The organism is Actinomycetota bacterium, assembly GCA_041658565.1.
In the GTDB taxonomy this organism is placed as follows: Bacteria; Actinomycetota; AC-67; order AC-67; family AC-67; genus JBAZZY01.
In genome coordinates, this window is record JBAZZY010000023.1 from 1 (window position 1) to 44229 (window position 44229).

Sequence of the window (44229 nt, forward strand, 5' to 3'; positions counted from 1 at the left end):
ACGCTTTGGGCATGGTGACCTTTCCTTCCGGTGAGGACCTAATCCTCACACATCAGGAGTCAACCGAACCTGGGGCAGTCCCAACCGAAGGTCGGGCTGCTCGATCGCACCAAGAACAACCAGAGCGGGCGTCACCGCGACCACAAACCGAATGGCCCACTTCGGAAAGGGAATGAAGTCCGCAAGAAACAGGAAGAACGCCAGGATCGACATCCAGGTGATGGCCGATGAGGACGTGCTGAGCCACCGAGGCGCTGTCTCGAGCTTCGACTGGTCGAACAACGTCGCGCTGACCGCACTGACGGTCTGAGACACTGCGAACAGACCCGTTGCCCAAGCCAGGTGCGCCTGTTGAGGCTGCCGCGACCGCAGCCACCGACTGAGGACTCGGACGGCGACGAGGGCGAACACCGCAGCCGCCAGGTACGAAATCGCCAACTGCTCTGATCGCATCAGTGCTCACCGCCCATTCTTCTCATCGTCCGAAGAACTCATCAAACGCCTCGGCGGGGTTCGCAGGCGCCTTCGGTCGGCCGCCGCGGAACACTCGCCGGACGAAATCTGCGATCGCCCTCAGAAACCCGTGCATGCGTAGCCTCTCTAACTGCCGAAGAACTCCCGAAACTTCTCCTCGGCCATTACCGGAGAACCCGATAGGACCCCACGCAATCCGGTGAACTTCCCTCGGATGACCAGCCCTTTGCCCCCGACCTCAAACTCGACCAGGCTCTTGACGTGCTCACTGTCGCGCATCTTCACGATCGCCATCGCGCGCCGAATCTCGGAGTCCAACTCCACATATCGCAGCAGGATCACGTTGTCGAAGATGTACGAGAGCCCTCCGGCCAACTCGAAGGACGAGCCGAAGAACGCACGCGTCTCGTTTGTGAACAGCGACGTAATGCCCCGGCCGCGGAACGTATTGACAAGCGACCACAAGAAGTCGGGGAACCGGTCCGTCCCCTCGGCCGCGCCTTCGACCTCGGCCAGACTGTCGAGGACGACCTTGCTGAAATCCTCACGATCAAGGATCTCCCGCAACTGAGCCCCCACAACATCCAAGCCCAGAGCTACCGGCTCCATGAAGAGCACACGCAGCCGCCCTTGCTCGATCATCGGCTCGAGATCCCACCCGAAGGCCTTCGCCTTGGCAATCAACTGGCGATCGCTCTCCTGGAACGTCACATACAGGCACCGCTGTCCGGCATCGACTCCCGACACGACGAACTGCAACCCGAGCACGGTCTTGCCGGCTCCGGACGGACCCCCCAGCAGCGACGAACCTCCCACCGGGAATCCCCCGCCGATCATCGCGTCCAGAACCGGAGATCCCGAAGTCACTCGACCAGGCGCAAACTCCCGCTGCACGGGAGCCACCGACTCAAAGCGCGGGAACACTTCGATCCCGCGAACCCCAATCCGAAAGACATGCCGTCCCGAGATGTAACCCGAGCCCCGATTCTTCACCACGCGCAGCGACCGTTGGTCGCGCGCGCCCTTCGGCGAATTCGCCAGGTACAAGATGGTGTCGGCAACCGCGAATTCCGGCGCCGTCCCCAGCTCCTCCTCGGTGTACTCACCGACAAACATCAGCACAGCGTTGGTGTGCGCGACGCGGCTCGCCAACTCGTAGATCTTCTCGCGCAAACTCGACTCGCCGACTGAATCGTGCAGCGCTTTCGCGCTGTCGATCACGACCGCAGTCGGTTGCACTGCGAAGCAGTTGCGAACGATCTCGCCGAAGGCCTCCTCCAGTCGGCCGTTGCCGTGCGACGACGCGACGTCCACGTGCACGAACTCCACCCTGCCACCGAGCGCGGATTGATCGAAGAACTCGAAACTCTCGAGGTGGCGAATGAGTTTGGCGTGCGGCTCCGACAACGTCGAGTAGTACACAGCCTTGTGCTCGCGCGTCGCGCACGCGAACGAGAACTGTTGCGCAAGGATCGTCTTGCCGGTCCCGGGCGCACCAGCGATTACCACGAGCGCCCCAGGCGAGAACCCCCCTTCGAGGATCTCGTCCAACTCGACTATCCCGGTTGAGATGAGATTCATTCGACTCGCCCCTCAAGCAGATCCTGAATCAGCGCCAATAAATCCGCACTTCGGAACGGCTTCTTCAGAACCGCATCGGCGCCAACGCCGTTGATGGGGCTCGCGCTGATCAGCAAGATCGGAACCGCCGCCATCTGGGGATCAGAGCGGAGCCGTTCGATCAACTCCCGACCGTCCATCACCGGCATCATCAAGTCGGTCACCACCACCGACGGCTTCGCTTCGCGAACGCAGTCGAGCGCGACCAGTCCGTTGCGCGCCTCAACGACCGAGTGCCCGGCGCCCTGGAAGATCATGCGCAGCAGGAACCTGACGTCGGGTTCGTCGTCCACGACGAGGATCGATGTCGCTCCGTTCGTTTCCGTTGCCACCACCCTCAGCCGCGATTCGCCGGGATCCGATCCGCCCCGCGAAGAGAGGGAACCAATCGCACGCCACCCGATTTCCTCGGCTCGCATCGTAACCCCCGCTAACGAAACCCGAGCAGAACCACGGTCCTCCCGACCGGCCTCCAGCAGTGGCCTTATGCCTTACCTTCATAGAACCCTACGAAGGCAGATATTGGAATAGCCCGAACGCGCCTGTTTGCGGTCAGACTCCGCCCAGTTGGCCCCTTTGCGTTCTCGACACGGAGCCTGCGGAAATACGGCCCGACACGCGCCAGGAATCGGGACCGGCGCTCGCACGCACCGCCCCAAAAGACTGCCGCGCGCCCTCTACCCTGCCGGCCATCACCCAGGGGTTCCCCGAGGCGGCCCGGGCTTCGGCTGCGGCGTCTTCCTGCCACAGGCGCACGATCGCCAGGCGTGCGGCATGCTCTTCCTGCGGCGTCGGCCGCCCGGAGATCACCCGCACCTTCGGTGCTTCGCCCACACCCACTCCTACAGCGGAATGTTGCCGTGCTTGCGCGGCGGCAACGTCTCGCGCTTGGACAACAACATCTCCAGCGCGTCGATCAGGCGTGCACGCGTGTCGCGCGGATCGATGACGTCGTCGACATACCCTCGCTCGGATGCGACGTAGGGATTGACGAACTTCTCGACGTAGTCCGCGACCAGTTCCGCACGACGTTCCACTTTGTCTTCGGCGTTCTCGAGTTCCTTGCGGTGGATGATGTTGACGGCACCTTCCGGCCCCATGACCGCGAACTCGGCCGTCGGCCAGGCGAACACGACGTCGGCGCGGATCGACCGCGAGTTCATGACGACGTACGCACCACCGTAAGCCTTGCGCGTGACGACCGTGATCCTGGGGACGGTCGCTTCGCTGAAGGCGTAGAGGATCTTGGCCCCGTGGCGAATGATTCCGCCCCATTCCTGGTTCGTCCCCGGCAGGAAACCCGGAACATCTTCGAACACCACAAGCGGAATGTTGAACGCATCGCAGAAGCGAATGAACCGCGCGCCCTTATCGCTCCCGTTGATGTCGAGCACCCCGGCGAGCACCTTCGGCTGGTTGGCGACGATCCCGACCACCCGCCCGTTCAAGCGCGCGAGCCCTGTGACCATGTTCTGCGCATAGTGCTGAAGGACTTCAAGGAACTCACCGTCGTCCACGATCTCGCCGATGACCTCGACGACGTCGTACGGGCGGTTCGGTTCGTCGGGCAATAACTCGATGATCCGCTCCGACCTTCGATCGGCAGGATCCGCGGACGGGAAGAACGGGGCGTCCTGCATGTTGTTCGCGGGCAAGAAGGACACCAAGTAGCGCACCATCTGCAGGCAGTGCTTCTCGTCCTCAGCCACGAAGTGAGCGATGCCCGACTTGGTTGCGTGCGTCATCGCCCCGCCGAGTTCTTCGAGCGTCACGACTTCTCCGGTCACGGTCTTGATGACCTCCGGACCGGTGATCGCCATGTGCGATGTTCCCTTGACCATGAACACGAAGTCGGTGATCGCAGGCGAGTAGACGGCGCCGCCGGCACACGGACCCATGATCACGCTGATCTGAGGGATGACGCCCGACGCGCGCACATTACGGTCGAAGATGTAGCCGTACGCCGCGAGCGACACAACACCCTCTTGGATGCGCGCGCCACCCGAGTCGTTCAGGCCGATGATCGGCGCGCCCACCGACATCGCGAGGTCCATGACTTTGCAGATCTTCTCGCTCATGACCTCGCCGACCGACCCGCCGAAGACCGCGAAATCCTGGCTGAACACGAAGACCTTACGGTCATCGATCGTGCCCCACCCGGTCACGACGGCATCGCCTATGGGGCGATGACGCTCGCTGCCGAACCCGTGCGTGCGGTGGCGCGCGGACCAGTCGATCTCGCGGAAGGACCCGGGGTCCATCAACAAGTCGATACGCTCCCGGGCGGTCAGCTTGCCTCGCTCATGCTGGCGCTTTACCGCCTCGGCAGAAGCCGCGTGCAGCGCCGCCTCACGCTTACGGTGCAGTTCCTCGATGCGATCTTCGACCGTGTGCCGGCCCTTGGGCGGCGGTTCGGGCGCGTTATTCCTCTTCGTCGTCATCGGTGCGGGAGTGTACCCGAGGGGTACGCGTAAGGTCTCCTCCGGCGGCGTTGGCCGGCCTCCCCCGGCAAGGCGCGAACCCGGACGCACGCCCAACTGTACCGACTCGCCGAGCCAGCCTATGATCTGCGGTGCCGCAAGCAGCGGGGAGGCGGTGCGGAGCGCGTGGGACGACTGCACACGAAGTCTCAAGTGCCCCGCATGCCCTTTCTCAGGTTCATACGGCGAGCCCTACGAAGGCTCGTCGGAAACGGAGGTCGGCATGAGCGTCACTAAAGAAGGAAGCAAGGCGGGGGCCGACACGAGCCGGCCGGCCGAAGGCACTCTCTCCATCACGGACAATCGCAACGGAAAGAGCTACGAAGTCCCCATCCAAGATGGGACGATCCGCGCCACGGACCTGCGCAAGATCAAGGTGTCCGAGGACGACTTCGGGCTGATGACCTACGACCCGGGGTACATGAACACGGCGAGTTGCCGAAGTTCGATCACCTACATCGACGGAGACAAGGGGATCCTGCGCTACCGCGGATACCCGATCGATCAGTTGGCCGAGCACTGCGGGTTCCTGGAAGTCGCGTACCTCATCTTGAACGGCGAGTTGCCCACGCCGGTGCAGCTTGATGGGTGGCGCCACGAGGTTACGCACCACACATTCATCCACGAAAACATCAAGAAGTTCATCGACGGCTTTCACCACGACGCGCACCCGATGGGCATCCTCGTCGGAACCGTCGGGGCCTTGTCCACGTTCTACCCGGAGTCCAAGGACATCTTCAACGAGGAAGCCCGCCGCAAGCAGATCGTCCGGCTCATCGCGAAGATGCCCACGCTGGCTGCGTTCGCGCACCGCCACGCAAACGGCCTTCGGTACGCGTATCCGGACAACGATCTGTCGTACGCGGGCAACTTCTTGAACATGATGTGGAAAGCCACCGAGCTGAAGTACACGCCGAACCCGGTACTGGAGAAGGCACTGGACGTTCTGTTCATCCTTCACGCCGACCACGAGCAGAACTGCTCGACCACGGCGGTGCGCACGATCGGCAGCTCGCAGGCAGATCCATACTCCGCCACGGCCGGCGGCGTTGCTGCGCTGTACGGGCCACTGCACGGCGGCGCCAACGAGATGGTGCTGCGCATGCTCCGCGAAATCGGATCAGTGGACGCGATCCCCGCCTACATCAAGCGGGTCAAGGAAGGCGACATCCGCCTGATGGGCTTCGGCCACCGCGTCTACAAGAGCTACGACCCGCGCGCCAAGGTCATCAAGAAGCTGACCGACGAAGTGCTCGAGACGCTCGGACGCACACCGCTTCTGGACATCGCCATGGAACTGGAGCGAATCGCGCTGGAAGACGATTACTTCGTCTCCCACAAGCTCTACCCGAACGTGGACTTCTACTCGGGGATCATCTACTTGGCCATGGGCTTCCCGGTCGAGATGTTCCCGGTGCTGTTCGCGATCGGACGGACGCCGGGCTGGCTCGCGCAGTGGGAAGAGGGACTCCTCGACACCGAGCAGAAGATCATGCGTCCGCGCCAGATCTTCGCCGGCTACGAAGAGCGCACTGTTCCCGTTCGCAAGGGCTAAGCGAACACCGGGTCTTCGGGCCGGGGTGCTGGGTTCTGCCTGGTTCCCCGGCCCGAACCATATGCGCCGAGTCTAGTTCTGCGCGTCCGACCGTATTTCGCCACCGGCTACCACGTAGACCAACCCGCCGACGGCGCTCGCAAACACCAGAACCGCAAGAATGAGCACAGCGAAGGCGCGCGCCGGCGCCGCGACCACCCCGAACGTCCCCAGCGCCCACACATAGGACGCCTCACGGAACCCCAAACCGTTGACCGTTACCGGGATCATCGTGGCCATCGACGAGATCACGACGATTCCGGCCATCGCCCCTGCCGACACGCCCTTGAGCCCCAACGCGCGCGCCACAGCCAGGTGTGTTCCCAGCATCAGCGCTTGATATACGAGCCCGAGAAGGTACCCGCGCGCCGCAGCAGCGGGGTGCCGTCCCGCACCGTGGATCGCGCGCACCGCGCTTCGGATCTTCTCGCCCAAACCGTGGTGCTTCACCAACCAGCCACGCCCCAGCAAGCGCTCACCCGCAGTCAGCAATACCACAGCCGCCAGCAAGATCCCGCCGCTGAGAAGGATGGAAAGCGACGCCACTCGCAGGTCGGTGTCGCGCTGAAACAGCTCGGTGGCGGTTCCCATCAGACCGATCAGCGCTAACGCGACTACACCGGCAAACCGGTCAAGGAACACCGACGCGAACGCCTCCGGTCCCCGTCCGCGCGCCTTCGCGACGCGCACCGCCTTGTAGGCATCGCCGCCCACACCGGTCGGCAGAAACGCGTTGAAGAAGGTTCCAACGAAGCAAAGGCGCACGAGCGCTGCAACTGAGAGGCGCAACTCCAACACTTCGAGATACGACCGCCATCGCAATGCGCTCACCACGAGTCCGGCGAGGAAGGCAACCGACCCGAGCGCCACCCAGACCGGACGCGCATCAGCGACGGCATGGACGATCTCCCCCGGATTGCGCAACACGAGAAGCCCGAGCACTGCGGCACCAATGGCGAGCCGCAAGACCAGTTTCAACCCTCCGCCGCGAGGGGGCGCGGGCTCAAGGCCGTCCTCGGGAGAACTCACTCCTGGACCAGTTCGACCAGAACCCCGCCGACCGACTTCGGATGGATAAACGCGATGGTCGAGTCGCGCGACCCCGGACGCGGATGCTCGTCGATCAAGTGCAACCCGGCCTCTTTCAGATCGCCGAGTACGGCGTGAACGTCGGCGACCCCGTAAGCCACGTGGTGCACCCCTTCGCCGCGCGCCTCGATGAACTTGCCGACCGGAGTGTCGGAACCCAGTGGACACAACAACTGGATCCAGGACTCCCCGACCCGCCCCATGGCCTCCTCGACGCCCTGCGACTCCACGGTGTGCCGGTAGGTGAAAGCCACGCCGAAGGTCACCTGATAGAACGCGATCGCCGCGTCGAGGTCTCGGACTGCAATGCCGATGTGATCCACTCGCTGAAACATGCGGGCGATTCTACCCGCGGCCTGCTCGAACCGGGCGGTCTCGAACAGTCGGCCGCCGCCACGTAAGATCAAAGCCTCGCCCGTTAACCAGGGGGTTCCACATGACCGGTTCCGTAATCGTCTCCGGCGTCCGCACGCCGATCGGCAAGTTCCAGGGAGCGCTCGGCGGGTTCACCGCCACGCAGCTCGGCGGTATCGCCATCCGCGAGGCACTGGCGCGCGCCGGAGTGACCGGAGACCAGTTGGACTACGTCATCATGGGACACGTCCTGCAGGCCGGACAAGGACAGATCACCGCGCGGCAAGCCGCCGTCGCGGGAGACGTTCCGATGGAGGTTCCGGCGATCACGATCAACAAGGTTTGCCTGTCGGGCTTGAACGCAGTCCACCTCGCCGACGCGCTCATCCGCGCGGGGGAAATGGGCATTGCACTCGCCGGCGGAATGGAGTCCATGACCAACGCGCCGTACGCACTGCCCAAGGCCCGAGCAGGGTTCCGCATGGGTAACGGCTCGGTCGTCGACTTGATGATCCACGACGGCCTTTGGTGCGCCTTCGACAAGTGCCACATGGGCGAAAGCTCGGACCGGATGAACGCGACCTTGGGCATCGACCGCATCGCGCAAGACGAATGGGCGGCACGCTCGCATGAGCGCGCCGCCGAAGCCGCGAAAGCCGGACGGCTATCGGATGAGATCGTCGCAATCGAAGTTCCGCAGCGAAAGGGCGACCCGGCGCGCATAGAGGAAGACGAAGGCATTCGCCCCGGAGCGACCGCGGAATCACTCGGCAAACTCTCCCCGGCCTTCGCCAAGGACGGCACCATCACCGCCGGCAACGCCTCGCAGATATCCGACGGCGCGGCCGCGCTCGTGGTGACCTCGGCGCAGAAAGCCGCGGCGCTGGGCCTCGAGCCCCTGGCGCAAATCGTGGCGCACGGTCAGGTTTCCGGCCCCGATCCCAGCCTGCACCTGCAGCCGGCCAACGCGATCCGCATGGCAGCAGCAAAAGCCGGACTAGACCCTGCGTCACTAGATCTCTATGAGATCAACGAGGCGTTCGCATCGGTTGCGATCGCATCTGCGCGCGAACTTGGGATCTCCGAAGACAAGATCAACGTCAACGGCGGCGCCGTTGCCTTGGGACACCCCATCGGCATGAGTGGCGCGCGCCTGGTCCTGACCGCGATCCACGAACTGCGTCGTCGCGGTGGCGGCGTCGCGGTTGCGGCGCTCTGCGGTGGCGGCGGCCAGGGTGACGCGCTGATCGTCCGCGTGTAGAACCGGGCGTTTCTAGGCCTGCGGCGTCCCCATCGTGCCGTCGATCTTGCGCGTAAGGGTGTCCACCAGGCGCAGCAGTTCGACGGGTAGCGGAAAGATCAGCGTGGAGTTCCTTTCCGTAGCCACCTCAGCCATGGTGGACAACACCCGCAACTGCATCGCAGCGGGATGTTGGCCCAGCTCGGCAGCAGCTTCCGACAAAGCGCGAGCCGCTTCCTTTTCTCCCTGAGCGTGAATGACCTTCGCCCGCCGCTCTCGCTCTGCCTCGGCCTGCCGGGCCATCGCACGACGCATCTGCTCGGGAAGCTCGACGTCCTTGACCTCGACCAGCGTCACCTTGATCCCCCATGGATCGGTCAGACCATCGATGACCTGCTGCAGCCGCCGATTGATCTCGTCGCGATTCGCCAGCAACTCGTCGAGTTCCACCTGTCCCAGGATGCTACGCAGCGTTGTCTGCGCCACCTGGGACGTACCGAAGATGTAGTTCTGGATGGCGACGACGGCCTTGATCGGGTCAAGCACGTTGAAGTAGGCCACTGCGTTCACCCGCACCGTGACGTTGTCCTTGGTGATGACGTCCTGCGGGGGGATGTCCATCGTCACGGTCTGCAAGTTGACCTTCACCATGCGGTCGATGACCGGCACGATGAAGAACAGGCCGGGCCCCTTTGCGCCGATGACGCGCCCGAGTCGGAAGATCACCCCTCGCTCGTACTCCTTCACGACCCGCACCGCCGCGGCGCCGACGGCGAATATCAGAACCAGCGCGGCACCGATACCGGTAAGCAGAGCGTCGCTCATAACTTCTCCCCCTCCCGCCCTGTGGCGGTCTTATCTACAATCAACGTCAACCCGTCCAATTCGAGCACGCGGACCTCGCTGCCGACGACGAGCGGCCCCGACGCCGAGCGCGCGCGCCACCACGCTCCGTTGACAAACACGTCTCCGGTGAGTCCGTCCGCCGCACGCACCACGCCGCGCGCGCCGACGAGTCCGGGAGCTCCCGCCTGCGAGGGCAGGTGTCGGGACCGCCACGCCAAACGTGTAAACACAACGGCGCAAGCCCCAACCACCAGCGCGATGGGAATCGATACTCCGAGATCGACGCCGACGGACCCCCGGAACAAGAAGACACCCCCAAGCAACAAGGATGCGGTACCTCCGGCCGCGAAGACGCCGACCCCGGGCGTGAGTACCTCGGCGACAAACAGGCCCAGCGACAGCAGCATCAAGATGGCTCCCACCGCGTTCACGGGAAGCACCGACAGGCTGAACATCGCCGTAACGATCAGGATCACGCCGACGATCCCTCCGGCTCCGATTCCCGGGTTCGCAAGCTCGTAGATGATCGCCAATGTTCCGATCGACAAGAAGAGGAACGCGAGGTTCGGATCCGCAAGCCATTGCAAAACGCTTCGAAAGCCTCGCAGTTCGTACCGATCCACCTCAGCGCCGGATGTGCGCAACGTCACGCCGGCGCCGCCGGACAGCTTGACCTCGCGCCCATCGATCGCCCGCAACAGGGCCGGCCGCGTCGCGGCGATCAGGTCCACCGCGCCGATGCGCACTGCTTCATCGGCTGCGATCGAGGTTCCCTTGCGCACCGCGCTCACCGCGAATTCGACATTGCGCCCACGAAGCTTCGCGAGCGACTCCGCGTACGCTGCCGCGTCATTGATGATCTTGGTGGAGATGTCCCCGCCCTGAAGATCCACGGGCGTCGCAGCGCCGATGGCGGTTCCCGGAGCCATCGCGGCCACGTGTGCGGAGATCGTGATGATTGCACCGGCCGATGCCGCGCGCGCGCCTTGAGGGGCAACCCAGACGACGACCGGAACGCGAGAGAGAAGGAACGACTGGACGATGTCGCGCATCGAAGCGTCCAAACCGCCAGGGGTGTCCAACTCGACGACGAAGGCGGCAGCTCCGTTTCGCTCCGCCTGAGCGACGCCGTCTCGAAGGTGATCGGCAATGACGGGTGTAATCGCCCCCCTGACCGTCGCCACGAGGACTCGGTTCCGGGCAGCCCCGGCGGGACCCGCCAATGCGACCAGGACGATCCATGCACAAGACCCGAGCGCGACCCACGCGCGAAGCACGCGCCACGAACGGAAAGAACCAATGTGACGGCTCACGCCGTCAACGTATCAGCGCGCGCGCATCCGGTCGATGAAATGCGGCCCGAGGGCGTGGGCTAGGAAACGTCCTTGCGCCCGGCCTCGGGAGAGGACACCAGTGCAGCCATGTTGCCTTCCATGTGCCTGTTCTCCGACATCACCTGGTGCGCGGTCGCAATGCCCTCGAACGTAAACGTTTCCGAAAGGCAGGGGTCGACGACCCCGTCGACCACGAGATCGTTGAACGCGTAGCACTGCTCGTCGTTTGCGAAGTGTGAACCCTGGAAGCGCTTTTGACGCATCCACAGATACCGAAGGTCCGCCACGGCGTTGTACCCGGACGTCCCGGCGCAGATCACGACCATCCCGCCGGTCTCGCACATGAAGATGCTCGTGGGAACCGTAGACTCGCCGGGATGCTCGAACACAATAGTGGGACTGCGTTTGTCTCCGAGCGCGTCCCAGAAGGCCTTTCCAAATCGCTTCGCGCCCTCAAGCCACACTGCGTACGCATCAGTGTCCGTCCAGTGGGGCGGAAGACCCCAGTGGTCGAAGTCCTTGCGATCGATGACCCCGACCGCACCCAAACGACGACAATGCTCGAACTTCTCACGGCTGGAGACGACGGCGACCGGAAGCCCGCCTGCGGCCGCCGTCAACTGAATCGCCATTGACCCCAGCCCCCCCGCGCCGCCCCAAATCAAAACCGGCTCGCCGGGCTTCACCGTGTTCGGCGCCCAGCCGTGAAGCATCCGATAGGCGGTCGCACCCACCAGCGTCGGCGCAGCAGCCTGCTCCCAGGTCAAGTGCGGAGCCTTGGGCATGCACTGGTGCGCCTGAACCTTGGAGAACTGCGCGAAAGAGCCCCAATTGGTCTCGTAACCCCAGATGCGGAACGAGGAATGGAACATCGGGTCCAGTCCGGCGGCGATCTCGGCGGCGTCCACGTCCCACTGGCCGCAGTGAATCGTGACCCGATCGCCGACGGCTACGTTCGACACGCGATCCCCTACCGCATACACAATGCCGCTGGCATCGGATCCGCCGATGTGGAACTCCGACGGTTCGTCGAACCGTGCGTGGACCTTGCAGACATCGATCGGAACGCCGCGCGCCGCCCAGACGTTGTTGTAGTTGATCCCCGCGGCCATGACGAGCACAAGCGCGTCGTGGCTACCGATGGTGGGGACCTCGATTTCTTCGATCTGAAACGCCTTCTGCGGCTCGCCGAATCGTTCGGGGCGAATCACCTGCGCGTACATGCGCGCGGGAATCTCGCCGAGCGGAGGGATCTCGCCGATGTCGTAGATGTCCTTGGGCACGGTTCCTCCTGTTGCGGGTCCGGCAAGGATGAACGGGCCGGCGAGTCCGGTCAACCCCTTTTTCCCGGCGATCCGTCTTTAAGTCTACCAAGGTGGTCGGCTTGAGAAATGGCTATGGTTTTCGTCTATTTCAGAGTTGTCTTGGGGGCAACTCCTCCGCCTTCCGAGAATGGCGAGACGGCCGACCCGATCTCTCCCCTTCCTCGGGAGGCGCAACCCCAACAGGCGTCGGCGGCGGGCAAGGACTATCGTTCCTCAGAACCGAACCGCCGAATGGGCAGTTCACCGCCCGCCGGACCCGAAGCCGAAGGAGAAGCACCACTCAATGAGCCAGCCGGTGAAACCCCCCGGGGAGATCGACGCGCGCCCGTTCACGTTGGTCGCCGCGCAGGGTATCGCCCGCCGATGACCCTGGCCGGAGTACGCGTGTGCATGTTCGTGCGCAACGCCTTCGAGTACGACGCGCGCGTGGAACGCGAGGCGACGGCTCTTGCGGCGGAAGGCGCGCGCGTAACCGTGGTCGCGCTGTGGGACGCGAATCGGACCAAGCGGCGGGAGAAGCGGGGGTCGGTTTTCGTCCGCAGAGTCAGCAGGTGGTTCTGGCTGTTGGACTGGGTCCGCGCCGCCTGGCTCCGGCGCGCGCGGCCCGAGGGAGGCGGAGCGCCGGAGCGATCCTTAGTGGCCGGCGGACTTAACACCGCTCAACGCTCGTGGACCACGGTTGGACGGATCGGAGCGGTTGATCGCGTCCGAACACTCGTGATCTCGATCAGGATGGCCGTGGTCGGAGTCCTTGAACGGGCGGACGTTTATCACGCGCACGACCTCAACACGCTCGCGGCCGCATCGTGGGCGGCACGGCTCCGGCGCGCGCGCCTCGTGTACGACTCGCACGAGATCGCACCGGAGCAGGAGAACATCGTCGACCCCGCGGGGACGGCCAAGCTCGAGCGCCGGCTGATCGCGCGCGCCGACGCGATCATTCACACGACTCCGATGCGGGCGAAGTGGGCCGCGGATGAGTACGGAATCCCAATGCCCGTCGTGGTCCGAAACGTACCGAACCTTCGAACCCGGGTGGAGCCGATTGCCCTCGCAGAGCATTTCGGGTTCCCCGAGGGATCCAAAGTGCTGCTGCATCAGGGCGGGATGCAGCCGAACCGGGGAATTGAAGTTCTCATTCGCTCTGTGGCTTTGATGGATGAACGGTTCACTTTGGCACTGGTCGGACCCGGGCGGCTTCGCCCGACCCTTGAGGGCCTTGTCGCGGAATTGAACCTCCAGAACCGCGTGCGCTTTCACGGACCGGTCCCCCACGAGGAACTCCTGCGTTTCGTAGCGGGAGCATGGTGCGGGTTCTCACTCTTGCTCGACACCTGTTTGAACCACCGGTGGTCCCTGCCGAACAAGCTCTTCGAGTGCGTCGCGGTGGGCGTTCCCGTCATCGTCTCGGACAACCCGGAGATCGCGGAGTTCGTCATTCGAAACGAAGTCGGGGAAACCTGCGATCCTGCCGACTCAAGCTCGATCGCCTCAGCGGTTCATCGACTGGACGAGCGGTACGAGGGCGCGCGCGAAGCGGCTGCGCGCACCGCCCCAACGCTCCGGTGGGAAGACGAATCCCGGAACCTCATAGACCTCTACCATCAGGTCGCCGGCGCTCCACCGAAGAGAATCCCTCTCCGGCGCGCGGCACGAATGCGCTAAGCCTACCCAACCGGTCGGTTTGAGAAATGACTCTGCGAAACACTCGTACAATGGCCGCCATGAGCACGATTATCGGTACCACTGAAGAGCAGGAACTGTTCCGCGGGTCGGTCCGAGATCTGGTGGAAGCCAAGGTCGCCCCTCGCGCCGCGGAGATCGACGAAGCCGACGAGTATCCGGCCGACATGCACGAGCTTCTCGTGCGCAACGACTTGATGGGGATCGGATACCCCGAGGAGTACGGCGGATCCGGCGGCCCGATGGAATTCGCCATCCTCATCGAGGAGATCTCGCGAGTTTCGGCCGGCGTCTCGCTGATCCCACTGGTGAACCGACTGGGAGCGATCCCAGTCATGCTGGCCGGTAGTGACGAACTGAAACAGGAGCTGCTGGGCGGCATCGTGCGCGGAGAGCGCCAGATGGCCTACTGCCTGACGGAACCCGAAGCAGGTTCGGACGCCGCATCGATGCGCTCAAAAGCGGTTCGGGACGGTGACAACTGGGTGATCGACGGCACGAAACGGTTCATTACCAACGCCGGTGTCGCCGACACCTACAGCTTCTTCGCCGTCACCGACCCCGAAGGCAAGCGAGGCCGCAACATCTCGGCGTTCGTTGTCCGCCAAGAGGTGCCCGGCTTCGCGATCGGACGCACCGAGCACAAGATGGGAATCAAGGGTTCACCTACCCGCGAGGTGATCCTGTCGGACTACGCGGCACCGGGTTCCGACTTGATCGGCGCCGAGAACGAAGGGTTCACGTACGCGATGCGAACGCTGGACTACTCGCGTCCGACGATAGCCGCGCAGGCGCTCGGCATTGCCCAGGGGGCGCTCGACTACGCACTCAATTACGCCAAGGAACGCAAGCAATTCGGAAAGCCGATTGCCAGCTTCCAAGGGATCGAGTTCATGTTGGCCGACATGGCGATGGCCGTTGAGGCTTCACGCCAGTTGGTCTACACCGCAGTTCGCAAGGTTGCTGCGAAAGAACCCGACGTGTCGTACTGGGCCGCGATTGCCAAGTGCTTCGCTTCGGACACCGCAATGAAGGTCACCACCGACGCCGTACAGATCCTCGGCGGGTATGGCTACGTCAAGGAGTACCCCGTGGAGCGCATGATGCGCGACGCGAAGATCACGCAAATCTACGAGGGAACCAACCAGATCCAGCGCATCGTCATCGCGCGCGCGCTGGCGAAGGGAACCACCAGCTGATACCTGGAACCTCGTCACAGACAATCGGCCGCCGGCGAAGCCGGCGGCCGATTTCGCACGTCGACGCGCATGCGGCCGGTTACACTGAGCCGTTCGCCGACCGGCGAACGGCGAAGGGAGGTCGAGAGGCGGTGCTCGGTGAAGACACCGACCCCGGACCGGGTCAGGCGCTCGGCGAACACCCGCGCGCGCCGCGTCGCCGGAGTGGCAATACGCCCGGCGCGCGCCGCACTTGGCCCCGCGCGCGCACTCGCCGCCACGCTTCGCTACTGGCAGGCGGAACGAGCGACCCTTCGGCAGGGCTTCGTCGCGCTTGGGATCTCGTCGGGCGGGGACTTGATCGCCGGGATTGTGCTCGCCGCCATGACGCATCGGCTCGAAGAACTTCCCAGCCTCCTCGTCCTGGTTCCGGCGGCAATCGGAATGCGCGGGAACATCTTCGGCGCAGTGGGCTCTCGGCTCGGGACCAGCATCCACACGGGACTCTTCCACATTACGGGCGCGCGCACCGGCGTGCTCTACCAGAACGCCTACGCCTCGATCCTGTTGTCGATTCTGACGTCGGCGTTCCTGGCCGTGGCCGCACGCCTCGTCTCGGCCGTGTTCGGGTTGCCTTCGATCTCGGTGTGGGACTTCCTCGCCATCTCGGTGATCGGCGGCGTGGTCTCGAGTGCGATTGTGCTGGCGCTCACGGTACTGCTCGCGATGACCAGCTACCGGCGCGAGTGGGACCTCGACTCGGTCGCGGCGCCGATCGTAACCTTCATCGGCGACACGGTGACTCTGCCGTCGCTGTTTGCAGCCTCCTACATTGCGCTGCGACACAACGTGACGCTCCTTGTCGGAGTCGCGGTCACGGCGCTCAGCATCTGGGCACTGGTCGCGCTCATTCGTACCGACCTGCCGATCGCTCGCCGCATCTTGCGCGAGAGCGTCGTCGTGCTGGCGCTCGCCGGAATCTTCGACCTGCTGGCCGGAACGCTGGTGGAGGGAATGCGCGGACACCTGCTGGCGCTACCTGCGCTCGTCGTGCTCATCCCTCCCTTCCTCGAGGATGCCGGATCGCTCGGCTCGATCGTCTCCGCACGTCTGGCGTCGAAGCTCCACATGGGCGCGATCCGTCCCCGCCTGATTCCCGACCGGCTCGCGTTCCTGGATATCACGCTGGCGGCCCCGTTCGCGATGTCGGTCTTCACCCTGCTCGGAGTCAGCGCGCACGTCGTCGCACGAATCATGGGGCTTCCATCCCCGGGACTGCTGCTGATGGTTGCGCTGTCGCTGGTCGCCGGGTACATGACCACCATAGGAGCGGCAGTAGTTGCGTACGCCGTTGCGGTCGCCACGTTCCGCTTCGGACTCGACCCGGACAACCACGGCGTGCCGATCGTGACCAGTTCAATAGACCTCGTCGGGATGCTCAGCCTCGCGGCCGGCATCTCACTGCTTCGGGTGACCTGAGATGAGTGACAGACCCCAGACCGTGAAGGATTTGCTCGCGGAGGCGAAGGATGCCTCCGAATTGATGGTGGACCTCGCGTACGCCTCAGTGTTCTTCGGCGACGACCACATGGCCTCCGAAGTGTTGCGTCTGCGCGAAGAAATGAGTCAACTCGTACAGGCACTGCGGACGAACGTGATCCTCGCTGCGCGATCGCGCGAGGACGCCGAAGCCATGGCCGGCGTGCTGCAGATGGCTTCGGCGATGGACAAGATCGGAGACGCGGCCGAGGACATCGCGCGCGTCGTTCTAAAGGACCTCGGGGTTCCGGCGGAGCTTCGCGACGACTTGCGACACGCCGAGGAGGTTGTCGCGCGCGTTCGTCTTCGCGAAGAGAACACGCTGGAAGGCCTGGCGCTCGCGGACGCTGAGCTGCCGACCGAGACGGGGATGTGGGTCATCGCCATCCGCCGCGACGTGTCTTGGATCTTCGGGCCCGAGGGCGACACGGTGCTGCACCCCGGCGACGTGATCTTCGCGCAAGGACCCGAGGAGGGCGTCGACCTGCTGCGCGCACTCGCCGGCGCGCCGCCGCATGGGCTGGCGGAAGCCGCGCCGCGCACGCTCACCGGACTCGACCGGGCCGTGGACTTGCTCATCGAGATGAAGAACGCAGCCGAGGTCGCGGTCGGGCTGACGTACTCGGCCATTCTGTTCCACGACCAGGGGCTTGCCGCAGAAGTCAGCGCGATCGAAGACGCCACCGACGAGATGAACCACGAGCTGGAGCGGTGGGCTCTGCGCGCGGCACAGGAAGGCGCTGAAGTGGACTCGCTGCGCGGCCTGCTGCACCTGGCCTTCGCCAGCGAACGCATCGCCGACGCTGCGCAAGAGATGACGCGCCTGGTGGAACGAGAAGAGGGCCCGCATCCGGTCATCGGAGAAGCTCTTGCCGAGGCCGACGAAATCGTGGTCTCGGTCGTACTGGGCGAGAGGGGCAGTGCCGCCGGGCGAACGCTGGCGGACCTGAAGCTTCGCACTGAGGTCGGCATGGAAGTCCTAGCCGTACAGCGCGAGGGAAAGTGGATCTACCGCCCGCGCGGCAACTTCATGCTCCTGGCCGCGGACCGCGTGCTCGCCGCCGGCACAGAGGAAGGCGCCGAGGAACTCGAGACGTTGTTCGCAAGTCAACGGCAGGAGGCATGATGGAACCGTCGGTACTCGCCCCCGGGAAACGCAAGCCGAGCGCGATTTGGCTGCTGGTCACGCTCATCGCCGGGATCTCCGGCGCGGCAGGGGCGATCGCCGCCGGCGGCACGGGCTCGTACGACGTGGGGCCGTTCACCATGGAACTGCAAGCGCGACCCGCGGCCCTCGGCAAGACCGAGCTGGCGGTACGAAAAGTCGAGCAGTTCCTGCCGAGCCACGCGGAGGCCGGGACACACAAGGCCCCCCTGGCCCTTCGCGCGACGATCATCAACGTCAACCCCAGAGCCATCGTATCGTCGGACAGGGCGATCATTCAGAACCCGTACAACATGGCTCAGTTCATAGGCGAGGAGGGCAAAGACGCGATGCGCGCCTTTGTGATCAAGCTCGCCGGATTAGCCGCAGCCGGAGCCGCCGCAGCCGGTGTCGCGGTCTCACTGGGCCGGTGGCAACGGATCATCGGCGCGACGGTTGCGGGCGTACTCGCACTGGCCGTCGTCGGCGTTATGACGCAGCGCACCTACAACACCAAGGAGTTCTTGAAGACCCGCTTCGTGGTCGAGAGCGTCCCTGCGAACGGCGTCCCGACCGGCGACGTCAACACCGGGTTGCCGACCGACGGATTGTTACCGAGCTAAGCACCCAGTAGCGCGCGCGAGATCAGGATCCGCTGCACCTCGCTGGTGCCTTCCCCGATTTCGAGCACCTTGACGTCCCTGTAGAAGCGCGACACCGGGTACTCATCCATGAATCCGTAGCCTCCGTGAATCTGCACGGCCTCGCGCGCGGCGGTGACGGCGATCTCGGATGCAAAGAGCTTCGCGATGGCCGCTTCCTTCTTGAACGGAATCCCGTTGTCGTGCATCCACGCGGCGCGGTACACGGCCAGACGAGCAAGGTCGGCGTTCACACCCATGTCGGCGATCTTGAAAGCGATCGCCTGGTTCTCGGCGATCGGGCGCCCAAACTGCTTGCGCTCCTTCGCGTAGGCGATCGACTGATCCAGGCACCCTTGCGCCATCCCGACCGCAAGCGCGCCGATCGCAACACGGCCACCGTCCAGGATGATCAAGAAGTTCTTGAATCCCTCGCCGCGCGCGCCCAAGAGGTTCTCCTCGGGGACCGCGCAGTCCACAAACGACAACTCTCGCGTGTCCGAGGCGTGCCAGCCCATCTTCTTGTACTTCTTGCCCGCCGTGAATCCCGGCGTTCCCACCGGCACGATGATGTTGGAGATCTCTTTGCGCGCGCCCTGCATGCCGGTCACGGCGGTGACGGCCACGTGCTGGCTGATCGACGTGCCGGCGTTGGTAATGAACACCTTGGTGCCGTTGATCACCCATTGCCCGTCACGAAGGTCCGCCGATGTCTTGGTCGCACCTGAATCGCTTCCGGCTTCCGGCTCGGTAAGGCCGAACCCGGCGATCTTCTCCCCGCGCGCCAGCGGCGGCAACAGTGTTCGCTTCTGCTCCTCGGAGCCGAACAGCCAGATCGGCATGGCGCCGAGACCGACCCCGGCCTCCAAAGTAATCGCCATCGAGGAATCGATGCGCGCCAATTCCTCGATCGCGATGCACAGAGTCGTAAAGTCGGCGCCCGCTCCCCCGTACTCCTCGGGGAAAGGCAGACCGAACAAGCCCAGTTCCCCCATCTTGCGCACGATGTCGACGGGGAACTCACCCGACGCATCCATTTCCTCGGCTCGCGGTGCGATGACCTTCTCGGCGAAATTGCGCACAGTGGCGCGGAAGGCTTCCTGTTCCGGCGTGAATGTGAAGTCCATGGCGCCCGGGAGCATACCGCAGGCGTGTTACCCTGCCGCCCGATGGATCAAGATCGCCTCCGGCGCGAACGCGAGTTCTTCGACGCCTCCAGCTCGGCACAGTTCGGCGACGACACCCCCGCCCCCACCGAACACGTACAGGCCCTGCTCGCCAGGGTAGGCGACACGAGCGGAATGCGGGTGCTGGACTGTGGTTGCGGGGCCGGCGAGCTGACGATCCCGATCGCTGCCGGGGGCAGCGTCGTCACCGCCTTCGACGTGTCGCCCGAGAGCGTGCGGCTGATGCGCGAACGCGCGGCGCGCGACGGACTCCGAGCCCCCGACGGCGTCGTAGCATCGATGGAACGTCTCCCCTTTGCGCCGAGCACATTCGACGTTGCGGTCGGCAAGTCGATCCTTCACCACGTCGAGATCGGTCCCGCGATGGACGAAGTACGCCGTGTGCTCATCCACGGCGGCCGCGGCGTGTTCCTGGAGAACCAAGTTACGAACCCGGTCCTTCGGTTTGCGCGCGCACGGTTGAGCGGTCGGTTCGGCGTCGCGCGCTTGGGAACCATCGACGAGCACCCGTTCGTGGCGCGCGACTACGCCGCCATCCGGGCGCGCTTTCCCGTAGTTCGGCTGAACTATCCGGACTTCCGCTTCTTTGGGTTGTTCAGCCGCAACGTGCTGAGGTACCGGCGCGCGCTCTGGCTGGCGCGCGCCCTGGGGCGGCTCGATGCCTTCGTGTTCCGCCACCTGCCGTTCCTTCGCAAGTATGGGTATCACGTAATTCTGGAAGTTCGCGGGGACGACTCCGTCAATCCGGCGTAACTCCCCGCCGGACTACGAGGCGGCGGGCCAGAGAAATGGCCCGATGTGTCTATAAGGAAGCCCCCTCTCGCGCTCCGTTGCTTAAGACAGCCGTCAAATGCAACGCCGTGAGGCGCGAGGATGGAGGCAACGTGGTCGCATCGCAGCGCTCGGCCCGTCCTGCGCAATCCGCGTCGGGCGAGACGCGCGGCGCAGGATCCGAAAGACGCCCGCTTTCGCACCGGCTGCGGCCTCTGCAAGCAGTTCTCCTTGTCGGACTCGCCGGGCTCTTGTCGGCGATTGGAAACCTGCTGTTCCAGTCCTACGGCAACCTTGCCGACACCGGCGACTCCTTGGCGATCGCGACCAATCGCGCCGCGGGACTCGCGGCCGTTCACCGCGAAGCTGCCCTGCTTCGCGGTGAGACCGAACGCCTAGTGCGTACCGCCGACTACGGCGCCGTCGCGTCAAGACGCCTTCAGTTCGAACGACAGATCGACGCGGCGTTGCGGTTGGACGGCCTTGTTGATCGCAACTCACTCACGGCAATCCGTGAAGACCTTTCGGAACTGAACGTGCAGTTCGCGCGCGCAAAGAACGCCTCGCGCGACGACATCGGAACCGTCGTCGGAGCGATGGATCCAACGCTCCGCGAGATTGAGATGCGCGCGAAACTCGCCCGCGACCGAGAGCAGCGAAGCGCCTACGCAATCTCGGCATCACTCGCCGAAGCACGCGCCTCCGCGCAGCGCCTCTTGCTCGCGCTCGCCGGACTCGCGTTCGCGATCGGAGCCGTGCTGGCGGCGTCGCTGCGGCGAACCGTACGTTCAAACTTCGCAAACGCCGTCACCGCTTTGCACGCAGAACTCGAAGAGCGCCGCGCCGCGGAGATCGCGCTCCGACACGGCGAGGAGCGCTTCCGCTCGCTCGTACAGAACTCGTCCGACGTCGTCACAATCATCGATGACGAGGGTGTCGTCCATTACCAGAGTCCCGCGGCCGGGCGTGTGTTCGGATACGCGCCCGACCATATGGTCGGGCGCGACCTCCGCGGAATACTGCACCCCGACGACGCGCCGCGCTTCTCGGGGATCCTGGCGCAGTGGCAGGACATCCCGGGGGTTGCGGCGCCGGTGCAGTGGAGCATGCGCCATCACACAGGGAAGTGGCTCCCATGCGAGACCGTCGCCAACAACATGCTCGACGATCCCAATATTCATGGATTCGTCCTTAACACCCGCGACATCAGCGAGCGCAAGAGCCTCCAGGAGCAACTCACGTACTGGGCCTATCACGACGCACTCACCGGATTGGCGAACCGCACGCTGTTTCACGACCGCGTCGAGCACGCCCTCGCGCGTTCGCGCCGCCACCTCGCCCCCGTTGCGGTGCTCTTCCTGGACCTCGACGACTTCAAGCGGGTGAATGACTCGCTCGGGCATCCCGCCGGGGACGAACTCCTCGTTCAGGTCGCCGAACGCGTTCGCGCCTGCCTGCGCCCCGAGGACACCCCCGCGCGCCTCGGGGGAGACGAATTCGGCATCCTCATCGAGGACTGCACGGACATGACGGCGCCGGCGCGCGTGTCCGACCGCATCGTCGAAGCACTGCGCGCGCCCTTCCACGTGCAGGCCAAAGACCTGTTCATCACCGCAAGCATCGGCATCGCAATCAGCGAGTCGGCCGACGATTCGGTCGAAGACCTTCTGCGCAACGCCGACGTCGCCATGTACAGCGTGAAGAACGACCACGACGCTCACTACGCGATCTTCCGCCCGGACCTTCATTCAGCGCTGCTGGATCGCCTCGAGCTGGAGGCCGACCTGCGACGCGCGCTCGACCGTGAGGAGTTCGTGCTGCACTACCAGCCGATCGTGGATCTTCAAACCGATGAGATGACCGGCGTCGAAGCCCTCGTGCGTTGGAATCACCCCGATCGCGGGATGCTGCTGCCGGAGTCCTTCGTCCCGCTGGCGGAAGCGACGGGTCTCGTGCTTCGCCTCGACCACTGGGTGATCCGGCGCGCATGCCGTCAGGCCGGCGAATGGCGTCGCGCGTTCCCCAACCGCCCCTTGATCGTCAGTGTCAACGTCTCGGCGCGCCAGCTCCAGGACCCGAAGCTCTTCGACGAGGTCACGGACGCAATCGCCACCTACGACGCCGACCCGCGCAGCCTCATCTTCGAGATCACCGAGAGCCTGCTCATGCTCGACGCGGAGTCGACGATCCAAAAGCTGAGCGCGCTGAAGAGCATCGGCGTGCGGCTGGCGATCGATGACTTCGGGACCGGCTACTCCTCGCTGAGTTACCTGCGGCGCTTCCCCGTGGACATGCTGAAGGTCGACAAGGCGTTCGTCGACGGCGTCGGCACCGGCGTCGAAGAGACCGCGTTCATGGGCGCGGTCGAGAAGCTGGCCCGGACGCTGCGCCTCACGACGATCATCGAGGGCATCGAACGCCCCGAGCAGGTGGCCCAACTCAAGCAGCTCGGCTGCGCAATGGGCCAGGGTTTCTTCTTTTCCCCGGCGGTTCCACGCGATCAGATCGAGACCATGCTCGAACGGGAGACGGAAGCAACCGGCACCGCTTCCCAACTCGGCTGAGGTCGCGCGCTCGCCGTCAGGCGAACGGATTCTCGATCCGCACGCCCGCGAGACGACGACCCGTCTGGAAGTCCTCCGACACGATGCGGGAGGCCCCCGCCCGGCGCGCGGAGGCCAGGATTAGCCCATCCCAGAACGAAAGCTGATGGCGCTCCTCTAAATCCGACGCCTCGATGATCAAAGGCGCATCGACCTGAACGAGAGTCCATTCCGAGTAGGCCGCCACCAGCGCGCGTGTGTAGGCGCGCGTGAGGGCGGGCCGGAACTTCCGGGTCGCGACGACGTAGAACTCCTGAAGCACCTGCGTGCTGATCACTCCGGTACGGGTCTGCCACAGTGACTCAAGCAGGGCCGCCGCAACCGATTGCTTGGACATCTCAGTTTGATCGTGCGCGTACGCCAAGATGTTCGTGTCGACGAACGTGAGCGATTCGGGCATCGACTTGCTACCGCGCGTGTAGATCCTCACGACTCCAGCGGCGCCCGCTGCGGCGGGTCGCCCCTCTCAACGCGTCGAGGGCGCGGCCCATGGCATCCTCGTACCTCGAATCCCGCTCGACCAGTTCTTGGAGTTGAGCGGCGACCAGTCCGCTGATCGATGTTCCTCGCTTCGCGGCCACCACCTTCGCGCGCGAAATAACATCGTCCTCCAACTGCAGCGTCAGATTCCGTTTTGCCATCTCGAATCACTCCGTCGCCGGCACACAAGAAGTCCTACCACAGGATATCACGTGGCACACGTAGATCCCACACATCTCAGCCGGCCATGGTGAGGCCGCCGGAGACGCTCAAGACCTGGCCTGTCACGTGACCGGGAGCGGTCGCGAAGAACGCGACGGCCGCTGCGATGTCCTCGGGCTGGGCCAAGCGGCCGACCGGCGTGGCGCGCACGATAGCGTCGATGATCTTCTGGCCCGACTCCGCGCCGCGGATCTCGTCCAGGAGCGCGGTGTCGGTCGGACCGGGGCACACGCAGTTCACCGTCACGCCCTTTCGCGCGACCTCGCGCGCGAGCGTCTTGGTGAACGCGATCACGCCGCCCTTGCACGCCGAGTAGACCGCCTCGCCCGACGAGCCGACCCGCCCGGCGTCCGACGCGATGTTCACCACCCGGCCTCCACCCGCCTCAATCAAGTGCGGGACCGCCACGTGAGTGACGTTGAAGACTCCTCGCAGGTTCACCCCGATCAAACGATCCCACACCTCGGGGTCGTTCTCCAAGAAAGGCTGGATCCGGTCCCAACCGGCGTTGTTCACCAAAACATCGACGCGTCCGAAAGCGTCCAGGATCGCCCCTACGGCCGCGCGCACGTCTCCGTAGTCGGCCACGTCGGCAGCCACGGAAACGGCCCGGGGCAACTCGGCGGCCGCGCGCGCGGCACCTTCGGCGTCCATGTCGATGATCCCGATTGCGGCGCCCAGTTCGGCCAGGCGCGCGCACACCGCGCGCCCGATCCCCTTAGCGCCCCCGGTGACGATGGCCACGCGGTCGTGCAGGGGCGCGCTCACGCGTCGCCCCGCATGGGACGGCGGAACTTGCGGAAGTCGGGCGGACGTTTCTCTACGAACGCGCGCGGACCCTCGCCCGCCTCCTCGGTTTCCTCGAACGTGTCCAGCCCGGCGAACGCGACGGCCCCAATCCCGCCGATGGCCTCCGAGGCCGCGTTGAAGGAGTGCTTGAGGAAGCGGATGGCGGTGGGGCTCTTGTCAAGGATCTCCTCGGCCCACGCGCGCGCCTCCTCGCGAAGCCGCTCGGGCGGAACCACGACGTTCACCAGACCCATCTGCAGCGCGTCCTCGGCGCTGTACTGGCGGCACAAGTACCACATCTCGCGCGCGCGCTTCTCCCCGACGAGCCGGGCCAGGTAGGCGCTGCCGAACCCCGCGTCGAACGAGCCCACCCTCGGCCCCACTTGGGCAAAGCGCGCGGTGGACGACGCGATAGAGAGATCGCACAGCACGTGCAAGACGTGCCCCCCTCCGATGGCGACGCCGTTGACTGCTGCGATCACCGGCTTGGGGATGTCGCGAATGATGCGGTGCAGTGCCTGCACCTCGAACAGCCCGCTGTCAGAGGGGCCGTAATCTCCGGTCTCGGCGCGCTGCTTTTGGTCGCCGCCGGCACAGAACGCTTTCTCCCCCGCTCCGGTAAGCACGACCACTCCGACAGCCGTGTCCGCCCACGCACGCTTGAACGCCGCGATCAGTTCCTCGATGGTGCGCGCGCGAAACGCGTTCATGCGCTCGGGCCGGTTGATGGTGACCCAGGCGATGCCGCCTTCGGTCTCGTACAGGACGTCCTCGAAGTCGCTCACGACACCCTCCCCCCCCTCGGTGTGACGATTCTAGTCCCGTCCGTCCGATCCGCCGGAATCGTGAGGGAGACCACGTGACCGTCGACCCTTCCTCCCCGAGGCACATCGTCAGCGTGCACACATCATGCCGGAAGGGACATCTCTGCCCCGGGGGGGAGGAGCGCCCGAGCGCGCGTCGAAGTGGTCGGGGAATTCGCAGGCCGATCGCGGGGGACCTCGATGGAGGCAACACGCACACGCACGCAGACAGGCAGACGCGTGCGCGCGCGCGCCTATGGCGTATTGGTCGTCCTTCTCGCAACGTTTGCTGGTGGACTTCCGCAGCCCCAGCCGTCGTTCGCGGCACAGATGAACCTCACCAGACTCAACTCGAACGTCGCTACCCAATACCCATCGACGGGAGCGCGGGTCAACACCTCTGTCGCGCGAACCCAGAGCATGCAGCTCTCGCCGCCATCCTTTGCCGCAGGCCCCCGTATCCTCGTGCTTGGGACCGGTGTTCAAGCATCCGTCTTCCCCCCGGAGCTGCTATCCAGGATCACCGGCGCCACGAGTGATCCCGTCGGCAATGCCTGAGTCATTCGTGGACCCGCAGACGGATCTCTGCGCGACGATTGAAGGCGCCATTCGGGTGGACACCTACTGCGGCGACGCCACGTTCAGTGTTCCCGCAGGCATCGCCACACGCCAGATCGATCTGGTCAAGTATGCGGACTTCAAGTTCTGCGGCCTCAGCGTCCCAACCGACGGGACCACCGAACGGCTCAACGATCTGGTCGGTCTTGCCCTTGACGAGACTTGCAAGCAGCCCGCGGGATCCGGGTGGATGTGGACGTCGGGAGGACCCATGTGCCGAAGCCCCGACCTCACCGAGGCGGCCCAGGCCAACTTCGACCTCACCCCCCAGGGGGCACTGCCGATCGGGACCGCAACCTACACCTTTACCCTGCCGAACCCGACCCGCGACGTGGTGCTGGGCGCGAGCTTCAGCTACAGAGCGGAAAACGCCTTGATCTACGTCGCATCCAGCGTCGGAGGCAATGCGCTACAAGGTGACGGCCCGCAGGGGTCCCTGCTCGTAGCGGGAGATCCCGGCGTGTCGGTGCCGGCGGGAGTGCAGGCCACCGGGCGCAGCGGCTCGGCGCGCATCGAGACCGCATTCATCGCCCCCGCAGGCACGCGGACCGGCACGATCACCTTCGTCGTCATCCCGACCTCGTGGGTCTCCTCCGGCGTGGTCAGCAAGGCACATGTTGAGATCTGCAACTTGGGGCTTGAGATCCTCACGTTCGCAAAGCGTGCCTGGGGGGACTACGAGGGGGCACCGGACGTTCCCGGGACCCTCAACATCAGCCTCGCAACCAAGTGGTCGACGAACCATGACGTGCTAGCCAACCTCGACCCCTCCTACTGCCGCACGCGCAAGCGCTGGGATCCACAGGTAGCGGACTTCGTTTCCCTTGGCACCGAGTGTGAGGAGATCACCGCCGGAATCCACGTCCCCAAGAACAACCTGCCCGCCGACCCCACCAAGCGTGACGCAGTGCTATCCGGCGACCCCTCATACTTTGCGGGCCTGAAGCGGCTCGACGGGGCAAGCTTGATCAATCCTGCCGTGGATCGTCTCTATGATCCGGGGTTGGGAGTCACCGACTACGCGTGCAAGCCGGACGACCCAACGTGGGGTGATGTCTGCACGACGGAAACCCGCGCTGGGCTGCTGCTGGGCTACGAAGGCATCCGCGTCAACGGCCGCTTCTTCGCCTACTTGCCCATCACGGATGCGGCCATCCGCTCGGCGGGGGCCGCCGGCGGGGCCACCTACGCCTACATCGGGGAGGGCACGAGCGTGCACGCGCTGCAGTATGCAATGTCTGGTGTTCCCCCGGTTCGCACCCAGCGATATGACGTTGGAACCAACTACGACGGGGACGACGGCCTGAACGCATCATCCAACCAAGTCCTCGACGGCCTTGTGTCGGTGGTCGCGGGAGACGAACTCCGTGTGACGCTCAACCCGCCGGTGGGTCCACAGCACGTGGTGGCGACCGATCTGGCGTGCGTCACCGTGGACGGGACGGTGGTGTGCCCATGAGGCGACGAGCCCAAGGACGTGGTCGCAGACGTGCGCTCGTAGCGGCGCTGGTGATGGTTGCCGCGGTGGCCGTCCCATCGACAGCATCCGCAGGCATCACCTGCACTTTCGGAGGCCTTGCTCCAGGCTTTAAGGTCGTACGGATGCAGGTAATGGAGGGAAACGACTACATCGGCCTCGGAATCCGCGTCAAGAGCGCACTGAAACCTGTGCACGATGAAGAAAGCTGGCACTCAATTGTGGGCATCATGCTCGTCGAGGCGGCCACCCTCGAGGTCAGAGCGTGGTGGATCATAAACGGGGGTTGGTCTCCGCCGCGTGTTGTCGTCCAAGCGGCCGGACACCGGTTCGAGCACTACGTTCCGGCACCCGACGGCCCGTTTGCTACCGAGTGGGTTTACATCCCTGCATACCTTCCCCCCGGCCCCTACTACGGCGTTGGATTCGGGGTGGGCAAGGGGGAGGGGGTGCTTGGCCCGAGCGAGTGGGGCGGCAGCATCGGCGTGCGTGGAGACCACTCGTGCGAGCCGATCGGAGACGGCGAGCTGTTCGACATCGACCACACCGAGTTCACGGGTGGCACGCAGGTCTACGCTCCTCCGGGCGTCGGGTACGCGAGCGGCATCTCGCACTCGTTCTCTACGTCACGCAACCTCGTCGTGGGCGTCATCAACGCGGGCGTGATTGGCCCCGCGGTCGGCCGGCACATGTCCTTGGACTACTCAACACCCACACGGTCCGGCAACGTATCCAATGACCTCATCCCCTTCGCGTCGGGGGCGGGCACGTATTCCTTCAGGGCCAGCTATCAAGGCATCTACCCGGAGATCGCCATCGCCGGCGTGAAGGTGTCGGTGTAGGGGTGGCTTTCCCCTACTCCCCCGCGCTCACGCGCGCCGGGGTGATCTCCACCAGCACGTCGTTGCCGTACGTCTCCTCGCGCCCGTACTTCGCCAGGAACGCCTGCGTTATCTCGTCGTATTCGGGCTCACCGGCGCGCACCAAACGGGCCGGACCGCGAACCAGCGCGAACCGCTCACCCTTGTATGCGACCAGTGCCGCGCGTCCCGATCTCTCGACGTTGCGAGCCTTCACCGAGTCCGAGCCGCACCAGCACCACACGCGCGCGCGCGCCACCACGACTTCGACGGGAACGGCGTGCGGGGTGCCGTCCGGTCCGACGGTCGCAAGAACGGCGATCGGCCGGTCGGCCAGGAACCCCTGCCAGTCGGTCAGGACGCCCCCTCGTTGGTGACGGGATGGGGTGGCCCCGGTTCGAAGATCTGCAACACGTTTCCGTCCGGATCGCGGAAAGAAGCGAAGCGGCCGAGGTATGGAACGTCGGTTATGCCGCCGAGGAACTCCACTCCGCGTCCGGCGAGCGCGCGCATCGTGATCTCGATGTCGTCCACCTCGAACACGACCGTCGCGCCCATCGCCGCCGAAACACCACCGCGCGCGCCGTGGACCGCAAGGACGGTGTCGCCGACGTTGAACTCCGCCCAGTCGTCGCCGTAATGAACCTTCAGATCGAGGCCGAGGACGTCGCGATAGAACTCGAGCGACTCCGACATGTTCCAAGTCCAGTAGAACGTGCTGTTCACGCGCTTGAGCATTTGGCACTCCATTCGATCGCCGCTGCCGGGAACCTACCAATCGGGCTCGCCGGCAGCCAGTGAGTCGCGAACATGCGTCACGTCCCCGGCGGTGACCGCCACCGTTTCCACGTCTGTCTGCACGACGAGCGCCCCTTTGCCGTTCACCTCAACCGCGCGCCCTTCGATCGGCTCGACGCCGGCGCGATCAACCCGAACCCGCCGGCCGACCGTCGTGCACAGCGCGCGGTAGTCGTCCAGCGCGCGCCCCGGAGACACAAGTGCGCTCTCCAGATGACGCGAGATCGCAGCCGCCAGCGAGGCACCGTCGACGTCATTGACCCCCTGCATCGTCAGGCTGGTCGCCGTTTGTCTCAGGTCCTCGGGGAACTCGGCCTGCGCGAGGTTCAACCCAAGCCCCACCACAACGAAGTCTGGAAGGGCAGCCTCGGCGAGGATGCCACCGAGCTTGCGGTTCTCCACGAGCACGTCGTTCGGCCACTTCAGCACCACCTGAACCCCGGTCTCGGCACGCACAGCGCGCGCCACCGCCACCCCGGCGATCAACGGGATCAGCGGCCAGGACTCCAAAGGCAGCGTCGGACGCAGAACCCAGGAGATGGTCAACCCTTCCCCCGGCTCCGACACCCAGGCGCGCGCCAGTCGGCCGCGACCGGCGGTCTGCTCGCGCGCGACAACGACGCTCAGGTGCGGAGCGTCGGCCTGTGCCAGTTCCCGAGCATCGTCGTTGGTGGAGACCGTCTGGTTCCGAACCACGACGAGCGAACAGACTGCGGACAGCGCGCCGCGGAACCGGTCGGCGAATTCCTCGGATACAGACACGCCGTCCATTATCAAGGCGGATACAGGCCGGAGGCGAGGCTCTGTTATCCTGCGCGAGCCCATGTTCTCTAAGGTGCTCATCGCCAACCGCGGGGAAATCGCCATCCGCGTGATTCGCGCGTGCCGAGACCTCGGCGTCGGATCCGTGGCCGTTTACTCCGACGTCGACCGCGAAGCTCTACATGTCGCGATGGCCGACGAGGCTTACCTCCTGGGCGAGGCGGCTCCGGCCGCCAGTTACCTGAACATCGAGAAGATCCTGGAAGTCGCCGAGCGAGCGGGCGCCGAGGCGATCCACCCCGGCTACGGGTTCCTGGCCGAGAACGAGAACTTCGCGCGCGCCTGCGAGGACGCCGGTATCGCTTTCGTCGGCCCGCCAAGCACCGCGATCACTTCGATGGGTGACAAGATTTCCGCGCGCCGCGTTGCCGAAGCCGCGCGCGCGCCCATCGTGCCGGGAACCCTGGACCCGGTCGCCGACATCGAAGAGGTCCGCTCCTTCGGGAAAGAGCACGGCTACCCGATCGCGATTAAGGCCGCGTTCGGCGGAGGAGGCAGAGGCTTCAAAGTAATCCGCGAAGAGAAAGATCTTGAGGACGCGGTAGCCGGCGCGCAGCGCGAAGCCAAGTTGGCCTTCGGGCGCGACGAGATATACATCGAGCGATACCTCTCGGGCGCGCGCCACGTCGAGGCGCAGATCCTTGCAGACAAGCACGGAAACGTGATCTTTGTGGGCGAGCGCGACTGCTCGCTGCAGCGCCGCCACCAGAAGCTGGTCGAGGAGTCCCCCTCGCCCGCGGTGTCGCCGGAGGTGCGCGCGCGCATCGCCGAAGCAAGCTGCTCGATCGCGCGCCAAGTCGGGTACGTCAACGCAGGCACAGTCGAGTACATGCTCGACGCCGACAAGACCCGCTTCTACTTCATGGAAATGAACACGCGACTGCAAGTCGAGCACCCGGTCACGGAAATGTGCGCCGGTATCGACCTCGCGGCGTGGCAGATTCGCATCGCCGCCGGCGAGAAGTTGCCGTGGACGCAAGAGGAGATCGCCCCGCGCGGCCACGCCATCGAGGTCCGAATCAACGCCGAGGATCCCTCTAAGGGTCGCTTCCTTCCGGCGCCGGGGCGGATCGGCGCCTACCGCGCGCCCACCGGCCCCGGCGTACGCGTGGACTCAGGCTTCGGACCCGACACCGAGATCTCGCGCTCCTACGACTCGCTCATCGCGAAACTCATCACCTGGGGCGCCGACCGCGAAGAAGCCCGCCGCCGCATGATTCGTGCGCTGGATGAGTTCGTGATCGAAGGCGTTCGCACCACGATTCCCTTCCACCGCCGCGTTATGGAAGATCCCGGCTTCGTCTCCGGGGATGTCCACACCGCCTACGTCGAGAAGGAAATGCACCTCAGCGATTTGATCGTGCCTGCGCCGGTCAAGGTAGGGGCGCCGGCGATAGATGCGCCGCGCACCGTCGGCGTCGAGGTCGAGGGCAAGTTCTTCACCGTCGAGGTTCACGGCCTAGGACCGGTCGGGGCGGGCCCCACCGCGCAGGGCGCAAAGCCGACGGCTCCGACCGCGGAGGCGCGCGCCGGAACCCACGATGGCGAAACCAAGGTGACCGCGCCGATGCAGGGCACCATCGTGAAGACGGTCGTGAAGGACGGCGACCAAGTCAAGGCGGGAGACCTGCTGATCGTGCTCGAGGCGATGAAGATGGAAAACCACATCAACGCCCCGCGCGCGGGAACCGTCTCCAAGGTCGCAGTGAAAGCCGGTCAAAACGTCGAGACCAACTCGGTCCTCGTCGTCATCGCCTGACTCGGAAGGGTCGGGTGGACTCCCGCTGTCAGCGAAGCTCATCCCGCATCTCCGCACGGAGAGCAGACAAGGATGAACGCGCGCAGTATGAACAGAGGCGAGTGAGATGAGAGCAGCAGCAGCAGCTCATTACGATTTCTCGGGGGGAACTCGCAACCCGTATGCGAACCCTCTCTGCCCCGGTCAGAGATCCATGGGTTGGCCATGTTGACTCGCCTGTCGCCTCCGAGGAGAATCGGTCCGTTGTTTCAGTCAAAGACAAACACGATTCTTCACTCCCTATTCCCAAGTACCTAGCGAGAGCAGGGCGCAATGAGCGTGACGCTTGGACCTGTTGCAGGGAGGCCGACTGAAGGCACCCCCTTCTACTCCATCTCAGATCATGCGTTCAACTTCGACCTGAAGGAGATCCCCGAAGGGGCGGGGCATCAAGGTCACGTTGCACTCCTCCTGAACACACTTGGGATAGAGGTGGCGATAGCTAGTTCTCGCTGTCTCTATGTCTCGGGGTACTGCCCTGCCATGGGATGGACGATGACGCGCCTTGCGCCTCCTGCGGCGTCGTTTGGGGCCTTGAGTGCTTCATCTGAATCCAGGCTGGTCTCGGGCACCGGCATGCCCGTTGACTCTGGTCCGTGGATTGAGCGGTTCGACCCCTCTACGGGATGGTTCTGTTCGGGGAGGGAGGAGACGGAGGTCTCGACCGTGGCCGTCGAGTTCGCCACCGACACGCAAGTAGTTCTTCACCAGGGACGTCTCCTCGAAGTATGGATCAGACCAATGAACTGGGAAGAACTGGCCCGGTCGATCGGCGATGCACGTTGACACTCTGCGACGCTCGTCCATTTGCGGGCCACAGCGACGACGTCGCGGCGGAACTCTTCAGGGAACGCTTTGGGCATGTCGGCCTTCCTTCCGGTGAGGACGTATCCTCACACATTGCTGGAGTCAACCGAACCTGGGGCAGTCCCCCCCCCGAGTAATGTAGGGTAACCAGCTCGGTGAACTTCTCGCGCCGGGCCGAGGGTCGCCTCAGGTGCCGGGCAGCGGATCTCCTACTTGCGGGGCCTTGGGGCGTTCGGCTTCTCCCTTTAGCTGAGCAAGCAACGGAGCCGCGAGGGCCTCGCCCACCGCGCGGTGAACGTCGGCAGGCCAGTGGATTCCGTCCGGGTTCAGCCGGTCGGCCGCAGGTTCAATAAACGGCCACGACGCAACTGTCGGGAACCCGTGACGCTTGGCGATCGCGAACTGCAACTGCTCGCGCTCGGCCCTCTTGGGATGGGTGAATCCGTAGTAAGCCGAGTTATGACCTATGGGACCCATCACCACGCCCGCGGCGTTGCGAGCCAAAGCGCGAACCTGGAACAGCAACCCGTCGAACATTCGCAAGAACTCATTGAGCGGAGTGCGCGAGAACCTGCCGCCGCTGATCGCAACCCCCCAGGGGTGTGTGGATTGCAGCAGCACTCGCGCGCGCCGACGAAGCCAAGGAGTCCGCAAGTACGGCACGATCGCCTCCAGGACCGGAGGAACTCCGGCCGGGGCGTTGTCGAAGTTCGCGCAGGCGACCACCACTGCGTCGGCGCCCATCAGGACCTCAAACTGAATGTGGCGGTCCTTGGTAACCATCCGCCAAGCGTCCCGGGTGTCGGCCCCGGGGCGCGCGATCACCGTGGTTTGCACCGGTCGTCCGAGACCGCGCTCAAGCACCTCGGCTATCACGTTCGGATACAGCTCAGGGTCGAAAGGCAACTGCGGGCCGCGATCGGTGGTGAACGCAGTGCTGTCACCGAGCACCACAAGCCGAAGAGGGAGTTCGTTGTTTGTCACTTATCAGCGTCCCATCAGCAAACGAGCGGCCTCTTGCACGCTACCGCCGAAACTCGGATAAACCGAAAACGCCTGCGCGAGTTGCGCAACGGTGAGGCGCACATGCACCGCAACCGACACCGACAAGATGAGGTCACTCGCGTGCGGCGCGACGATCGTTCCGCCGATCACCGTTCCACTCCCGGAAATAGCGACGATCTTGACGAAGCCATCTTCCAGCGAAGACATCTTGGCGCGCGCGTTGGTGGCGAACGGCAACATCACGACCTCGGCGTGCAAGCCGCGCGCGGCGGCCTCAGCCTGCGAGATCCCAACTGTTGCGATCTCAGGATCGGTGAACACCGTCGCGGCGATCTCGTCGCGCGCGAGCGGAGTCACCGCCTGACCAAGGGTGTGCCACATCGCAATCCGACCTTGCATCGCGGCGGTGCTCGCCAACATCACACCTCCGGTGACGTCTCCGGCGGCATAGATATGCGAAACGTTCGTGCGACTGACGCCGTCCACCGGGATTTCACCGCGCGCGCCGACTCGCACGCCGGCATTGCCGAGCGCGAGCGCTGCGGAGTTCGGCGACTGGCCGACCGTGAACAGGGCATGGCTGCCCGTCAGCGCCTGCCCGTCGCCCAGATCTACCTCGACCCCGCCGTCCACGGCGCGCGCGCCGTGCGCACGCGTTTGCTTGAGCAATGTCATCCCCCGCCGACGAAACACCGACTCCAAGACGTCCGCGGCATCGGCATCCTCTCCGGGGAGCATGCGATCTCGAGACGAAACCAGCGTCACGCCTGCGCCCAAACGGTTGAACGCGTGCGCGAACTCCGCGCCGGTTGCGCCGGAACCGACCACGATGAGTGACTCGGGAACCGAATCCAAATCGTAGACCTGCCGCGAGTTCAGGATTCGCACGCCGTCGCACGGGGCGCTCGGCAACTCGTTGGGGCTTGATCCCGTCGCGATCAGCACGACGTCCGCCTCGATCCGTTCCCCCGCCGCCGGACCCTCGGCGACCAACAAAGTGTGTGGATCGATGAAGCGCGCGGTTCCCTGCACCATGCGGACGCCGGCTTCGAGGATCTTGGTTTCGATGTCCCGGCTCTGCGCGCTGGCCAGCCACAGTATCCGCTCAAAGACCTTGTGGAGATTGACATTCAGCTTCGGGGTCTCAGACGTCAGACCAAGACGCGGTGCCGTGCGCATGTACGTCACAACCTCGGCCGTCGAACACAGCGTCTTGGACGGCACGCAGTCCCACAGCACGCAGGCACCGCCGACGCCGGCACTGTCGATCAGCGTGACCTCCGCGCCCAGCTCGGCACCGACCAGCGCAGCCTCGTAGCCGCCCGGCCCTCCTCCGATGATCGCTATTCGAACGGCCATCAGCGTCGCGGCCTGTAGACGCCGAACACGTCGCGCATCACACCGCACACCTCGCCCACCGTCGCCATCCGTCGCAGAGCCTCGCGGATCGGAACCATCAAGTTGTCGGTTCCGTTCGCAGCGTCACGCAAGTTCTGCAACGCCGCCCGGGCGGCTGCGTCGTTGCGGCGCGCGCGCACAGCGCGTACTCGCTCGACTTGCGCCGCTTCCACCGAGGCATCCACCCGCAGCAGTTCCGCGGTCGTCTCCTCTGACTCCTGATACGCGTTTACTCCGACGACGGTGCGCCCGCGCGCCTCGATCGCCATCTGCTCATCGTAGGCAGAGCGCTCGATCTCTTCCTGCATGAACTCGATCGAGCGCACCGCGCCGCCCATGTCCTCTATCCGGCTGAGATAGGCGCGCGCGCGCGCCTCGATCTCTCGCGTCAACGACTCGACATACCACGAGCCGCCCAGCGGATCAGCCGTGTCCACAACTCCGGACTCCGACGCGATGATCTGCTGAGTGCGGAGCGCGATCTTCGCCGCGCGCTCGCTCGGCAACGCCAGCGCCTCATCAAAGGAGTTCGCGTGCAACGACTGCGTCCCGCCCAGCACCGCCGCAAGTGCCTGGATCGCGACCCGCACGATGTTGTTCTCGGGCTGCTGCGCGGTGAGTTGGACCCCGGCCGTCTGCGTGTGGAAACGCAACATCATCGAGCGCGCATCTTCGGCGCCGAATCGATCGCGCATGATCTGGGCCCACAGCGCGCGCGCCGCGCGGAATTTCGCGACTTCTTCCAACAGGCTCGTACGGGCGACGAAGAAGAAGGACAATCGCGGGCCGAATGTGTCCACAGGAAGGCCTGCACCGATGGCCGCCTCGACGTAGGCGATTGCGTCGGCGAGCGTGAAGGCGATCTCCTGCACCGCGGTCGCGCCCTTCTCCGCCATGTGGTAGCCCGAGATAGAGATCGTGTTGAACTTGGGAAGGTGCTCGGCACAGTAGGCAAAGGTGTCGGTGATCAGCCGCATCGACGGCTCGGGGGGATAGATGTAAGTCCCCCGCGCGATGTATTCCTTGAGGATGTCGTTTTGGATCGTGCCCGTCAGAGCGGCTGGATCCACACCCTGCTCCTCTCCGACCAACTGATACAGCATCAGCAAGACCGACGCCGGAGCGTTGATGGTCATCGAGGTGGAAACCTTGTCCAGCGGAATCCCGTCGAACAGCGTTCGCATGTCCTGCAGCGAATCGATCGCGACTCCGACCTTGCCGACCTCACCCTCGGAAACGGCGTCGTCGGAGTCGTATCCCATCTGCGTCGGAAGGTCGAAGGCCACCGACAAGCCGGTCTGGCCGTGGTCGAGCAAATACCGATACCGCGCGTTGGATTCGGCGGCCGTCGCGTACCCCGCGTACTGACGCATCGTCCACACGCGACCGCGATACATGTCGCGGTAGACCCCACGCGCGTACGGGAACTCCCCCGGCGAACCTAGGCCGGCCGCATCGAATTCACCGAGCGTGGCCGGATCGTATATCGGCTCGATCGGAATACCGGAAGGGGTCAAGCGCTCGTTCTCGGACATGGTGGACATCATGCTATATTGCGGCCGGAAGCGGCGCGGCGCGAGGTGCGTCGGGGCTGCTTTTTTCGTGAGAGGGAGGCGTGGAGTGTCTCGACTACTTCCCGAACGCGTTGGCACCGTCTACAAGGGCGGGCAGGGCCAGTGGTCCTGGGCGATTCACCGCATCACCGGTGTCGCCGTCATCGTGTTCCTATTCGTTCACATCGCCGACACAGCACTCGTCGGGTTCGGACCGGAAGTCTTCAACCGGGTTGTCAGCACATACCACAACCCCGTAATTCGCCTGCTCGAAATCGGGCTGGCGGCCGCGGTTCTGTTCCACGCGCTGAACGGCCTACGCATCATCCTGATCGACTTCGTTCCGCGAATGGCGGACTACCACAAGCAGCTATTCCGCGGCGTCGTCGGCCTGTACATCGTGATGATCATCCCGGCCCTGTACTTCATGGGCCGTGGCGTTCTGAGGAGTCTGTGATGGCCGTCACGACGGGATCCAAACGCACGCCGGCGCGCGAGCGCGCATCGAGTTCGACCGAGTTGTGGACGTGGCTGTTCATGCGCGTCTCCGGCCTTGTCTTGGTGTTCCTGGTTCTCGGTCACTTCACCATCGTCCACCTGCTGGACGGCGGAATCGATCGCATCAACTTCAAGTTCGTCGCAGGACGCTGGTCGAACCCACTGTGGCAAACCTGGGACTGGACGATGCTGTCCCTCGGCTTGCTGCACGGGACCAACGGCGTCAAGACGCTCATCAATGAGTACGTGAGCAAGCCCGGCAAGCGCACATTGCTGAAGAGCATCCTCTACGTTCTCACCTTAGTGTTCTTGCTCCTCGGCACGGTCGTGATCGTCGCGTTTGATCCCACGAAGGGAACGGGTTTCTGATGCCGCGCTACCACACCTATGACGCGATCATCATCGGGGCCGGAGGCGCCGGATTGCGTGCGGCGCTCGAGTCGTCGAAGCGAGTGAAGACCGCAGTCATCACCAAGCTCTACCCAACACGCTCACACACCGGCGCAGCACAAGGCGGCGTGTGCGCATCCCTGGCCAACGTCGAAGATGACAACTGGGAATGGCACGCGTACGACACCGTCAAGGGTTCGGACTTCTTGGCCGACCAAGACGCCGTCGACGTGATGTGCCAAGAGGCCTCGCACGCCGTGCTCGAACTTGAGCGCATGGGGCTTCCGTTCAACCGGACGCCCGACGGCAGGATCGACCAGCGGCGGTTCGGCGGCCACACGCGCAACCACGGCGAAGGCCCGGTCAAACGAGCGGCCTACGCGGCCGACCGTACCGGCCACATGATCTTGCAGACGCTGTTCCAGCAGTGCGTGAAACAAGGCGTGGAGTTCTTCAACGAGTTCTACGTTCTGGACGTCGTGATGTCGGGCAAGCAAGTCGCCGGCGTCGTGGCGTACGAGTTGGCAACCGGCGAGTTGCACGTCTTCCACGCAAAGGGCGTGCTGTTCGCGTCCGGCGGATTCGGCAAGATGTGGAAGGTCACGTCGAACGCCCACGCGCTTACCGGGGACGGCCCCGGAGCCGTCCTTCGCCGTGGGCTTCCGTTGGAGGACATGGAGTTCTTCCAGTTCCACCCGACGGGGCTCTACGGCATCGGCATCCTGCTGTCGGAGGCCGCGCGCGGCGAGGGCGGCATCTTGCGAAACGGACTCGGCGAGCGGTTCATGGAGCGTTACGCGCCGACCATCAAGGACTTGGCGCCGCGCGACATGGTCAGCCGTGCGATCTATTTCGAGATCAAGGAAGGCCGCGGGTGCGGTCCGAAGAAGGACCACGTCCTGCTGCACGTCGATCACCTCGACCACAAACTCGTCGAGGAGAAGTTGCCCGATATCACCGAGTTCGCGCGGATCTACCTCGACGTCGAACCGCTGAAAGAGGGCGTGCCGATCCAACCCACGGCGCACTACGCAATGGGCGGGATCCCGACCGACGTCTTCGGGCGCGCGCTGGCCGACGCCAAGAACACGCCCGTTCGGGGGATGTATGCAGCCGGCGAATGCGCGTGCGTGAGTGTTCACGGCGGCAACCGCCTGGGGACGAACTCGCTCCTGGACATCATCGTGTTCGGACGCCGCGGCGGCATCACAATGGCTGAGGAAACCCGGCAGATGGACTTTGCGCCGCTGCCGGCCGATGCACACGAGGCAACCGAGGCTCTGCTGGCCGGGATCCTCGAGCGGCCGCAACAGGAATCGATCGCCGACCTGCGGGCGGAACTGCAGCAGTCTATGGACGACAACTGCGGCGTCTACCGCACCGACGAACTGCTCGGGCAACAGGTGGAGATCATCGCCGAGTTGCAGGACCGCTACGAAAACGCCGGCGTCAAGGACAAGTCGTCGACGTATAACACCGAACTGCTCGAGGCAGTCGAGTTGGGATTCCTTCTCGATCTTGCGCAGGTCACGGTGGCGGCGGCGCACGCCCGCAAGGAATCGCGAGGCGGGCACTACCGCGGCGACTACACGAGCCGAGACGACGTGAAGTGGATGAAGCACTCACTGGCTTGGAAGAACGGGCAGAAGACAAAGCTCGACTACAAGCCGGTCACCGTGACGCGCTACCAGCCCACCGAGCGCAAGTACTGAAGGAGATCACTCGATGACGTGGACCAAGCGGACCGAACCCGTCCGCGCGCAGCGTAAGGGGGTCGCAGCATGAGTGCGGCGATCAACCCGAGCAAGCGGGCGACGTTTAAGATCCTTCGCTTCGACCCGGCGGTGGACTCGAAGCCTCACTGGGAGACCTACACCGTCACGTACGAGGCACTCGACAGAGTGTTCGACGGCCTTCACCAGATCAAGTGGCATCAGGACGGCTCGCTGACGTTCCGCCGTTCCTGTGGTCACGGGATCTGCGGGTCGGACGCGATGCTGATCAACGGCGTCAACCGTCTGGCGTGCAAGGTTCTAATCAAGGACCTCAAGCAACCGATCAAGATTGAGCCCATTCGCGGCCTTCCGGTCGAGAAGGACCTCGTGGTTGACATGGAGCCGTTCTTCGCGGCCTACCGCAAGGTTCTGCCGTTCCTGATCAACAACGACCCCGAACCCGACCGCGAGCGGCTGCAGTCCCCCGCCGATCGCGAGCGCTACGACGACACCACCAAGTGCATCTTGTGCGCCTGCTGCACGACCTCGTGCCCGATCTTCTGGGCCGACGGCGAGTACCAGGGCCCGGCGGCGATCGTCAATGCGCACCGATTCATCTTCGACTCCCGCGACCATGCCGCGGACGACCGAATCGGGATCCTCACCGACGCCGAGGGCGTGTTCAAGTGCCGCACCACCTTCAACTGCACCGACGCCTGCCCGCGCGACATCCACGTCACGCGAGCGATCCAAGAGGTCAAACAGGCGGTCTTGTACTCGAAGGTCTAACGCACACTCACAGAAGAGCCGGCCAATGGCCGGCTCTTCGCTTTGTGGTGACTAGGCGCGCGCGCGCGGAGTGAAGCCGACTTTGGCGTAGACGTCGGCGACGGTTGCGGCAGCGACTTCCTGGGCCTTGCGCGCGCCGATCTCCAGCACGCGCGCCAGTTCCGCGGGATCCGAGGTGAACTCGCGGTAGCGAGCCTGCAGCGGCTCCAGGTGCGCCACGATCGCGTCGGCGAGCCCGGACTTGAAGTCGCCGTAGCCCTTGCCCTCGTACTCGGCCTCGAGTTCGGCGACGGTCTTGCCGGTCACGACCGAGTAGATCGTGAGCAGGTTGGTGATCGCGGGCTTGTCTTCGCGCGCGAGGATCTCGCGCCCGGAGTCGGTGACTGCGATCTTGACCTTCTTGCGCACTACCTCGGGAGGATCGGTGATCTTGATGGTTCCTTGCGGCGACTCGGCCGACTTCGACATCTTCGCCAGCGGGTTCTGCAAGTCTTTGATGCGCGCGCCCACGGTGGGGATGGCGGGTTCGGGCACGACGAAGGTCTCGCCGTAGCGGGAGTTGAAACGCTGCGCGACGTCGCGCGTAAGTTCCAGGTGCTGCTTTTGGTCCTCGCCGATCGGAACGTGATCCGCTTGATACAGCAAGATGTCCGAAGCCATCAACACCGGATACGCGAATAGACCAAACCCGATCGAGGCTTCCTTTTGCTTCGCCGACTTGTCCTTGAACTGCGTCATGCGCCGCATCTCGCCGAACATGGCGAAGCACCCGAGCACCCATGCGAGTTCGGCATGTTCGTGCACGTGCGACTGCACGAACAGCGTCGCCTTTTCGGGGTCGATGCCGACGGCAAGGTAGACGGCGGCAAGATCCAGGGTCGCGCGGCGCAACTCGTCAGGGTCCTGAGGCAACGTGATGGCGTGCATGTCCACGATGCAGAAGAAGCAGTCGTTTTCATGCTGAGCAGCGACGAACTGGCGCAGCGCGCCGATGTAGTTGCCCATGTGGATGTCGCCGGTGGGCTGCACTCCCGAAAGGATCCGGGTCACGCTCACTCCCTCCAATTGAAAACGCGCGCGCGTGGCGGCACTCTACCAACCGTGCCTGCCACGCGCGCGCGCGTGAAACGAACTGCTAGGCGAGCTGCGCCAGGTCGGCACACTTGCCGCGCACGGCCTCAGCGGCCTCACGAAGGCCCGAGAGTTCCGTGTCGGTCAGCGGCAACTCGACGATCTCCTTGACGCCGCCGGCGCCCAAACGCGCCGGGACGCCCAGGTAGACGTCTTTGATTCCGTACTGGCCGGTCACCCATGCGCACACCGGCATCGAAGCCCCGGTGTCGCCTGCGACGGCCTCGACCATCGTGGCCGCCGCGCTCGACGGCGCGTAGTACGCGCTGCCGGTCTTGAGCAGTCCGACGATCTCGGCTCCACCGTCACGGGTCCGCTTGACCAACCGCTCGACCGTCTCGGCATCGCACACGTCCGCAAGCGGCTTGCCGGCAACGGTGACCTGTGATGGCACCGGCACCATGGTGTCGCCGTGCGAGCCCAGCGTGATCGCCTCGACCTCCAACGGAGACACGCCGAGTTCCTCGCCCACGAAGTGCTTGAACCGCGCAGTGTCGAGCATGCCGGCCTGACCGAGCACCCGCGCGTGCGGGAAGCCCGAGGCCTCGCGGAACAGGAAGGTCATCTCGTCCAGCGGGTTCGTCACCACGATGACGACTGCGTTCGGAGACCCGGGGCAGAACTGCTCGGCAACGCCGCGGATGATCTTGGCGTTGACTTCGAGCAAGTCCATGCGGCTCATGCCCGGCTTGCGGGGCAGGCCCGCGGTGACCACGCACACGTCCGAGCCTGCGGTCTCTTCGTAGGTGTTCGTGCCCACGATGCGGGTCTCGAACCCTTCGATCGAACGGGACTGCATCATGTCGAGCGCGAGGCCCTGAGGCAGCCCCTCGACGATGTCGGTCATGACGATCTCGTCGATAACCTTGGATTCCGCCAGCCGCTGAACTGTCGTAGATCCGTATTTGCCGGCGCCGACGACCGTTACTTTCATCGCAGCTCCTCCATCTTCAGGATGACGCCATCGGCGACCTGGCTTGTCCCGACGGCCGTGGGGTCGTCGCGACGCGCCTTGAGGTCGTAGGTGACGTACTTGCCTTCCTTGATGACCGCGGCGAGCGCGTTCTCCAACAAGTCCGCCGCCTCGATCTCTTCCAGGTGCCGCAGCATCAGGACACCCGAGAACATCATTGCCATCGGGTTGACCTTGTTCTGACCCTTGTACTTGGGCGCGCTTCCGTGAGTTGCCTCGAACACCGCAACCTCGTCACCGATGTTCGCGCCCGGCGCGACACCGAGTCCGCCGATGAGGCCGGCACACAGGTCGCTGATGATGTCGCCGTACAGGTTCGGAAGAACCAGGACGTCGTACTCCTCGGGGCGCTTGACCAACTGCATCGAAACGTTGTCCACGATGCGATCATCGAACTCGATCTCAGGGTAGCCCTTGGCGACCTCGCCGGCAGTGCGAAGGAACAGACCGTCGGAGAACTTCATGATGTTGGACTTGTGGACCGCGGTGACCTTCTTGCGGCCGTTCTGGCGCGCGTAGTCGAAGGCGAACTTGGTGATGCGCGCGCTGCCCGAGATCGAGATCGGCTTGATCGTGATACCGGAGTCTTCCTTGATCTGCTTGGACTGAATGTCGTTCAGGAAGTCGATGACCTTCTTGGCGTCGTCGGTCCCCTGCTCGAACTCGATTCCCGCGTACAGGTCCTCGGTATTCTCGCGAACGATGACGATGTTGGCGCCGGGGAACGTGCCGGGGATTCCCTCGTAGTACTTGCACGGACGCAAGCACGCGTAGAGGTCGAGTTCCTTGCGAAGCGCAACGTTCACGCTGCGGAAGCCGCCGCCGATCGGAGTGGTGATCGGACCCTTGATGGCGATCTTGTTGGTCCGGATCGACTCGAGGACGTGCTCGGGCAGCGGGGTCCCGTACTTGTCCATCACGTCGGCGCCGGCGTCCTGCACGTCCCAGTCGAACGCGACGCCGGTGCCTTCGAGAACCCGACGAGTTGCCTCGGATAGCTCGGGACCGACACCGTCACCAGGAACAAGCGTCACACGATATGCCATAGAAACTTTCCTCCCTCATGGAGAACACGAAGTCTGGTTCGAATAGATGCGCGCGCCATTATCGCGCGTCTAGTGCGCGCCGCTCAAAGCGACCCCGGGCGCGCGGCTCACCAATGCCCCACCAAGATCCGTCCCAGTGTTCCTGCCAGCGCCGCGAGCACGCCGACCCTGCGCGTCCAACGCCCTGCGGTTCGAAGAAGTTCCCTGCGACGCGCGCGCTCGGGGGCCGAGCGCATCCGTGCGAGCACCCCGAAACCGATCCCCACCGCGGCCACCACGGCGCCGTAGCCCCCGGTGGCGGCGAAGTACCGAGGGGTCGGGGTGGAGATCGTTGCCTGGGTGACCACGCCGATGGTGCCCACGAGCAGCGCAAGGCCCCCGACCAGCACGACATAGGGGATGGCTCGACGGTATCCCATCTTTACGCCGCGAGCGATCATGTCCGCGCGCTCGGGTATAGGACCTCGCGTCACGGCCACAAGTAGCAGGCCATATAGCAGCACGCCTGCCCCCCAGACGACCAGGAAGGAGTACGCCTTCATTTCGTCGGACCGATGGGGTACATGGCCACGCCCGCGAGCGCAGCCGCCAGCCGCGTGGCATCGCTTAGCGTCTTGTACCCGGCCACCGTCAACCCGACGCCCACCGCGAACTGCGTGGCGCTATCTCCGCACGGGGTCGCGGCGTCGTCGTCAAGACAGTCCATGGCCGTCACGCCGAACGCACCCACGACCCCGGCGAGTGCAGCGGGGCCGACGCTCGCCTCCAGAGCGGCAACCGTTGCAGCCGACAGGGTGACGGTGCCTGCGGCCACGGCGAGCAGACCCGCCGTAGCCACCACGGCCACCACACCTGCGGCGATGGCTATCCCCTGAAAGACACTGCGCCAGGGGAACAAGCCGAGTGGATCGATCAACACCGTTGGGCGGTTGTTCGCATACACGTACGCACTGACGTAGGGAGTCCCAGTGCGGGACGCGACGGGATCCACTTGCAGGAACCTGCCAAGGCTCGGATCCATGGCGCGCGAAATGCTCACCAGTGGCCCACCACGATCCGTCCCAGAGTTCCTGAGAGCGCCGCGAGCACGCCGACTCTGCGCGTCCAGCGCCCTGCGGTTCGAAGGAGTTCCCTGCGACGCGCGCGCTCGGGTGC

At 64.7% G+C, this 44229-nt stretch carries 44 protein-coding genes; 18 read left to right on the top strand and 26 right to left on the bottom strand.

Features of this window, described 5'->3' with window-relative positions; translation table 11 throughout:
• Nucleotides 1–45 precede the first annotated feature (45 nt).
• The 5 genes from WDA27_10970 to WDA27_10990 all read right to left on the bottom strand — a co-directional run bounded on the left by WDA27_10970 (nucleotide 46) and on the right by WDA27_10990 (nucleotide 4535).
• Nucleotides 46–453, bottom strand: a complete 408-nt coding sequence (locus WDA27_10970; GenBank protein ID MFA5891449.1) for a hypothetical protein — start codon at nucleotides 451–453, stop codon at nucleotides 46–48.
• A gap of 147 nt (nucleotides 454–600) precedes the next feature.
• Nucleotides 601–2055 carry an ATPase domain-containing protein gene (locus tag WDA27_10975; GenBank protein MFA5891450.1) on the bottom strand — a complete coding sequence of 485 codons (1455 nt, stop codon included), beginning with the start codon at nucleotides 2053–2055 and terminating at the stop codon, nucleotides 601–603.
• Nucleotides 2052–2426 (bottom strand): response regulator, encoded by a 375-nt coding sequence (locus tag WDA27_10980; protein MFA5891451.1) that lies wholly within the window; start codon nucleotides 2424–2426, stop codon nucleotides 2052–2054. The genes WDA27_10975 and WDA27_10980 overlap by 4 nt, the downstream gene beginning before the upstream one ends.
• A gap of 220 nt (nucleotides 2427–2646) precedes the next feature.
• On the bottom strand, nucleotides 2647–2928 hold the full coding sequence (locus WDA27_10985) for a hypothetical protein (protein MFA5891452.1): 282 nt from the start codon (nucleotides 2926–2928) through the stop codon (nucleotides 2647–2649).
• Between the two features lie 8 nt (nucleotides 2929–2936).
• On the bottom strand, nucleotides 2937–4535 hold the full coding sequence (locus tag WDA27_10990) for an acyl-CoA carboxylase subunit beta (GenBank protein MFA5891453.1): 1599 nt from the start codon (nucleotides 4533–4535) through the stop codon (nucleotides 2937–2939).
• Nucleotides 4536–4797: 262 nt separating this feature from the next.
• Between WDA27_10990 and WDA27_10995 the strand changes: the two genes are divergently transcribed.
• Nucleotides 4798–6129 carry a citrate synthase gene (locus WDA27_10995; protein ID MFA5891454.1) on the top strand — a complete coding sequence of 444 codons (1332 nt, stop codon included), beginning with the start codon at nucleotides 4798–4800 and terminating at the stop codon, nucleotides 6127–6129.
• Nucleotides 6130–6201: 72 nt separating this feature from the next.
• Here WDA27_10995 and WDA27_11000 read toward each other — a convergent pair whose 3' ends face one another.
• Together WDA27_11000 and mce are read right to left on the bottom strand one after the other, a co-directional pair.
• Nucleotides 6202–7197, bottom strand: coding sequence for a lysylphosphatidylglycerol synthase transmembrane domain-containing protein (locus WDA27_11000; GenBank protein ID MFA5891455.1), 996 nt, complete (start codon nucleotides 7195–7197; stop codon nucleotides 6202–6204).
• On the bottom strand, nucleotides 7194–7592 hold the full coding sequence (gene mce, locus WDA27_11005) for a methylmalonyl-CoA epimerase (GenBank protein ID MFA5891456.1): 399 nt from the start codon (nucleotides 7590–7592) through the stop codon (nucleotides 7194–7196). The genes WDA27_11000 and mce overlap by 4 nt, the downstream gene beginning before the upstream one ends.
• Nucleotides 7593–7693: 101 nt before the next feature.
• Between mce and WDA27_11010 the strand changes: the two genes are divergently transcribed.
• Nucleotides 7694–8872 carry an acetyl-CoA C-acetyltransferase gene (locus WDA27_11010; GenBank protein MFA5891457.1) on the top strand — a complete coding sequence of 393 codons (1179 nt, stop codon included), beginning with the start codon at nucleotides 7694–7696 and terminating at the stop codon, nucleotides 8870–8872.
• Between the two features lie 12 nt (nucleotides 8873–8884).
• Here WDA27_11010 and WDA27_11015 read toward each other — a convergent pair whose 3' ends face one another.
• Genes WDA27_11015 through ccrA form a run of 3 tightly spaced genes read right to left on the bottom strand, consistent with a single transcriptional unit; the run spans nucleotide 8885 to nucleotide 12254 of the window.
• Nucleotides 8885–9676 (bottom strand): slipin family protein, encoded by a 792-nt coding sequence (locus WDA27_11015; protein ID MFA5891458.1) that lies wholly within the window; start codon nucleotides 9674–9676, stop codon nucleotides 8885–8887.
• Nucleotides 9673–11010, bottom strand: coding sequence for a nodulation protein NfeD (locus WDA27_11020; protein ID MFA5891459.1), 1338 nt, complete (start codon nucleotides 11008–11010; stop codon nucleotides 9673–9675). Before WDA27_11020 ends, WDA27_11015 begins: the two co-directional genes overlap by 4 nt.
• Nucleotides 11011–11069: 59 nt before the next feature.
• Entirely contained in the window at nucleotides 11070–12254 is a 1185-nt protein-coding gene (gene ccrA, locus WDA27_11025; protein MFA5891460.1) for a crotonyl-CoA carboxylase/reductase, read from the bottom strand.
• Nucleotides 12255–12746: 492 nt separating this feature from the next.
• Between ccrA and WDA27_11030 the strand changes: the two genes are divergently transcribed.
• The 5 genes from WDA27_11030 (at nucleotide 12747) to WDA27_11050 (ending at nucleotide 18523) form a co-directional block, all read left to right on the top strand.
• Nucleotides 12747–14021 (top strand): glycosyltransferase, encoded by a 1275-nt coding sequence (locus WDA27_11030; protein MFA5891461.1) that lies wholly within the window; start codon nucleotides 12747–12749, stop codon nucleotides 14019–14021.
• 50 nt (nucleotides 14022–14071) lie between these two features.
• The gene (locus tag WDA27_11035) at nucleotides 14072–15238 is read left to right on the top strand and encodes an acyl-CoA dehydrogenase family protein (protein ID MFA5891462.1); all 1167 of its coding nucleotides are present in this window, start codon (nucleotides 14072–14074) and stop codon (nucleotides 15236–15238) included.
• A 138-nt stretch (nucleotides 15239–15376) separates the two neighbouring features.
• The gene (locus WDA27_11040; protein ID MFA5891463.1) at nucleotides 15377–16696 is read left to right on the top strand and encodes a magnesium transporter; all 1320 of its coding nucleotides are present in this window, start codon (nucleotides 15377–15379) and stop codon (nucleotides 16694–16696) included.
• A gap of 1 nt (nucleotide 16697) precedes the next feature.
• Nucleotides 16698–17882 (top strand): TrkA C-terminal domain-containing protein, encoded by a 1185-nt coding sequence (locus WDA27_11045; GenBank protein MFA5891464.1) that lies wholly within the window; start codon nucleotides 16698–16700, stop codon nucleotides 17880–17882.
• Entirely contained in the window at nucleotides 17879–18523 is a 645-nt protein-coding gene (locus WDA27_11050) for a hypothetical protein (GenBank protein MFA5891465.1), read from the top strand. The genes WDA27_11045 and WDA27_11050 overlap by 4 nt, the downstream gene beginning before the upstream one ends.
• On the opposite strand, the gene WDA27_11055 is transcribed toward WDA27_11050, so the two are convergent.
• Entirely contained in the window at nucleotides 18520–19668 is a 1149-nt protein-coding gene (locus tag WDA27_11055) for an acyl-CoA dehydrogenase family protein (GenBank protein ID MFA5891466.1), read from the bottom strand. The genes WDA27_11050 and WDA27_11055 overlap by 4 nt on opposite strands.
• A 42-nt stretch (nucleotides 19669–19710) precedes the next feature.
• Here WDA27_11055 and WDA27_11060 point away from each other — a divergent pair, with 42 nt between their 5' ends.
• Both WDA27_11060 and WDA27_11065 read left to right on the top strand, forming a co-directional pair.
• Entirely contained in the window at nucleotides 19711–20481 is a 771-nt protein-coding gene (locus tag WDA27_11060; GenBank protein MFA5891467.1) for a class I SAM-dependent methyltransferase, read from the top strand.
• A 131-nt stretch (nucleotides 20482–20612) separates the two neighbouring features.
• Nucleotides 20613–23063 carry an EAL domain-containing protein gene (locus WDA27_11065; protein MFA5891468.1) on the top strand — a complete coding sequence of 817 codons (2451 nt, stop codon included), beginning with the start codon at nucleotides 20613–20615 and terminating at the stop codon, nucleotides 23061–23063.
• A gap of 16 nt (nucleotides 23064–23079) precedes the next feature.
• Here WDA27_11065 and WDA27_11070 read toward each other — a convergent pair whose 3' ends face one another.
• The 4 genes from WDA27_11070 to WDA27_11085 form a co-directional block, all read right to left on the bottom strand.
• Nucleotides 23080–23532 (bottom strand): PIN domain-containing protein, encoded by a 453-nt coding sequence (locus WDA27_11070; protein ID MFA5891469.1) that lies wholly within the window; start codon nucleotides 23530–23532, stop codon nucleotides 23080–23082.
• Nucleotides 23510–23743 (bottom strand): DUF6364 family protein, encoded by a 234-nt coding sequence (locus WDA27_11075; GenBank protein MFA5891470.1) that lies wholly within the window; start codon nucleotides 23741–23743, stop codon nucleotides 23510–23512. The genes WDA27_11070 and WDA27_11075 overlap by 23 nt, the downstream gene beginning before the upstream one ends.
• Before the next feature lie 76 nt (nucleotides 23744–23819).
• Nucleotides 23820–24572: a glucose 1-dehydrogenase gene (locus WDA27_11080; GenBank protein MFA5891471.1), complete on the bottom strand. Its 753-nt coding sequence runs from the start codon at nucleotides 24570–24572 to the stop codon at nucleotides 23820–23822.
• Nucleotides 24569–25378, bottom strand: coding sequence for an enoyl-CoA hydratase-related protein (locus WDA27_11085; GenBank protein ID MFA5891472.1), 810 nt, complete (start codon nucleotides 25376–25378; stop codon nucleotides 24569–24571). Before WDA27_11085 ends, WDA27_11080 begins: the two co-directional genes overlap by 4 nt.
• Before the next feature lie 219 nt (nucleotides 25379–25597).
• On the opposite strand from WDA27_11085, the gene WDA27_11090 reads away from it, so the two are divergent.
• The 3 genes from WDA27_11090 to WDA27_11100 are packed head-to-tail and all read left to right on the top strand — an operon-like array spanning nucleotide 25598 to nucleotide 28333.
• Complete coding sequence (locus WDA27_11090) at nucleotides 25598–25954, top strand: hypothetical protein (protein MFA5891473.1); 357 nt, start codon at nucleotides 25598–25600, stop codon at nucleotides 25952–25954.
• Entirely contained in the window at nucleotides 25947–27473 is a 1527-nt protein-coding gene (locus WDA27_11095; GenBank protein MFA5891474.1) for a hypothetical protein, read from the top strand. The genes WDA27_11090 and WDA27_11095 overlap by 8 nt, the downstream gene beginning before the upstream one ends.
• Nucleotides 27470–28333 (top strand): hypothetical protein, encoded by an 864-nt coding sequence (locus WDA27_11100; GenBank protein MFA5891475.1) that lies wholly within the window; start codon nucleotides 27470–27472, stop codon nucleotides 28331–28333. Before WDA27_11095 ends, WDA27_11100 begins: the two co-directional genes overlap by 4 nt.
• A 13-nt stretch (nucleotides 28334–28346) precedes the next feature.
• Here WDA27_11100 and WDA27_11105 read toward each other — a convergent pair whose 3' ends face one another.
• From WDA27_11105 to WDA27_11115, 3 genes are read right to left on the bottom strand one after another with little or no spacing between them, the layout of a single operon-like run.
• On the bottom strand, nucleotides 28347–28808 hold the full coding sequence (locus WDA27_11105; protein ID MFA5891476.1) for a pyridoxamine 5'-phosphate oxidase family protein: 462 nt from the start codon (nucleotides 28806–28808) through the stop codon (nucleotides 28347–28349).
• Nucleotides 28706–29089 (bottom strand): VOC family protein, encoded by a 384-nt coding sequence (locus WDA27_11110; GenBank protein MFA5891477.1) that lies wholly within the window; start codon nucleotides 29087–29089, stop codon nucleotides 28706–28708. The genes WDA27_11105 and WDA27_11110 overlap by 103 nt, the downstream gene beginning before the upstream one ends.
• A gap of 33 nt (nucleotides 29090–29122) precedes the next feature.
• Nucleotides 29123–29911: a biotin--[acetyl-CoA-carboxylase] ligase gene (locus WDA27_11115; GenBank protein MFA5891478.1), complete on the bottom strand. Its 789-nt coding sequence runs from the start codon at nucleotides 29909–29911 to the stop codon at nucleotides 29123–29125.
• A gap of 61 nt (nucleotides 29912–29972) precedes the next feature.
• On the opposite strand from WDA27_11115, the gene WDA27_11120 reads away from it, so the two are divergent.
• Both WDA27_11120 and WDA27_11125 read left to right on the top strand, forming a co-directional pair.
• A complete protein-coding gene (locus WDA27_11120; protein MFA5891479.1) occupies nucleotides 29973–31730 on the top strand; it encodes an acetyl-CoA carboxylase biotin carboxylase subunit in 1758 nt (585 codons plus the stop codon).
• A 312-nt stretch (nucleotides 31731–32042) separates the two neighbouring features.
• Nucleotides 32043–32555, top strand: a complete 513-nt coding sequence (locus WDA27_11125) for a hypothetical protein (GenBank protein ID MFA5891480.1) — start codon at nucleotides 32043–32045, stop codon at nucleotides 32553–32555.
• Between the two features lie 207 nt (nucleotides 32556–32762).
• On the opposite strand, the gene WDA27_11130 is transcribed toward WDA27_11125, so the two are convergent.
• The 3 genes from WDA27_11130 to WDA27_11140 are packed head-to-tail and all read right to left on the bottom strand — an operon-like array spanning nucleotide 32763 to nucleotide 36514.
• Nucleotides 32763–33560 (bottom strand): hypothetical protein, encoded by a 798-nt coding sequence (locus WDA27_11130; protein MFA5891481.1) that lies wholly within the window; start codon nucleotides 33558–33560, stop codon nucleotides 32763–32765.
• A 3-nt stretch (nucleotides 33561–33563) separates the two neighbouring features.
• Nucleotides 33564–34940, bottom strand: a complete 1377-nt coding sequence (locus WDA27_11135; protein ID MFA5891482.1) for an NAD(P)H-quinone dehydrogenase — start codon at nucleotides 34938–34940, stop codon at nucleotides 33564–33566.
• Nucleotides 34940–36514: a methylmalonyl-CoA mutase family protein gene (locus WDA27_11140; GenBank protein ID MFA5891483.1), complete on the bottom strand. Its 1575-nt coding sequence runs from the start codon at nucleotides 36512–36514 to the stop codon at nucleotides 34940–34942. Before WDA27_11140 ends, WDA27_11135 begins: the two co-directional genes overlap by 1 nt.
• 85 nt (nucleotides 36515–36599) lie before the next feature.
• On the opposite strand from WDA27_11140, the gene sdhC reads away from it, so the two are divergent.
• The 4 genes from sdhC (at nucleotide 36600) to WDA27_11160 (ending at nucleotide 39924) form a co-directional block, all read left to right on the top strand.
• Nucleotides 36600–36989, top strand: a complete 390-nt coding sequence (sdhC, locus tag WDA27_11145; protein MFA5891484.1) for a succinate dehydrogenase, cytochrome b556 subunit — start codon at nucleotides 36600–36602, stop codon at nucleotides 36987–36989.
• Nucleotides 36989–37399, top strand: a complete 411-nt coding sequence (locus WDA27_11150) for a succinate dehydrogenase hydrophobic membrane anchor subunit (protein ID MFA5891485.1) — start codon at nucleotides 36989–36991, stop codon at nucleotides 37397–37399. Before sdhC ends, WDA27_11150 begins: the two co-directional genes overlap by 1 nt.
• Nucleotides 37399–39132, top strand: coding sequence for a succinate dehydrogenase flavoprotein subunit (sdhA, locus tag WDA27_11155; GenBank protein MFA5891486.1), 1734 nt, complete (start codon nucleotides 37399–37401; stop codon nucleotides 39130–39132). Before WDA27_11150 ends, sdhA begins: the two co-directional genes overlap by 1 nt.
• 69 nt (nucleotides 39133–39201) lie before the next feature.
• On the top strand, nucleotides 39202–39924 hold the full coding sequence (locus tag WDA27_11160; protein ID MFA5891487.1) for a succinate dehydrogenase iron-sulfur subunit: 723 nt from the start codon (nucleotides 39202–39204) through the stop codon (nucleotides 39922–39924).
• Between the two features lie 51 nt (nucleotides 39925–39975).
• On the opposite strand, the gene trpS is transcribed toward WDA27_11160, so the two are convergent.
• The 5 genes from trpS to WDA27_11185 all read right to left on the bottom strand — a co-directional run bounded on the left by trpS (nucleotide 39976) and on the right by WDA27_11185 (nucleotide 44095).
• Nucleotides 39976–40974 carry a tryptophan--tRNA ligase gene (gene trpS / locus WDA27_11165; protein ID MFA5891488.1) on the bottom strand — a complete coding sequence of 333 codons (999 nt, stop codon included), beginning with the start codon at nucleotides 40972–40974 and terminating at the stop codon, nucleotides 39976–39978.
• Between the two features lie 85 nt (nucleotides 40975–41059).
• On the bottom strand, nucleotides 41060–41989 hold the full coding sequence (gene mdh, locus WDA27_11170; GenBank protein MFA5891489.1) for a malate dehydrogenase: 930 nt from the start codon (nucleotides 41987–41989) through the stop codon (nucleotides 41060–41062).
• Nucleotides 41986–43074: an isocitrate/isopropylmalate dehydrogenase family protein gene (locus WDA27_11175; GenBank protein MFA5891490.1), complete on the bottom strand. Its 1089-nt coding sequence runs from the start codon at nucleotides 43072–43074 to the stop codon at nucleotides 41986–41988. Before WDA27_11175 ends, mdh begins: the two co-directional genes overlap by 4 nt.
• A gap of 107 nt (nucleotides 43075–43181) precedes the next feature.
• Nucleotides 43182–43616 carry a hypothetical protein gene (locus WDA27_11180; protein ID MFA5891491.1) on the bottom strand — a complete coding sequence of 145 codons (435 nt, stop codon included), beginning with the start codon at nucleotides 43614–43616 and terminating at the stop codon, nucleotides 43182–43184.
• Entirely contained in the window at nucleotides 43613–44095 is a 483-nt protein-coding gene (locus tag WDA27_11185) for a hypothetical protein (GenBank protein ID MFA5891492.1), read from the bottom strand. The genes WDA27_11180 and WDA27_11185 overlap by 4 nt, the downstream gene beginning before the upstream one ends.
• Nucleotides 44096–44229 lie beyond the last annotated feature (134 nt).

Coding starts and splice junctions, on each gene's coding strand:
- WDA27_10970 (MFA5891449.1), bottom strand. CDS start 453: ATGCGATCAGAGCAGTTGGCGATTTCGTACCTGGCGGCTGCGGTGTTC.
- WDA27_10975 (MFA5891450.1), bottom strand. CDS start 2,055: ATGAATCTCATCTCAACCGGGATAGTCGAGTTGGACGAGATCCTCGAA.
- WDA27_10990 (MFA5891453.1), bottom strand. CDS start 4,535: ATGACGACGAAGAGGAATAACGCGCCCGAACCGCCGCCCAAGGGCCGG.
- WDA27_10995 (MFA5891454.1), top strand. CDS start 4,798: ATGAGCGTCACTAAAGAAGGAAGCAAGGCGGGGGCCGACACGAGCCGG.
- mce (MFA5891456.1), bottom strand. CDS start 7,592: ATGTTTCAGCGAGTGGATCACATCGGCATTGCAGTCCGAGACCTCGAC.
- WDA27_11010 (MFA5891457.1), top strand. CDS start 7,694: ATGACCGGTTCCGTAATCGTCTCCGGCGTCCGCACGCCGATCGGCAAG.
- WDA27_11015 (MFA5891458.1), bottom strand. CDS start 9,676: ATGAGCGACGCTCTGCTTACCGGTATCGGTGCCGCGCTGGTTCTGATA.
- ccrA (MFA5891460.1), bottom strand. CDS start 12,254: ATGTACGCGCAGGTGATTCGCCCCGAACGATTCGGCGAGCCGCAGAAG.
- WDA27_11030 (MFA5891461.1), top strand. CDS start 12,747: ATGTTCGTGCGCAACGCCTTCGAGTACGACGCGCGCGTGGAACGCGAG.
- WDA27_11035 (MFA5891462.1), top strand. CDS start 14,072: ATGGCCGCCATGAGCACGATTATCGGTACCACTGAAGAGCAGGAACTG.
- WDA27_11045 (MFA5891464.1), top strand. CDS start 16,698: ATGAGTGACAGACCCCAGACCGTGAAGGATTTGCTCGCGGAGGCGAAG.
- WDA27_11050 (MFA5891465.1), top strand. CDS start 17,879: ATGATGGAACCGTCGGTACTCGCCCCCGGGAAACGCAAGCCGAGCGCG.
- WDA27_11055 (MFA5891466.1), bottom strand. CDS start 19,668: ATGGACTTCACATTCACGCCGGAACAGGAAGCCTTCCGCGCCACTGTG.
- WDA27_11060 (MFA5891467.1), top strand. CDS start 19,711: ATGGATCAAGATCGCCTCCGGCGCGAACGCGAGTTCTTCGACGCCTCC.
- WDA27_11075 (MFA5891470.1), bottom strand. CDS start 23,743: ATGGCAAAACGGAATCTGACGCTGCAGTTGGAGGACGATGTTATTTCG.
- WDA27_11090 (MFA5891473.1), top strand. CDS start 25,598: ATGGAGGCAACACGCACACGCACGCAGACAGGCAGACGCGTGCGCGCG.
- WDA27_11095 (MFA5891474.1), top strand. CDS start 25,947: ATGCCTGAGTCATTCGTGGACCCGCAGACGGATCTCTGCGCGACGATT.
- WDA27_11100 (MFA5891475.1), top strand. CDS start 27,470: ATGAGGCGACGAGCCCAAGGACGTGGTCGCAGACGTGCGCTCGTAGCG.
- WDA27_11110 (MFA5891477.1), bottom strand. CDS start 29,089: ATGCTCAAGCGCGTGAACAGCACGTTCTACTGGACTTGGAACATGTCG.
- WDA27_11120 (MFA5891479.1), top strand. CDS start 29,973: ATGTTCTCTAAGGTGCTCATCGCCAACCGCGGGGAAATCGCCATCCGC.
- WDA27_11125 (MFA5891480.1), top strand. CDS start 32,043: ATGAGCGTGACGCTTGGACCTGTTGCAGGGAGGCCGACTGAAGGCACC.
- WDA27_11135 (MFA5891482.1), bottom strand. CDS start 34,940: ATGGCCGTTCGAATAGCGATCATCGGAGGAGGGCCGGGCGGCTACGAG.
- WDA27_11140 (MFA5891483.1), bottom strand. CDS start 36,514: ATGTCCGAGAACGAGCGCTTGACCCCTTCCGGTATTCCGATCGAGCCG.
- WDA27_11150 (MFA5891485.1), top strand. CDS start 36,989: ATGGCCGTCACGACGGGATCCAAACGCACGCCGGCGCGCGAGCGCGCA.
- sdhA (MFA5891486.1), top strand. CDS start 37,399: ATGCCGCGCTACCACACCTATGACGCGATCATCATCGGGGCCGGAGGC.
- WDA27_11160 (MFA5891487.1), top strand. CDS start 39,202: ATGAGTGCGGCGATCAACCCGAGCAAGCGGGCGACGTTTAAGATCCTT.
- mdh (MFA5891489.1), bottom strand. CDS start 41,989: ATGAAAGTAACGGTCGTCGGCGCCGGCAAATACGGATCTACGACAGTT.
- WDA27_11175 (MFA5891490.1), bottom strand. CDS start 43,074: ATGGCATATCGTGTGACGCTTGTTCCTGGTGACGGTGTCGGTCCCGAG.
- WDA27_11180 (MFA5891491.1), bottom strand. CDS start 43,616: ATGAAGGCGTACTCCTTCCTGGTCGTCTGGGGGGCAGGCGTGCTGCTA.
- WDA27_11185 (MFA5891492.1), bottom strand. CDS start 44,095: ATGGATCCGAGCCTTGGCAGGTTCCTGCAAGTGGATCCCGTCGCGTCC.